Here is a 55,111-nt window from a genome sequence, read left to right on the forward strand (position 1 = left end):
CCCTCGGGGTACCTCGCGGTCGAGACGTTCGATGCCAAGATCGCGCACACCGCCGATCTCACCGGCGGCCACTACGGCGCCAACCTCTTCGTCCCCGGCAGCCGCTCCGCCGCCGATCTCACCGCGCACCGCGAGCGGCTGCTGGCCGAGGCGCTGCGGTACGGCGTCGAGCCCGGTGAGCCGGTATGGGACGACGACGAGTACCCCGCGAAGCTCGACCTGGTGGTGCAGCGGCGCGTTCCGCTGGTCTCCTTCACCTTCGGCGCGCCGACCTCGGCCGAGGCGCAGCGGATCCACGAGGCCGGTGGCACGGTGCTGGTCTCGGTCACCAGCCCGGACGAGGCCGACCTCGCCGCAGCGCGGGGTGCAGACGCACTGGTGGTGCAGGGGATGGAAGCCGGTGGCCACCGCGCGCTGTTCACCGACGACGCCACGGATCCGGCGGGCGGCGAACAGTACGGGTTACTGGCACTGCTGCGGCTGATCGGGGCGCGTACGAGCCTTCCGCTGGTGGCCTCCGGCGGGCTGGTGCACGGCGCCGACGTGGCGGCCGTGCTCGCCGCCGGTGCCTCGGCCGCCCAGCTGGGCACGGCGTTCCTGCAGGCCACCGAGGCCGGTACGGCGGAGCCGCAGCGGCGGGCGCTGGCCGAGGCCGGGCGGCGAACGGCATTCACCAGGGCGTTCAGCGGCCGCCCGGCGCGCGGCATGGTGAACCGCGTGCTCGGCGACCTTTCCGCGGACGCACCCGCGGCGTACCCGCAGTTGCACCATCTGAGCAAGCCGGTGCGCGCGGCCGCCGGTCGCGCCGGGGATCCGGAGGCGATGTCGTTGTGGGCGGGGCAGACCTACCCGCTCGCCGGGGACGGATCCGCCGCGTCCGTTGTGGAACGTCTGCGCGCCGAGGCGAAGGCGGCCGCAGGTCGGCTCGATCGCTTGCGCTGAACGGAAAACGGGCCGCCTTCCGGAGCAGGAGGGCGACCCGGCGCATCAGTCCGAAGTGGATTCGGAGCCGTTGCGGTGCAGCAGGGAGTGCCGCCTGCTGTAGCCGAAGTACACCACCATCCCGATGACGAACCAGATCGCGAAGCGCAGCCAGGTTGCCGGCTGCAGGAACGTGATCAGCCAGATCGAGAACGCGATCCCGATGATCGGCACCACCGGCATGCCCGGCGTGCGGAACGTGCGCGGCAGGTCCGGGCGCCGGTAGCGCAGCACGATCACCGCGACGCAGACCACCACGAAAGCCAGCAGGATGCCGATGTTGGTCAGTTCGGCGGCCTCGTTGATCGGCAGCAGGCCGGCGATGATCGCCGAGGCGCCGCCCAGCACCCAGGTGGTGCGGGAAGGCACCTTGCGTACCGGATGGGTTTTCGAGAACCACTTCGGCAGCAGCCCGTCGCGGCTCATCGAGTAGCCGACGCGGGTGGCGCCGAGCAGGAAGGTGAACAGCACGGTCAGGATGCCGATGATGGCCCCCACCGCGATCACCGCGCCGAGCCAGCCGAGGCCGACCCGCTCGAAAGCGTTGGAGAACGCGGCTTCCGGGTCGATGTCGGTGTAGCGCACCATGCCGGTGAGCACCAGGCACGCCAGCACGTACAGCACCATCGAAATGGCCAGCGAGTAGATGATCGCCTTGGGCATGTGCTTCTGCGAGTCCTGCGATTCCTCCGCCGCAGTCGACATCGCGTCGTAACCGAACACGGCGAAGAACACCGTGGCCGCGCCGGTGAAAGCACCGCTGGCGCCGAAGGGGAAGAAGTTGCTGTAGTTGCCGGTCTTGATGTGGAAGGCGCCGACCACGATCACCAGCAGCACGAGCGCGACCTTCAGGTACACCAGCAAAGTCTCGAACCGCGCCGCGTTCTTCATGCCCTGGTTCAGGACGAAGGCGATCAGCAGGCACAGCAGCACGGCGAACAGGTTCACCTTGTACGAACCGGACGCCACGCCGTCCGGTTCGGTGCCCGGCGCGCCGGCCATCCACTGCGGCAGCGACACGTGCAGGAACCCGAGCAGATCGTTGAAGTAGCCCGAAATGCCGATCGCCACCACGGACACGATCGCGGTGTACTCCAGCAGCAGGTCCCATCCGATGAACCAGCCGACGATCTCGCCCAGCACCGCGTAGCCGTAGGTGTAGGCCGAACCGGCCCGCGGGATCAGGCCGGCGAACTCGGCGTAGGAGAACGCGGCGGCGGCACTCGCGACACCCGCGATCAGGAACGAGATCAGCACGGCGGGCCCGGCGGTCTTGTTCGCCACCGCACCGGCGAGGGAGAAGATCCCGGCCCCGATGATGCCGCCGACACCGATCGCGGTCAGCTGGCGCAGTCCCAGCGTGCGCTGCAATCCGGTCTCGACGCTGTTCTCGATCGCCTCGATCGGTTTGCGCCGGAAGACCCCGGACCCGGTACCCAGGCTGCGCGGAGCGGACATCGCTTTCTCCTCAAGAGATCGGGAAGCTCTGGCAGCGCACCGTACTAGGTCCGCGGCCGCGTGTTCGGCAACCCGCGCATCGATGCCGGACCGTGACGAAACCCGGCCCGTTCAGCCTGCCGCGGTGCCCGATCCGGCACCCGGCTCTGCCGTCGCGGGCACCGGTTTCCCCGTGCCGCGCACGATCCCGGCGGTGAAGAAGGACAGCAGCTCCGCGACCTCCGGCGGGTCGTCCAGCTGCGGGCAGTGCCCCCAGTCCTCCCGCACGAGCAGCCTGCTGTGCGGGACGAGGGTGTGCAGCCGTCGTCCGGAAGCCGACGTGACGAGCTTGTCCTTGCCGCAGGCCACCACGAGCAGCGGGACCCGCACCAGGTCGAGCCGGTAGGCGCCGGCCAGTTCGGCGACCAGCTGGCGGGCCTGCTCCAGCCTGCGGGTGGTGGCGCGGTAGTCCGGGAACAGCGTGGTGAACCGGCGCACCTGGCCGGCGTCCGCGTGCCGGGAGTCGGCGTAGAGGATCCGCGGCACCACCTGCTCGGCGACCGCGCGGACCAGGAAACCGGGCACCGGCACCGGAAGCGAGGAGTACAGCCGCAACGGCAGCGGGTTGCGCGCGACGGTCCGCACGAGCCACGAGTCGACGAGTCCGGGTGCCGCGATCGACACCACCCCGGTCACCGGCAGCCGGGTGCTCTGCGCCGCACGCAGGCTCAGCGTGCCGCCGAGGGAGTTGCCTGCCAGCACCACCGGGCCCAGCACCGCCTGTTCGCGGACCACCGCGGCGGCGAACGCGTCGAGCTGCGGCAGCATCGGGCCCGGCCGCAGCGGCTGGGCGTCGCCGAAACCGGGCAGGTCGACCGCGATGGCCGCGATGCCCTCGGCGGCGAGTTCGCCGAGTACCGGACGCCACGTATCGGCACTGTCGCAGTACCCGTGCAGCAGCACGAGACGCGGGGCACGCGGTTTTCCGGCCGGACGGCGGCGGACCCGCCGTGGCGCCTCGGCCACCGGCGGACCGACCTCGAGCACCCTGGTCCGCACGCCGGCAAAGCGCCGGAAGGACTCCCGGATCGGGTCCGGATCACTGGGGTTCCGGCCGCCCCTGCCGCCGGGTGCGGGCCGCTCCGTCGCGGTCATGTTCTCCAGGTTAACCGCTGAAGGTCGAAATCCGGTCGAACTTCGGGGGTGACAAACGGGTTGCGATCTCGGGGTGTTGACGGTTCACCGCGGACCGGGTACAAGCACCGGCCCGGCCCGATCCATCGCGGACCGGACCGGGCCGGAATGACGTTTCAGCTGGTGAAGACGATCTTGCCGGCGGTCTCGCCGTCCGCCATCGCGCGGAATCCCGCGGCCGCCTCGGTGCGCGGCAGCTGCTTGCCGATCTGCGGCTTGATGCCCTTGAGGTCCAGATACGCGAGTAGATCGGCCAGTTCGTCGCGGGTGCCCATGGTGGAGCCGACCACGCGCAGCTGGAGGAAGAACACCCGCTGCAGATCCGCCGACGGGTCCGGGCCGCTGGTGGAGCCGGACACCACGACGATGCCGCCGGGCTTGAGCGACTTCAGCGTGTGGCCCCAGGTGGCCTTGCCGACCGTCTCGAACACCGCGTCCACCCGCTCGGGCAGCCGGGCGCCGGATTCGAAGGTCTGGTGCGCGCCGACGCTTTCGGCCAGTGCGCGCTTCTCCTCGCTGCGGCCGGTGACCCACACCCGGAAGCCCGCCGCGCGGCCGAGCGCGATGAGCGCGGTCGACACGCCACCGGACGCGCCCTGCACCAGCATCGTCTGGCCGGGCCGCAGACCCGACTTGACGAACAGCATCCGGTAGGCGGTGAGCCAGGCGGTGCCCATCGTCGCGGCCTCGGGGAAGGTGAGGCCCGCGGGCTTGGGCACCGCGTTGCGCGCGGGCACCACGACCTGGTCGGCGAACGTGCCCTGGTGCTTCTCGGTGAGCAGTGAGCGTTTCGGGTCGAGCGTGTCGTCGCCCTGCCAGCCCGGCGCGTTGATCACCGAGTGCAGGACGACCTCGGTGCCGTCGTCGAGCGTCCCGGCGCCGTCGCAGCCGAGGATCATCGGGAACTGCTCGGCCTTGATGCCGACGCCACGCAGCGTCCACAGGTCGTGCATGTTGAGACTGGCGGCCTTGACGTGCACCCGGACCCAGCCTTCGGGTACCTCGGGTTCGGGCCGCTCGCCGACGACCAGAGAGTCGAGCGGGGACTCGGCGTTGGGTTCCTGCGCGTATACGGCGAACATGGCAGCAACCTACCTCCCCGCGCCGCAGCACCGCAGCAGAGCGCGGGTAGGCTCACAGTCGTGCTGAACGGGCTGGCCAACTGGTGGGACGGGGTGGAGCTGTGGCTCGCCCAGGCCTGGTTCCCGGTGCAGTTCGTGCTGGTCATGGTCGTGGTCGTGCCGCTGTGCCTGCTGGTCGCGTGGATCATCGACAAGCTGGTCGAGCGGTGTGCCCGCTGGCTCGGCACGGCCCGTGACGACGAGGGCCCGAGCGGCTCCTAAGCTGGCGCACCATGGTCAACCGTAGGCGGATCACCGCTGCGCTCGTCGGTCTTCTCGTGCTGGTGCTCGGGGGCTGGCTGGTGAAGGAGTCGACCGGGGGGCCGGACACACCGCCCGCGCCCGCCGGGGTCACCGGTGCCGCCGAGCCGGGCGGGAAGGTGGCCGGCTCCGCTTCCGGTTTGCCGGTGAAGCCGCTGTCCGCACTGCCGGCACAGGCGGGCGACACCTGGCAGCTGATCCGCCGCGGCGGTCCGTATCCGTATCCGCGCAACGACGACGTCGTCTTCCAGAATCGCGAGAAGGTCTTGCCGAGCAAGAAATCCGGCTATTACCACGAATACACGGTGAAGACCCCGGGCAGTGCCGACCGCGGTCCGCGGCGGCTCGTCACCGGGCAGGCGAAAGAGCTGTACTACACCGACGACCACTACGCCTCCTTCGTCGTCGTGGACCCGAACCGGTGAGCGCGGGCGAGGACGCGAAGGCCGCCGCGGACCAGGCCTTCGCCAGGGGTGCGTACCCGCACCGGGTGGACGGCGGCCGCACGGTCGACAAGGCGAGCACGCTGGACGCGATCGCCGAGGCGATGTCGTTCCCGGGCCACTTCGGCCGCAACCTCGACGCGCTCTACGACATGCTCACCGACCTGTCCTGGCTGCCGCGTGGCGAGCACGTGCTGATCTGGACCGGTTCGGATGCGCTGCGCGGTGCCGAGCCCAAGACCTACCTGGCGATCCGGAGCGTGCTTTCGGACGCGCAGCGGGCGCTCGGGCCCGGCGACGGGCGCGCGGACGGCTGGCAGCTGACCGTGGTGCTGGCGGATTCCTGAGCGGTCAGTCCGCGGGGACCCACCCCGGCTTGCGCTTCTCCGCGAACGCCCGGATGCCCTCCTGGCCCTCCTCGCTCGCGAAGAACCCGGCGGAGAGTTCGTTCATCGCGGCGAATCCGTCCGCCGGGGTGGCCGGCCGCGGCCGGCCGAGCAGCTCCTTCGTGGCGGCCAGCGCCTGCGGTCCGCCCAGGGTGAGCGACTTGAGGTAGCGCTGCACCGTGGCGTCCAGCTCCTCGGCCGGGACGCAGGCGTTGAGCAGGCCGATCTCGACGGCCCGGCGAGCGTCGAACACCTCGCCGGTGAGGAAGAGCTCGTGCGCGGCCCGCGGCTGCAGCCGGGGCAGCACGGTGAGCGAGATGACCGCCGGGATCACGCCGATGCGGACCTCGGAGAAGGCGAACGTGGCCTCGGGCACCGCGACCGCGATGTCGCACGCGGCGACCATGCCGATACCGCCCGCGCGGGCCGGGCCGGCCAGCCGTGCGACCACCGGTTTCGGGCTGGTCCACAGCTGGTCCAGGATCTTCGGGAACTCGTTCACGCCCTGCTCGCCCGCCCCGGCGCCGCGGGCCTCCTTGAGGTCCATGCCCGCGCAGAAGACCGGGCCGGTGTGCGTCAGCTGCACGACGCGCACGTTGTCGTCCGCGCGAGCCTGCTCCAGCGCGGCGCTCAGCTCGCGGCGCAGCTGTGCGGACAGCGCGTTGCGGTTGTGCGGGGAGTCGAGAGTGATCGTGGCGATGCCGCCTGCCACCGTGTAGTGCACCAGTTCTTCAGCCATGCCAGACACTCTGGCACACCGCGGCACCGGTGTGCGCACCCCGCGGAGGCGGGCACACCGGTGCCGGGCCGGCCGGTCAGCCGATGGTCGTGGTGGTGAAGACCGGGCTGGGCGAGGGGAAGCAGGCCGTCGGCGCGGTGACGTCCCCGATCACCGTGCCCGCCACCGCCTTGAACGTCAGGCCGGGGTCGTCGTAGCTCGATCCGGACAGCTTCGTCTCGATCTTGCCGGAGTCGCCCGCCTTGAGATGCACCGTGATGGTGGGCAGTTCGAAGGTCGCACCGCCCGCGATCGGGCCGGGGAAGCTCAGCGTCGCGATGCCGTCGGCCACGGCGATCTCCGGTGCGGTGTTGCCGAGGCCGGAGCCGCCGGCGAGGTCGGCGCCGACGTAGGTGGAATTGGCCGGGACGGGGAACTGCAGTGCGAAGGTGTTGATCTCCTTCACGGTGTTGCCCGCGACCTCGCCGGGCACCGTGTTCGGGGCCTCGTCGATGACCACGTCGAACGCCGCGCCGGGGGCCACCGTTTCGGGTGCGGTGACGTCCACGTCCTGGTCGAGCGAGACCTGCTGGGGTCCGACGACCGGTGCGTCCGCCTGGCAGTCGAAGGCGATCGTGGTGGTCGCGGCCGAGGCCGGGGTGGCGAGCGCGAGGGGCAGGGCCGCCGCCGCGACGAGGGCGATCAGCCGCGGACGAGAAAGGCGAAGAGCTTTCATCTGTGTCCACCTACCTGGGGTTTTGGAGGAGAGAAAACGGGCGCCGCGCAGCGTTTAGAGAGTTACCGGCACGTTAACTAGTGCGTCAAGGATTGGCCGTTCCCATACCCGGGGAGTGACGGAACTGGGGAAAAGTCCCGCTGCTTGGCGGTGGTGATCGGGCCGCCCGTCCGCCGCGGCCACCGACAGTGGTCTAGACGAGGTGGGCGGTCCGCAGCAGTCCGGAGACCGCGGCGGCGTAGCGGCCGATCACCACGTCGGCGACGCGGGGATCGTCGGCCAGCGGAGCGGCGAGGAACACGCCGGGGTCGGCCGCACGGGCCAGCGCGGCGATCCGGTCGGGGAGCAGACCCGGGGCGAGGAACCAGGACGCCACGACCAGATGCCGCACGCCGCGGGCGCGCAGCCGGGCGGCGGCGGCCGGGACGTCCGGCTGGGCGGCGCTGGCGAACGCCTCGCTCACCGGGAGCCCGAGCCGTTCCTCCCAGCGCGCGGCGAGGTTCGCGACCACGGCGTTCGCCTCCGGGTTCGACGAACCGACCGCGGTGAGCAGCACCCCGGTGCCGCGGCGGTGGCGGGCCCCGGCGAGCCGGTCGAGGGCCACCGCTTCGAGCGCCGGGTTCGCGCCGAGCACGTCCGACACCCGGATCCGGAACCCGGGGCAGCAGTCGGTGACCTCGTCGACCAACGCAGGCAGATCGATCCGCGCGTGAAACGCGCTGCCGAGCAGCAGCGGCACGACGACCGCGCTGCGGTGCCCCTTGGCGTAGAGGCCGCGCAGCACCTCGGTCACCCGCGGCTCGGAAAGGTCCAGAAAGGACTCGTGCACCTCGAGGCCGGGTGCCTGTGCGCGCACGACGTCGACGAGCGCCCGCACGGTCGCAGCCGAGCGGGGATCGCGACTGCCGTGCGCGACGGCGACCAGCGGAGGGGTCACGAGAACCGCTCACCCACCAGCCCGGCCGCGAGGGTGTCGCCGTCCTTCGGGTCGATCACGAGGAACGCACCGGTGCGCGGGCTGGTGCCGTAGTCGTCCACCGGCAGCGGTTCGGCCAGCCGGAGGGTGACCCGGCCGATGTCGTTGAGCTGCAGTGTCTCCGGATCCTCCACACTGGACAGGGTCTGCTCGTCGAAGCGGGCGTGCAGCTCGCCGGCCAGTGCCTGCACGGTGCGGGCGCCATGTTTGACGAGCACGCGCGCACCCGGTTTGAGCGGCTTCGCGGACAGCCAGCACACCGTGCCGTCGATCTCGTCGGTGACCGACGGCGGCGCGTCCACGGTGGCGATCAGGTCGCCGCGGGCGATGTCGATGTCGTCGGCGAGCAGCAGGGTCACCGACGCGCCTGCGCCGGCCTCGCCGAGCGGGCCGTCGGCGGTGTCGATGCGCTCGACGCGGCTGCGGATGCCTTGCGGCAGCACCACGATCTCGTCACCCGGCCGCACCGTTCCGGCGGCGATCTGGCCGGCGTAACCGCGGTAGTCCGGGTACTGCGGGGTGCGCGGGCGGATCACGTACTGCACCGGGAACCGCAGCGGAGAATCGTGCGGATCCGGCGCGACCGGCACGGTTTCCAGGTGTTCCAGCAGCGCCGGTCCGGTGTACCACGGGGTGCGCCCGGAGCGCGTCGCGACGTTGTCGCCGTGCAGTGCGGAGACCGGGATGGTCACCACGGAAGCCGGGTCGTAGCCGAGGGATTCCGCGTGCGCGGTGAACTCCTTGGCGATCACGGTAAAGGTGGTCTCGTCGTAGTCGGCGAGGTCGATCTTGTTCACCGCGAGGACCAGCCGCGGCACGCCGAGCAGGGCGAGCACGGCCGCATGCCTGCGGGTCTGCTCGACCACCCCGTTGCGCGCGTCCACCAGCAGGACCGCGAGCTGCGCGGTGGACGCGCCGGTCACCGTGTTGCGGGTGTACTGCACGTGCCCCGGCGTGTCGGCGAGCACGAACGAGCGCCGGGGCGTGGCGAAATAACGGTAGGCGACGTCGATGGTGATGCCCTGCTCGCGTTCCGAGCGCAGGCCGTCGACCAGCAGTGAGAGGTCGGGAGTGGACAGTCCTTTGTCGACACTGGCCCTGGTGACCGCGTCGAGCTGGTCGGCGAGGACGGACTTCGTGTCGTAGAGCAGCCGTCCGACGAGGGTGGATTTGCCGTCGTCGACGCTGCCCGCGGTGGCCAGCCTCAGCAGGCTCGACATCAGAAGTAGCCCTCCCGTTTGCGGTCTTCCATGGCTGCTTCGGACATCCGGTCGTCGGCGCGGGTCGCGCCGCGTTCGGTCAGCCGGGACGCGGACACCTCGGCGATGACCTCCTCGACGGTGACCGCGCTCGATTCGACCGCCCCGGTGCACGAGCCGTCGCCGACGGTGCGGTAGCGGACGGTCAGCTCGTGCACGTTCTCGTCCGGTCGCGGTCCGCCCCAGGGCCCTTCGCTCAGCCACATGCCGTCCCGCCGGTAGACCTGGCGCCGGTGCGCGTAGTAGATCGAGGGCAGTTCGACCTTTTCGCGGGCGATGTAGTGCCAGACGTCGGCCTCGGTCCAGTTGGACAGCGGGAACACCCGGACCTGCTCGCCGGGGCGGTGCCGTCCGTTGTAGAGGTTCCACAGCTCGGGCCGCTGACGGCGCGGATCCCACTGGCCGAAGGAATTGCGCAGGCTGAAGATGCGCTCCTTGGCCCTGGCCCGCTCCTCGTCCCTGCGGCCGCCGCCGAACACCGCGTCGAACCGGTGCTCGGCGATGGTGTCCAGCAGCGGGGTGGTCTGCAGGGGATTGCGCATGCCGTCCGCGCGCTCTTCGAGGCGGCCGTCGTCGATCCAGTCCTGCACCTTGGCCACGACCAGGCGCAGGCCGTACTTCGCCACGACGTGGTCGCGGAAGGCGAGCACCTCGTCGAAGTTGTGCCCGGTGTCCACGTGCAGCAACGGGAACGGGACCGGTGCCGGCCAGAACGCCTTGATCGCCAGGTGCAGCAGCAGTGTCGAGTCCTTGCCGCCGGAGAACAGGATCACCGGCCGGTCGAACTCGCCCGCGACCTCGCGGAAGATGTGGATCGCTTCGGATTCCAGCGCGGCCAGGTTGTCGGTCGCGATCGCAGCAGGGGGATCGGCCGGGCCCGGTGCCCCGGCCACGGCGGGCACCGCATCGGCTGCCGGTTCGAATGTGGTCATCGGTCCTTCCTCAGCCGTGCAGTCCGCATTCGGTCTTCGACGTGCCTGCCCAGCGGCCGCTGCGCGGATCGGCCCCCGGCGCGACCTTCGCCGTGCACGGCGCGCAGCCGATGGACGGGTAGCCCGCGGAGACCAGCGGGTTCTCCAGGATCCCGTGCTCGTGCAGGTAGCCGTTGAACTCCTCGTCGGTCCACGCCGCGATGGGGTTGATCTTCACCAGCCCGTTGCGCTCGTCCCAGCCGACGATCGGGGTGTTCGCCCTGGTCGGCGCGTCCACCCGGCGTACGCCGGTGACCCAGGCCGAGTACTGCGAGAGCGTGCTGCGCAACGGCACCACCTTGCGCAGGAAACAGCACTGCGTGGGGTCGCGGTCGTGCAGCTTCGGGCCGTACTCCGCGTCCTGCTCGGCCACGCTCTGCTCGGCCTCGGCGTTGACGATCTGCACCTCGGGGTAGACCGTCTGCACCGCGTCGCGCGTGCCGATGGTCTCCGCGAAGTGGTAGCCGGTCTCGAGGAACAGCACGGGCACATCCGGTTTGACCTTGACCGCCAGGTCGATCAGCACGGCGTCCTGCATGTTCGAGGCCACGATGAAGTCGTCGCCGAAGGTCTGCGCGGTCCAGGCCAGCGCCTCCTCGGCGCTGGCGCCGGCAAGCTCTTTCCCGGCGCGTTCGGCCAGCGTCCGGTAGTCGGCGGTGGCGGTCATCCGTGCACCTCCTGAGGTAGGGACAGTCCGTGGAACTTCACCGAGAACCTCCTCCGGCAGGCGGCGCACAGCCATTCTCCGCCTTCGGCGGGACGCAGGTCCTCGTCACCGCAGAACGGGCAGTAGTAGGGCACCGCCCGTTCGGTCGAGGTCACTGCAGCACGCTCGCGTCGGCGCGGGCAACCCACGGCGCGAACCGCTCGCCGGGTTCGCGTCCGGCCAGATAGGCCCGCACCACGCGTTCGACGTAGTCCACCAGCTCGTCGGCGAGGACCTTGTGGCCGCGCAGCTTGCGGCCGAAGCCCGCGTCGAGGCCGAGGCCACCGCCGAGGTGTACCTGGAACCCCTCGACCTGGCGGCCTTCGGGGTCGGTGACGATCTGGCCCTTCAGCCCGATGTCCGCGGTCTGGATCCGGGCACACGAGTTCGGGCAGCCGTTGAGGTGCACGCTCACCGGATTCTCCAGATCGCCCTGGATGTCCGCGAGCCGCGTCTCCAGCTCGGCCACCAGCGCCTGCGCGCGGGCCTTCGTCTCGACGATCGCCAGTTTGCAGAACTCCAGCCCGGTGCAGGCCATCACACTGCGCCGCCACGGCGAGGGGCGGGTGTGCAGACCCTGTTCGGCCAGCTCGGTCTCCAGCGCGGGCACCTCGGCCCCGGACACGTCGAGGATGACCAGCTTCTGCTGCGGGGTCAGCCGGACCCTGGCCGAACCCGCCCGCTGCGCGGCCTTGGCCACGGCGAGCAGCGTCTCGCCGTCCACCCGGCCCGCGACGGGGGCGGCACCGACATAGAACCGGCCGTCGACCTGCGGGTGCACACCGACGTGGTCGATCGGTGCGGCGGGCACCTCCGGCGCGGGGCCGTCCAGCAGCGGGCGCTTGAGGTACCGGGTTTCCAGAACTTCCCGGAACTTTTCCGCGCCCCAGTCCTTGACCAGGAACTTGATCCGCGCCCGCGCGCGCAGCCGCCGGTAGCCGTAGTCGCGGAAGACGCTGATCACGGCCTCCCACACGTCCGGCACCTCCTCGCGCGGCACCCAGGCGCCGAGCCGCTGCCCGATCATCGGGTTCGTGGACAGCCCGCCGCCGACCCAGACGTCGAATCCGGGGCCGTGCTCGGGATGGTCCACGCCGACGAACGCGACATCGTGGATCTCGTGCGCCACGTCGGGCTGGCCGGACACCGCGGTCTTGAACTTGCGCGGCAGGTTCGCGTACTGCGGGTCGCCGACGAAGCGGCGCTTGATCTCCTCGATCGCGGGCGTGCCGTCGATGATCTCGTCGGCGGCGATCCCGGCGACCGGCGAGCCGAGGATGACGCGCGGGCTGTCGCCGCACGCCTCCATCGTGGTCATGCCCGCGTCCTCGAGCTTGCGCCAGATCGTGGGCACGTCCTCGATCTGGATCCAGTGGTACTGGATGTTCTGCCGGTCGGTGATGTCCGCGGTGCCGCGCGCATGCGTCTGGGAGATCTCCGCGAGCACGGCGAGCTGACGGGTGGTGAGCATCCCGCCGTCGAGCCGGACCCGCAGCATGAAGTAGCGGTCGTCGAGATCCTCCGGTTCGAGGGTGGCGGTGCGGCCGCCGTCGATACCGGGCCTGCGCTGGGTGTAGAGGCCGAACCAGCGGAACCGGCCGCGCAGATCACCGGGGTCGATCGAATCGAATCCCCGGCGGGAGTAGATGTTCTCGATCCGCGCGCGGACGTTGAGCGGGTGGTCGTCCTTTTTGGCGCGCTCGTTCGGGTTCAGCGGTTCCCGGTAACCGAGCGCCCACTGTCCCTCGCCGCGCTTCTGCCGGGCGCGGCCCTTCGCGGGGGTGTCACGCGTGGGTGCGGCCATGGAGGTCCTCCGGGCTGTGGTGGCGCCGTCGTGGCGGGTCCCGTGCCGGGGCACGGGGGAGTACGCGGGCGATGCGGCGCCGGTGGTCCAGATGTGGTGGGCTGGCTGGGCGTCGGGAGTCAGCGGACGGGCCGGCAGAGCGCGCTCGCGACCCGGACGAGGTCGACGTGGCGGCGCGCCACGAGAAGGAAACCGGCAGGACTCACCGCCCCAGATTGCCACGCGTTCAGAATGTGGTCCAGCGTTGTCCGGATCGTGGGAGAAGGCTCACTCCCCGGCGGTACCGGCCACCGCTGCCAGGCGTTTCCCGGCAGCCGGACGGGCACCGGGCACGTTCGCCGGCCGGGCCGGATGCCGGCGCATCGTTCTGCTGCCGAACTATCCCGGCCGGTGCGGACGGGGCGTCCGGTACCGGGGACAATGGCGGTCGTGCCTGTTCCCGACGTCAGCGGTCCGCCTGCCGGACTGCCCGCAACCGCGCTGGAGGGGCTGGGGACCCGGCCCTTCGGCGTGTACGTGCATGTGCCGTTCTGCGCCACCCGCTGCGGCTACTGCGATTTCAACACCTACACCGCCGGTGAGCTGGGTTCCGCGGCCTCGCCGCGGTCCTGGCTGGACGCGTTGCGGCGAGAGCTGGAACTCGGTGCCGAAATCCTCGGCAGCGCACCTGCCGCGGAGACCGTGTTCGTCGGGGGCGGGACGCCGTCGTTGCTGGGCCCGGACGGGCTCGCGGAAGTGCTCGACGGTGTGCGGTCGGTGTTCGGCCTGGCGCCGGGTGCGGAGGTGAGCACCGAGTCGAACCCCGAGTCCACCTCACCGGAGTTCTTCGCCGGGATCCGCGACGCCGGGTACACCCGGGTGTCGCTCGGCATGCAGTCCGCGGCGCCGCACGTGCTGCGGATCCTGGACCGGGTGCACACGCCGGGACGACCGGTCGACGCCGCGCGCGAGGCGCGGGCTGCCGGGTTCGAGCACGTGAACCTCGACGTGATCTACGGCACGCCGGGGGAGCGCACCGGAGATCTGCGCGCGTCGCTCGAAGCCGTGCTCGCGGCAGGCGTGGACCATGTGTCGGCGTACGCGCTGATCGTCGAGGAGGGCACCGCGCTGGCCCGCCGGGTGCGCCGGGGTGAACTGCCCGCACCCGACGACGACGTGCTGGCCGCGGACTACGAGCTGATCGACTCGGTGCTCTCCGGCGCCGGACTGCGGTGGTACGAGGTGTCCAACTGGGCCCGCGACGAGGCTGCCCGGTGCCGGCACAACCTGGGCTACTGGCGGGGCGGCGACTGGTGGGGCGCCGGTCCCGGCGCGCACAGTCACGTCGGCGGGGTGCGCTGGTGGAACGTGAAGCATCCGGCGAAGTACGCCGGGCTGCTCGCCGAGGGCCGCAGTCCGGAAGCGGACCGCGAGGTGCTCACCGGCGCCGATCGGTACCTCGAGCGGATCATGCTCGAACTGCGGGTCTCCGAAGGACTGCCGTTGTCCGCGCTCGACGGCGGCGGGGTGGCGCAGGCCCGTGCGGCGGCGGCAGAGGGGCTGCTTGAAGAGTCCGTTTTGGACAGTCGTGGCCGTGCGGTGCTGACCGACCGGGGACGGCTGCTCGCGGACGGTGTGGTGCGCCGCCTGGCCGGCTGATTTCCGGTCTTCGGGCATAACCGGGCCCGATCGTTCGTTGGTCGAAGTACACGAGCGAGGGAGACGCGGATGCCGCAGGCGGTCAGGTACAGCGAACACGGCGGGATCGACGTGCTGCGGGTGGCGGAGGTCCCGCGTCCGGTGCCCGGTGCCGGGCAGGTGCTCGTGGCGGTCCGGGCGGCCGGGATCAACCCGGGGGAGGCGGCCATCCGGAAGGGCCTGATGGCGCAGAGATTTCCGTCGGTGTTCCCCTCCGGACAGGGCAGCGACCTGGCCGGGGTGGTGGCCGAACTGGGGCCGGACGTGACCGAGATCCAGGTCGGCGACGAGGTGCTCGGCTTTGTGAACACGCGCTCCAGCCAGGCTGAATATGCGGTCGTGGAGGCCGGGGACCTCACGCCCAAGCCCGGCGGCCTGTCCTGGGAGGTCGCGGGCAGCCTCTTCGTCGCGGGGACCACCGCGTACGCGTCGGTGTGCGCGACCTGTCCGCGAGAAGGCGACACGGTCGTCGTGTCGGGTGCGGCCGGAGGAGTCGGTTCGCTGACTGTGCAGCTGGTGCAGCTCACGGGTGCCACAGTGGTCGGCATCGCGAGCGAAGCGAACCACGAGTGGCTCCGCGCGCACGATGTGGTCCCGGCGGCCTACGGCGACGGGCTCGAGGACCGGATCCGGGAGATCACCGGCGACAAGGTGGACGCGTTCATCGACACCTACGGCGACGGTTACGTCGAGCTGGCGCTGCGCTTGGGCGTCTACACCGGACGGATCAACACGGTGATCGACTTCGCCGCCGCCGAGAAGTACCGGGTGAAGACCGAGGGCAACGCCGCCGCCGCGAGCGCCGAGGTGATGCGTGACCTGGCTGCGCTGGCGGACAAGGGGCTGCTGGACGTGCCGGTCGCCGCCGTCTACCCCTTGGCCGAGGTGCAGGACGCCTACCGCGACCTGGAGCGCCGGCACACCCGGGGAAAGATCGTGCTCAAGCCCTGACCACCGCGCGCAGCCCGGCCACGAACGTCTCGAGGGCGAACTCCATCCGGTCCGCACTCGTCCCGGCGTTGAAGAACTGCCCGATCCGGGCCAGGTTCGGGAACGCGCCGGCGGGCAGGGACTGCACGTAATCGGCCATCCGGCGTTCGCGCTCGGCCATGTGCGCTGGGTCGTATTCGCCGAACGTCCAGCCGCTCGCCTCGTAGGCGAAAGCCTTCGCGTACATGCTGAGCGCGTCGCCGGCGAAGGCGGCCTGCTTCCTGTCCAAGCCACCGGCGCGCAGGAACGCGAGCATCGCTTCGCCCTGCCGCAGCGCGTTCGGCGTGACCGGGATCGGCGTGTTCCAGGCGACCTTCGCAATGCCGGGGTAGGTCATCATCGCGCGGACCTGCCGCCGCACCTGCTCCTTGACCTGCTCGTCCCAGTGCTCCGGATCGGGCTCCGGACAGGGGATCTCGCCCAGCACCGCGTCGAGCATGAGCTCGTCCAGCTCCTCCTTGTTCGACACGTACGCATACAGCGACGCCGGCCCGGTTTCCAGCTGCTGCGCGACCCGGCGCATCGAAACTGCCCGGATCCCCTCCGCGGCCAGGATGTCCAGTGCCGTGCGGACCACGAGTTCCGGCGACAGCAACGGTTTCTCGGCGCGTTTGCGGGGGCTCGGCGCTCGGCGCCACGGCGGAGGCGGGACGGTCATGCAGACCAGCCTAGAGGCCTGCCGGCGTTGACGCGAACGGTGTTCGTCAGTAGTGTGCTCCTTAACGAACAACGTTCTACAAGGGAGTGCGCAATGAACGACCGGGAAGAAGTCCTCGCCGTCCTCCGCCGGATCACCGATGCCTGGAACAGTGGTGATGCCGCGGCCTACGCGCGTCAGTTCACCGCCGATGCCGACTACGTCACCTGGTTCGGGATGCGGTTCACCGGCAGAGCGGCGATCGAGAGTTCGCACCGCGAGCTGTTCGAAGGCCCGCTGCGCGGTTCGAAGCTCAGCTCACTCGACGAGGCGGAGGTCCGTTTCCCGCTGCCGGACACGGCGATCGTGGTGAGCGGGGGCGGCTCGTCGCTCACCGGCCGGGATCCGGTGGACGAGGGGCGGGTGACGACGGTGACCTTCGTGCTGATCCGGGATTCGGAAGGCTGGGTGGTCACGGCCTTCCAGAACACCAGGGTGACTGATCCGCGGGTGGCCGCGTGAACGCCGGCCGGGGTGAAATGACTGGGCGGAACGGGTGATCGGCGCGTACTGTGGGGAGAAATTAGGTAAGCCTTACTGAATGGTGGTGCCCGATGGCCGAAGCTCCGGCACGCAGGGGAGGGCGGGCCGTACGGCTCGAGGTCCTGCGCAAGGAAACGCTCACGCCGCACATGATCCGCATCGTCGCCGGGGGCGAGGGACTACGGGATTTCCGTCCCAACGAGTTCACCGACGCCTATGTGAAGGTGATCTTCAAGGTGCCCGGGGTCGAGTATCCGGAGCCGTTCGACATGCAGCGGGTCCGCGAGGAGCTGCCCCGCGAGCAGGTGCCCCGGATGCGCACTTACACGGTCCGTTCCTACGACGAGGCGGCAGGCGAACTGGTGCTGGACTTCGTGGTGCACGGCGACGAGGGGCTCGCCGGCCCGTGGGCGCAGCGTGCCCGGCCCGGCGACGAGCTGCTGCTGGCCGGTCCCGGTGGCGCCTACGCGCCTCGTCCGGATGCCGGCTGGCACCTGCTGGCCGGTGACGAGTCGGCGTTGCCTGCCATCGCCGCGTCCGTGGAGGCCCTGCCCGCGGGAGCGCAGGCGCAGGTGTTCCTCCTCGTCGAAAACGCGGCGGAGGAACAGCCGCTCGTCACGAAGGCCGAAGTGCAGGTGACCTGGCTGCACCGCTCGTCCGGCGCGGACCTGGTGGCGGCGGTCAAGTCGGCGCCGTGGCGGGGCGACGACGTGCAGGCGTTCGTCCACGGCGAGGCCGGGTTCGTGCGGGAGCTGCGCCGCTACCTGTTCACCGAACGCGGCGTCGCGCGTGATGCGGTGTCGCTGTCCGGATACTGGCGTGCCGGCAAGGACGACGAGGCCTGGCGCGAGGAAAAAGCCGCGGAGCGCCGGGCGGCCGACTCGGCGTAAGGTCGCCGGCATGGCGACCGAGGTGCAGGTGGAGGCCGATCCGGCCGAGGCGGGTTTCGACGGCGCACGGCTGCGGCGGATCGACCGCCACTTCGCCCGTTACGTCGACGACGGGCTGTTGCCCGGTTTCCTCGCGGTGGTGAGCAGGCACGGGCGGATCGTGCACGTGGCTTCGCACGGCGCGCGGGACGTCGAGGCAGGCGCCCCGGTGGAGACCGACACGATCTGGCGCATCTTCTCGATGTCGAAGCCGATCACCTCGGTGGCGGCGATGACCTTCGCCGAGGAAGGGCTGATCGATCTCACCGACCCGATCGCCAGGTGGCTGCCGGAGTTCGCCGAGCCCCGCGTGTACGTCAAGGGCTCGGCGCTCGACCCGGTGACCGAACCGGCGACCGAGCCGATCCGGCTGTGGCACCTGCTCACGCACACCGCGGGCCTCACCTACGGTTTCCACCACACCCATCCGGTGGACGCGCGGTACCGCGCCGCCGGCTACGAGGGCGGGACCCCGCCCGGCCTGGACCTCGCCGGGTGCAGCCGGGCGTGGGCCGGATTCCCGTTGGTGTTCCAGCCGGGCAGTGAGTGGAACTACTCGGTGGCCACCGACGTGCTCGGCAGGCTGGTCGAGGTGCTCGCGGGCACACCGCTCGACGAGGCGCTCGCCGAGCGGGTCTTCGGCCCGCTCGGTATGTCCGACACCGGTTTCCACACCGAGGACCGCGAACGCCTTGCCGCGCTGTACGTGCCGGACCCGAAGACGAAGCAGATCGTCCGCAACGACATGTTCGGGGCAACCGGCACGAAGCGCCCGGACTCGTTCAGCGGTGGCGGCGGCCTCGTTTCCACCGCAGCGGACTACCACCGGTTCACCCAGATGTTGTTGCGGCGCGGGGAACTCGACGGGGTGCGCGTGTTGTCCCCGCACACTGTGGACCTGATGACGGCCAACCACCTGCCCGGCAACGTGGACCTGGAATCCTACGGCCGTCCGTTGTTCACGGAAATGCCCTACGACGGCTTCGGCTTCGGCCTCGGGTTCTCCGTGCTGCTCGACGCGGCCAAGGCGAAGACCCTGTCCACGCCGGGTGAATACGCCTGGGGCGGGGCGGCCTCGACCGCGTTCTGGGTCGACCCGGACGAGGACCTCACGGTCGCCTTCTACACCCAGCTGCTGCCCTCCAGCAGCTATCCGATCCGGCACCAGCTGCGGCAACTGGTGTATCAGGCGCTGGTGGACTGACCTCGCGCCGGTTCAGCGCCGGAGGCCACCGGCGCCGGTCAGTTCGGGCAGCACCTGGGTCCCGTACGCGGACAGGGTTTCCTCTCGCTCGTCGTGCATCAGGTAGAGCGCGAACTGGTCCACGCCCAGCTCCGCGAGTTCCTCCAGCCGTGCGATGTGCGCCGGGGCCGGGCCCAGCAGGCAGAACCGGTCCACGATCTCGTCCGGCACGAACTCGGTCGACGGGTTGTCCGCGCGCCCGTGGTGGGCGTAGTCGTACCCCTCGCGGTCGCGGATGTAGTCGGTCAGCTCGCGGGGCACCGGGCCGCTCGCGCCGTAACGGGCCACCAGGTCCGCGACGTGGTTGCCGACCATGCCACCGAACCAGCGCAGCTGTTCCCGCTGGTGCGCCAGATCCTCCCCGACGTAGGCCGGGGCCGCGACGCAGATCGCGATCCCGCCCGGGTCCCGTCCCGCGGCTCGCGCGGCGTCGCGGACCGCGCCGACCGTCCACCGCACGATGGCCGGGTCGGCGCATTGCAGGATGAAGCCGTCGGCGTGCTCGCCCACGGTCTTCAGTGCCTTCGGGCCGTAGCCTGCCATCCACATGTCGAGCCGTCCGCCGCGAACCCACGGCAGCCGCACCGGGGTGTCGTTGAGCGAGACTTCCCGGCCTTCCGCCAGATCCTTCACCTGCCGCATGCAGTCCCGCACGGTGGCCAAAGTGGACGGTGGCTTCCCGACGACGCGGTGCGCCGAATCGCCGCGGCCGATGCCGCACACTGTCCGGTTGCCGTACATGTCGTTCAGCGTGGCGAAGGTGGACGCCAGCACCGACCAGTCCCGGGTGCCGGGGCTGGTCACCATCGGACCGACCACGAGTGACGAGGTCTCGGCCAGTACCCGCGAGTAGATCACGAACGGCTCCTGCCACAGCACGCACGAGTCGAACGTCCAGCCGTAGCGGAACCCCCGGTCCTCCGCGGCCTTCATCAGCCGCACGACCTCGGTCGCGGGCGGGTCGGTCTGGAGCACGATCCCGAAGTCCATCCGACCTGCTTCCCCTCTGCCGCCCTTGGCCGGGCGGCTTCGCCGGACTGTGCCGTTTCCGCTAGTTCAGGTACTGGTTCAGTTCGCGGGACAGGAAATTGCCGTGCCCGGGAGACCCGGTGTACCCGTCCGGCGAAACCACAACGCGGCCGCGCGACAGTACAGTGTGGACCTTCCCGGTCAGCTCGAAGCCTTCGTACGCCGAGTAGTCCACGTTCATATGGTGCGTCGCCGCGGACAGGGTCTGGGTGGCTGCCGGGTCGTAGAGCACGATGTCCGCGTCCGAGCCCGCCGCGAGCACACCCTTGCGCGGGTACAGCCCGAACATCCGCGCCGGCGTCGCCGAGCACGTCTCCACCCAGCGGCCCAGCGAGATCTCGCCGGTCACGACGCCCTGGTGCAGCAGGTCCATCCGGTGCTCGACACCGGGAATGCCGTTGGGGATGGCGCGGAAATCCTCCCGGCCCAGCTCTTTCTGGTCCTTGAAGCAGAACGGGCAGTGGTCGGTGGACACCACGGACAGATCGTTCGTGCGCAGCCCGCGCCACAGGTCCGCCTGGTGCGACTTCTCCCGCAACGGCGGGGAGGCCACGAACTTCGCCCCCTCGAAGTCCGGCTTCGCCAGGTCCTCTATGGACAGATACAGGTACTGCGGGCAGGTCTCGGCGAACACGTTCTGCCCGGCGTTGCGTGCTTCGGCCACCGAGGCAAGAGCTTGCGCAGCCGAAAGGTGCACAATGTAGAGCGGTGCCCCGGTGAGCTGGGCGAGCCGGATGGCCCGTGAGGTCGCCTCGCCCTCCAGCTCCGGTGGCCGGGTGAGGCCGTGCTGCACCGGGTCCACCTTGCCCGCGGCGAAGGCCTGCGCGGCCAGCTGGTCGATCGCGATGCCGTTTTCCGCGTGCATCATGATCGTCGCGCCGATCTCGCGCGCCTGCTGCATCGCGAGCAGGATTTCCCCGTCGGTGGAGTAGAACACGCCGGGATAGGCCATGAACATCTTGAAGCTGCCGACGCCTGCGTCCACGCACGTGCGCATTTCCTTGAGCGTCGAGTCGTTCACGTCCGAGACGATCATGTGGAAGCCGTAGTCGATCGCGCAGTTGCCGTCCGCCTTGGCATGCCACTTGTCCAGTGTGGACAGCAGGGAGGTGCCCTTTGCCTGCACCGCGAAATCGATGATCGTGGTGGTGCCGCCGCACGCCGCGGCGACCGTGCCGGTTTCGAAGGTGTCCACCGAATGCGTGCCACCGAAGGGCATTTCCATGTGCGTGTGCGCGTCGATCCCGCCGGGCAACAGGTATTTGCCGGTGGCGTCGAGGGTTTCGGTGCCGGTGAGCGTACCTGGTGCGCCGAGTGCGGCGATGGTTTCCCCGTCCACCAGCACGTCGGCGGTGACCGCGCCGGCGGGCGAGACGACCCGGCCGCCCTTGATCAGGGTGCTCATCATGCCTCCGTGAGCGGACCGTAGCTGTCCGGGCGACGGTCGCGGTAGAACGCCCACAGGTCACGTACCTCGGTGAGCTTGTCCATGTCCAGATCGCGGACCACGATCTCCTCTTCGGTGTCCGACGCCGCTTCACCGACGAGCTGCCCGCGTGGGTCCGCGAAATAGGACTGGCCGTAGAAGTCGTTGTCTCCCAGCGGTTCCACCCCGACCCGGTTGATCGTGCCGACGTAGTACTCGTTCGCCACCGCGGCGGCGGGCTGTTCGAGATGCCACAGGTACTCCGACAGCCCGCGGCTGGTCGCGGACGGGTTGAACACGATCTTCGCCCCGGCCAGCCCGAGTGCGCGCCAGCCCTCCGGGAAATGCCGTTCGTAGCAGATGTACACGCCGATCCGGCCCACCGCGGTGTCGAACACCGGATAGCCGAGGTTGCCGGGCCGGAAGTAGAACTTCTCCCAGAACCCCTTCACCTGCGGGATGTGGTTCTTGCGGTGCTTGCCGAGGTACTTGCCGTCCGCGTCGATCACCGCGGCGGTGTTGTAGTAGACGCCGGGCTGTTCCTGTTCGTACATCGGCACGATGAGGACCACGCTGTGGCGCTGCGCGACCTCCTGCATCAGCCGGGTGGTCGGGCCGTCCGGGATCGCCTCGGTGTAGGAGTAGTAGTCGGCGTCCTGGATCTGGCAGAAGTACGGGCCGTAGAACAGTTCCTGCAGGCAGACCACCTGCGCGCCCTGCGAAGCCGCTTTGCCGACGGCATCGACCGCGTTCGCGATCATGGACTCCTTGTCACCCGTCCACCGCTGCTGGATCAGTCCGGCTCGGACCAGGTTGCTCACGTGCTTCCTCCTTCGTCACGGGCAGGGTGAGCAGCAGGTAGACGACGAACGCGCCGGCAAAGCCGATCACCCAGTTGTAGTCGTAGAGGGGTTTGAGGAACGGGATGAGACCGTCCTCCGGGAAGGGGCCGCCGTAGGCGCCGCCGACCGCGAGCACGGCGCCGACCACCGTGGCCACCACCGCCCGCCAGTGCCAGCCCGCGGTGAACCAGTACACGCCGCCGGGGAGGTAGAGATCGGCGAGTTTCAGCCGGGTGCGGGTGACCACCCAGTACCCGGCCACGAGCACCCCGGCGACCGAGCCCAGCAGACCACCGTAGAAGCCGAGCCAGGCGTAGATGTAGATGCTCGGATCGGAATACAGCCGCCACGGCTGGATCAGGATGCCGATCACACCGGTGATCAGCCCGCCGAGGGCGAAGGTGATCCGCTTGGGGAAGGCGTTGGAGAAATCGTAGGAAGGGCTGACCACGTTCGCCGCCAGGTTCGCCGAAATCGTGGCGAGCACCAGTGCGACGAGCGCGATGACCACCACGACCGGACTGGAGAACCGGTCGGCCAGCTGTGCCGGGTCCCAGATGTCCTGGCCGTAGAGCACGTGCCCGCCGGAGGTGGTGAGGATGGCGACGACCGCGATGAACGTCATCGTGGTCGGCAGGCCGAGGATCTGGCCGCGCATCTGCTTGCGCTGGCTGCCGCCGAAACGCGTGAAGTCCGGCATGTTCAGCGACAGCGTGGACCAGAACGCGATCATCGCCATCAGTGACGGCGCGAAGACCTTCCAGAAGCCGGGGCCCCAGCCGAGCGTGCCGCCGTCGTGCAGGATCGGGCCGAACCCGCCCGCCTTCACCAGCACGTAGCCGAGCATGATCAGGAACCCGACCGACACCAGCGGTGCGGTCCAGTTCTCGAACCGGCGGATCGCTTCCATCCCGCGCCAGATGATCAGCATCTGCACCAGCCAGAACACCGCGAAGGAAAGCCACAGCGTCCAGTGCTGCCCGGCGATCACCGCGGAGTCGCGCCAGCCGGAACCGGCCAGCCTGCCGACGATCACGTAGATCGCCTCGCCGCCGACCCAGGTCTGGATGCCGAACCAGCCGCACGCGATGAACGCGCGCAGCAGTGCCGCGAGATTGGCCCCGCGCAGTCCGTAGAAGGCCCGTGCGAACACCGGGAACGGGATGCCGTACTTGGTGCCCGCGTGGCTGTTGAGCAGCATCGGCGCGAGGACGATGAGGTTGCCGAGCACGATCGTGAGCAGTGCCTGCACCCAGTTCATGCCGAGCGCGATGAGCGACGCGGCGAGGGCGTAGCTGGGGATGTTGTGCGCCATCCCCATCCAGAGCGCGAAGTAGTTGTAAGTGGTCCAGGTGCGTTTCCCGACCGGGACCGGAGCCAGTTCCTCGTTGAAGAACCGGCTCCCGCTCAGGGACCGCACGTCGCCGAGCTCTTCCCGGCGGTGCCCACGTGTCGTCGGTTCCATGGCGGAATGGTGCGCGCCGGGCGGGCGCGGGCGGCAGAGACAGACTGTTCATGGTTCGGGTGCCCTTGGCGCAGTCTGTCGATTGCGCCGGAGTACCCGAAGGTGCATGACCTAGGTCACAATCTGCTCGTTGCGTGCGGGCAATACGGGGGCAACATCTCCACCGGATCTCCACAGTTCACCCGGATGGCCGCCACAGCCGTTGCCTAGAGTCGGCGCCATGGACAACGGGGGAAGACGGGTGCTGGTCGTCGAGGACGATTTGACGATCGCCGCCTCGATTGCCGCCCGGCTGCGCGCGGAGGGGTTCGCGGTCGAGCTCGCGCACGACGGCCCGGCCGCGGTCGAGGCGGAGGCCGCGACCGGCCCGGACCTCGTGGTGCTCGACGTGATGCTGCCCGGGTTCGACGGTCTCGAGGTGTGCCGCCGGATCCAGGCACGTCGCCCGGTGCCGGTACTGATGCTCACCGCCCGCGCGGACGAGACCGACCTGCTGGTGGGCCTCGGCGTCGGAGCGGACGACTACCTGACCAAACCGTTCTCGATGCGGGTGCTGTCCGCGCGGATCCAGGCACTGCTTCGCCGGGTGGACCGGTCCGCGCTCGCCGCGCCGGAACGGATCGTGGTGGGGGACCTGGAAATCGACATCGACGAACGGCGGGTGCGTCGCGGCGGGGCGCCGGCCAGGCTCACCCCGATCGAGTTCGACTTGCTGGTGCACCTCGCACGACGGCCGCGCGCAGTGCATCCACGGGAACGGCTGCTGCACGAGGTGTGGGACTGGGACGTGCAGGGGACCGGCGCGGCTACCCGTGCGGTGGACAGCCACATCAAGGCGTTGCGGCGCAAACTCGGCGCGGACCTGATCCGCACCGTGCACGGGGTGGGGTACGCGTTGGAGGTGCCGGCGTGAAAGCGGTGCTGGCGAAGGCCGTCGATCTGCTGCCCCGGCCGTTGGACCCGATCCGGTCCATCAAGCTGAAACTGGCGATTCTGCTGCTGGTGTCGGGTGGGATCGCGTTCGCGTTCTTCAACTACCGGATCGGCTGGCTGCCGCCGCAGACGACCGTGATGGCCATGGTGGTCGCGCTGCTGACGTCGCAGATCCTGGCGCACGGCATGACGCGGCCACTGCGCGAGATGACGGCTGCGGCCCGTGCGATGGCGAAGGGTGACTACACCCGCCGCATCCGTGCCACGGCCCGCGACGAGGTGGGTTCGCTGGCGCGGGCGTTCAACCAGATGGCGGCCGATCTGTCCACTGCGGACCAGCAGCGGCGGGAGCTGATCGCGAACGTGTCGCACGAGCTGCGGACCCCGATCACGGCGCTGAACGCGGTGCTGGAGAACCTCGTGGACGGGGTCGCCGCGGCCGACCCCGCGACGCTGCGCACGGCCCTGCTCCAGACCGAACGGCTCGGCAGGCTGGTGACCGAGCTGCTGGACCTCTCCCGGATCGACGCCGGGACCCTGCCGCTGGACCTGGCCGACGTCGACCTGGCGGATCTGCTGACCGAGGTCGCCGCCGAGGCGGCCGCGATGGCCGCCGCGACCGGCAGGGGAGTGCGGTTCGCGGTGTCGGTGAGCCCACCCGGCGCGGCGGTGACCGCGGATCGCGAACGGCTGTACCAGGTGGTGGTGAACCTGCTGGAGAACGCCGCCCGGCACAGCCCCGCCGGCGGCGAGGTGCGGGTGCACGCCCGGCTGCAGGCAGGCGAGGCCCGGATCGAGGTCCGCGACGAGGGCCCCGGCATCCCACCGGCAGACCGCGACCGCGTGTTCGAACGCTTCACCCGAGGCGAACGCGCCCCCGACGGCGGCACCGGCCTGGGCCTGGCCATCGCCCGCTGGGCAGCAGAACTCCACGGAGGCACCGTCGAGGTGGTCGACGAGGACCCGAAGCCCCCGCCCCGGACCGGCCGGGATCGGACGGACCGCCAGGACCACCAGGACCGTCCGGGCCGCGTTCGTCGCTCGGGTCGCGTCAGGCCCGCGGTCCGGCCAGCCGGGCCGGACGGTTCGGGCTGGCCGGACCCGGTGAGCCGTATGGTCCGGTCGGGTGGAGCGGTGCGGGCGGACGGTTCGGGCGGGTCGAGTGAGGTGGCTGGTTCGGGCTGGGTGGATCCGGTGAGCCGTGTGGCCCGATTGGGTGGGGCGGTGCGGGCGGATGGTTCGGGCGGGTCGAGTGAGGTGGCTGGTTCGGGTTGGGTGGATCGCTGGGGTCGTGTGGACCGGTTGGGTGGCGCGGATGGTTCGGGTCGGGCGGAGCGAGGGGGCCGTTCGGCTCGGTCGAGTGAGGTGGCTGGTTCGGACTGGCCGGATCGTTCGGGCTGCCCGGACCGGCTCGATCAGTTCGAGCGGCCGGATCGGCCGGTTGCCGGGCCCGGGTGCCGGATCCGGGTGACCCTGCCCGCTTGAGTTCGCCCGCCTGGCCTGCTCGCCCCTGCCCCGTGCAGGAGAGCAAACCTTGCTCGCGTCGCACTGTCCGACCGAGACCGGGTGCGGATTGCCAAAGGCAGGACGGTGGCTTCGCCGCAGCCGCATTCACCGACGGTGGCGTAGCGGAGAACGGCCTGCCCCCGCGCGATATGGGGAGGGCGGCTTCCGGACGGCGGAGAACAGCCCCGCGCGATATGGAGAGGGCGGCCCCGGATGGGGGAGGACGGGCCCGCCACGACACGGGCCCGCCACGACACGGGCCCGCCACGACACGGGCCCGCCACGACACGGGGAGGACGGTCGCCGGGTTCCGGGTCGGTGTAGCGGATGGTCGCCGGACTCCACATGCGACTCGCGTGGACGGCCCCGCTCTTGGTTCGCTGGACTGCCCCGTACCCGGCCAGTTGGGCAGCCCCGGCTCTCTCGGCGGGCCTCTGCGCGTCGGAACCCCGGGCGCTACTTGCCGAGCCCTATCGACCGGTCGGCCCTCCTCGAGCCCGGTCCGCAGGATCCTGCGGACCGGACCCGGCTCGCCGACCTCTGGCCAGTGGGCTCTGCCCGCCGACCTCTGCCCGCCGGACGTTGCTCGCCGGGCTCTGCCCGCCGGACGTCTTGTGCGCGGAGCGTGCTTGCTCGCCCGGCTCTGCCCGCCGCGCTCTGCTTGGCTCGCTGGGCTCTGCTCGCGGACCTCTGTCCGTCGACCTCTGTCCGCCCGGTCCTGCCCGGCGGCCTTTTGTACGCGGAGCGTGCGCTTCTCACCGGGCACGACCCGCCCGGCTCGGCCGCCCGGCTTTGCGCCCGGGATCCAACCCGGACTCCCCGGACCCGACCCGGCTTCCCCCCCCCAACCCGCCGGAGCCAACCCGGAACCGCGGTGTGGGTCAGAGTGCGAACACGCTGTCGGACTGGCTGTCCGCTGCGCATTTGTTCGGGTAGGTGGTTCGGAAGGTCAGTGGCTTGCCGTGCCAGGTGCCGACTGCCGAGACGTCCACCGGGGCGTAGATCATCGTGCACCGCTGCCTGCGGGGGGTGACCTGGGACAGGTCGCCGTTCACCTGGGTCAGGGTGACGCAGGCGGCGTCACGGTGACGGTGGGTGCCGCCGGTGGGGTCGCAGGTCAGGGAAGCGGTCGTGACGTGGCCCGTGGTCTCGTGCATGGTCAGCTGGACGCTCGACTCGGGCAGCTGCGGGGCGGCCACACTGCCGAGGCCGAGCACGCAGGCCGCGATCGGGGCGAAGGTAGAGAACACCATACGACGGATATCGGCACGTCGGAGGCGATCACTGTGCTCCTCTTCCGGGTGGGTTTTCCTCCCACGGACGAGTGGCCGTGCCGAGGTCGTGCGCGAGTAGCGCGACGTACAGCGACAACATCGACTCCGGATCCTCCAGTCGTACGCCGAGGACCTGTTCGATCCGGGCCAGCTGCTGGTAGTACGCCGTACGCGAAGTGTGCGCGGCGGCCGCGGCCGCGGACTTGTTCCCGCCGTGTGCGCAGTAGTGCCGCAGCGCCGGCACCAGCCGGCTGCCGGACGTCGCGTCGCGCTGCAGCAGTGGCTCGAGTTCCCTCGCGGCGAAGGCGCTCACCCGTTCGTCGCCGGCCAGCAGGTGCAGCAGGCCCCGCAGCCGGACGTCCTTGAGCCGGTGGATCGGACGCTCCGCTCCTTCGTCGAGTGCAGCCGCGGCGACCTGCGCCGCCTCCACCACTGTGCGGTGCGCCTCCGACGGTCCGGTCACGACTGTGCCGACACCGACCACCGCCGGCGCGCTCGCGCGGGCCTCGTGGATGTCGTGGGCCAGCCGGTCCAGCACGGTGTCGGCGTGGGCTTCCGGGGACAGCGCGACCAGTGCGCGTACGGCCGTCTCGTCCGTGGCCACCAACGCCGACACCTTCGCCCGCCGAGCCGCCAATGCGGTCGCCTCGGCCAGTTCGCGCAGCACCGGCGGGGTGGACAGCGACGGCCGGGCGGTGGCGGCGATCCGCGGGCGGACCGCCAACCCGATCAGCCGTCGCGTGGTCAACGGCACGGCCAGCGCCGACGCGCGCGCCAGCAGCTCCGCGGACGGCGTCGGCGAAGCGATCAGCTCGGCCAGCACCGCGCGGTGCGCCTGCCGTTCGAGCGTGTCGGAATCCCGCGCCACGAGCCGGTGCACGGCCAGCGCGGACGCCGCCCGTTCGGCGACCACGCGGTGCCGGTGCGGCGGGGTTTCCGGGTTCTGCGAGCACACCAGCACCAGCCGGCCCCAGTCGTGCCCGCGTGCCCCGACCACGGTGACCAGCCAGCCCGCTCCGGGGTGGTAGCCGGTCCGTTCGCCGACCTGGACCACGCGGGAACGCGCCGGCCATCCGGTGAGCAGCTCGCCGGGGTCGGAACCGGCCGTGTCGTAGGCCAGTACCTCGTGGTCGAGCGTCTCCAGCACCACCGGCTGCTCGGTCAGCCGGGCCACCTCACGCAGCACGACATGCGGTTCGGCACCCGCGACGGTGAGCGAGGTGAACGTCTCGTGCACCCGCTCGGCCGCGCGCAGTTCGGCGACCTGCGCATCGACGATCATCCCGTTGACGGCCTCGGTCACCGAGACGTAGCGGGTCTCGCGCGAGAGCGTGATCAACGGCAGGCCGCTCTCCTCGGCCGACGTGACCAGTGCCAGCGGCAGCCGGTCGTTCCAGTGCCGCACCAGCTCCACGACCACCCCGGCCGCACCGACCTGGGTGAGGTCGGCGACGTAACGGGCCAGCGACGCTCCGTCGTCGGGCAGTGCGACACCGGTGGTGAGCACGAGTTCGCCGCCGCGCAGCAGGGGTGCGATCTCGGCGATCTCGGCCACGTGCGCCCAGCGCACCGGCCGGTCGAGCCCGGCGTTGCCCGCCACGACGCGCGGGTTGCCGTGGCGCAGCACGGGCAGCGCGAGTACCTCGGCGATAGTCGGGTACATCGGGTCCTCGGGTCTCCTCACGGGCGGGCAGGCACAGACTGTACGGCCGCGCGGGGGAGTCCGTACACGTTGCGGATGGCGCACACCCGGCGTTCGCCCGGAGACTCGGGACATTCCCGACCGGAAGGAGCGGACGACGTGACCGACCGCATCAGCCACTGGATCGACGGAAAGCCGGTCAGCGGCACCGCCGGGCGCACCGGCGACGTGTTCGACCCGGCGACCGGGCAGGTCCGGGCGCAGGTGGACTTCGCAGGGCCTGCGGAGGTGGAGCGGGCGGTGGCCGCCGCCTCGGCCGCACTGCCCGGCTGGCGCGGCACCTCGCTCGCCGGCCGGACCAGGGTGCTGTTCGCGTTCCGGGAGCTGCTGCAGGCGCGCAAGGACGAGCTGGCGAAGATCGTGACCGGCGAACACGGCAAGGTCGAATCCGACGCGGCAGGCGAGGTCGCCCGCGGGATCGAGAACGTCGAGTACGCCTGTGGTGCGGCGCAGCTGCTGAAGGGCGGCTTCAGCGAGAACGCTTCGACCAGCGTGGACGTGTATTCGATCGCGCAGCCGCTCGGCGTGGTCGGGGTGATTTCGCCGTTCAACTTCCCGGCGATGGTGCCGCTGTGGTTCGTGCCCAACGCGCTGGCCTGCGGCAACACCGTGGTGCTCAAGCCGAGTGAGAAGGACCCGTCGGCGGCGGTGTTCCTCGCCGAGCTGCTCGCCGAGGCCGGGCTGCCCCCGGGTGTGTTCAACGTGCTGCACGGGGACAAGGTCGCGGTGGACGGCCTGCTGGAACATCCGGAGGTCAAGGCGGTTTCCTTCGTCGGTTCCACCCCGATCGCGCGCTACGTCTACGAAACCGGCACCCGCAACGGCAAGCGGGTGCAGGCACTCGGCGGCGCGAAGAACCATATGGTGGTGTTGCCCGACGCCGACCTCGACCTGGCCGCGGACGCCGCGGTGTCCGCCGGATTCGGCTCGGCGGGGGAGCGCTGCATGGCGGTGTCGGTGGTGGTCGCGGTCGATCCGGTCGGCGACGAACTGGTCGCCAAGATCACCGAACGGATGCGCCTGCTGCGGGTCGGCGACGGGCGCAATCCCGATTCCGAGATGGGTCCGCTGGTCACCCGCGCGCACCACGCCCGAGTTTCGTCCTATGTGGACGCCGGGGTGACCGAGGGCGCGACGCTGGCGGTGGACGGAAGGGCGGTCGAGGCGGACGGTGCCGAGGGCGGATTCTGGCTGGGCCCCACGCTGTTCGACCACGTGCGGCCCGGAATGTCGGTCTACACCGACGAAATCTTCGGCCCGGTGCTTTCGGTGGCCCGCGCGGCGGACTTCGACGAGGCACTGGCGCTGATCAACGCGAACCCCTACGGCAACGGCACGGCCGTCTTCACCGGTGACGGTGCCGCCGCCCGCCGGTTCCAGAACGAGGTCGAGGTCGGCATGGTCGGGGTGAACGTCCCGATCCCGGTCCCGGTCGGTTACTACTCCTTCGGCGGCTGGAAGGATTCCCTGTTCGGCGACAGCCACGCCTACGGCCCGGAGGGCTTCCACTTCTTCACGCGCACCAAGGTGGTCACGTCCCGCTGGCCGGACAGCTCGCACGCGGGGGTGAACCTGGGCTTCCCGAAGAACTCCTGAACCGCCGGTGCCCCGGCTGCCGGCCGGGGCACCGGCACCGTTTCAGGCGGGGAAGATGTTCACGACGACCTTGCTGCGCGGGATGAGCACCACGGTGTTGTTGCGGTCCGGCTGGAGCCGCTCGAACGTGCTCTTCGAGATGTCGTAGCTCTTCCCGCCAGCCACCATTTCCCAATGCGAGACGCGAGCGAAGTAGTGCCGCACGCAAATGGGGTACGCGTGCGACATACCGTCCTTCTCGAAGTTGTGCGTCCAGCCGGTGATCACCTGCAGCGGTCGGCTGAGGTTCTGGTACGACCGCACGCAGCTCACGACGCACGCGACTATCAGCAGGACCGCGAACGGCGCAGCACCCAAGGTTTGTCCCCGGTGCTCGCTGTCAAGTACCCCGGTCGTCAGCGGCAGGACGATCAGCAGGACGGCGAACACGCCGGCGACGGCGAGCCGGGCCCAGAACCACCAGCCGATCAGCATCGGCCGCTGCGACGGGTGCAGCCGCCCGGCGAGGTTCGCGGCGGCCACCTCGGCCGGGTCGGCCGGCTGGGTCATTTCGGCCGGCCCGCACCTTCGCCGCCTGCCGGTGCGGGCTCTTCACCGCCTTCTTCGCTTTCGCGTTCCTTCTCGTAGGACTCGGCGGACTCGTGCGCCCGATCGAGCTGCTCGTTTTCCTGGCGCCGGCCCTCGGTGACCACCCCGGTCGTGTCCGCATGGTTCCACCGGGGCACGTCGCCGTCCGCTTCCTTCCACTTCCCCAGGTTGAGTGCGCTGCGGTTCGGCTCCGCGAACTGCGTCAGGCTGTCCGGCGGCTCGGCTCCGGTGGCGTCCTTCCAGCGCTCGGCCTTGTCCGTGCCGGACTCGTCCACGTGCGACCTGCCCGCGTCCCGCGCGGCGCTCTTGGCGTCCAGGCCCTTCTGCTCGGCCTTCGCCCCGACGTCCACGCTCTTGTCGGTCAGTTTGTCCGCGCCCTTGCCGATCTTCTTCAGTGCGTTCGACGCGTCCTCGATCGCCCCCTTCGCCTTGCCCGCCTTCTGCGCCAGTTTGTCCAGCTGCTCGACGACCTTCGCGATGCGGCCGGAGATCTTCTCCGCGAGGATGCCGCCCTCGACCACGGTGTCCGCGATGAACGCCGCGATCGTCCCGCCGAACGTGCACCACGACGCCGCGAGCGCGGCCAGCCCCTTGACGATCAGCTCGCCGACGAAGGCCGAGATCAGGTCGCGGATGATGCCCCGTTCGGTGCCGACCAGTGCGGCCGCGATCTGCATCCCCGTCGACGTGCCCGTTGCCTGTGCGGACGCCCCCTTCAACGTGGCGATGTACCCCGCTGCGGCGACCTGGTAGGCCGATCCGCCCTTGCCTTGGAAGTCCGGCCGGATCTTGGCCGCGGCCTGCTGGTACCCGTTCGCGCTCTCCTCGAGCTGTTTCGCGATGTTTGCCCAGGTCGTGGCCTTGGCGGTGACCGCTTCCGGACTGCCGGCGAGCTTGTCCAGCCCTTCCTTGAGGAAGCTGATGTGCTCGATCAGCCAGCCGACGCCGGCACTGGCGAGCGCGCCGAGCGGGTCCATCGCCGCGCCGAGCAGGTCCAGGCCGTCGGTGATCGCGTCGAGCGTCAGGTTGCCCCAGTCGCCGGCACGGGCGTCGGTGATCGTGGACGCCACGTCGTTGAAGATGCCGGCGCCCGAGGTCTGCGCGTTGAGGTTGTCCGGCTCGTGGTCGGAGGACCCCATGTCGGTCGTTGCGCCGGACGGCGATTCGGGCGTCGCGACCAGCGGGTTGCCGCTCATGCCGGGATCCCCTTTCCGGCCCCGTCGATGGTGGTGGTGGCGTGCTGCTCCTGGGTGTCGTACGACTCGTGCGCGGTCTGCAGCCGGTCGGCGATGTCGTCGGCGGCGGTCGCGACCAGGCCGACGAAGATCCCCGCTGAGCCGGTGAACAGCTCCATGACCTGGGCGAACGGCTGGCCGACGAGACCGAACGAGGAATCGCCCACCGCCTGGCCCTGCGCGCAGGCCGAGGCCGCGGTGTGCACTCCCTTGGCGATGTCGCGCACGTCGCCCTTGTGCTGCTGCAGAGCAGGCAGGTGGACCTGGTATCCGTCGGGCACCGTCACTCCCTCCCCAGGACCGGGCCGTTGTCGAAGTAGTCGTCGTCCGAGGCAGCCGGCGCCGGGTGGGCCGGACGGCTCGGCGGGGCTTGGTCGCGCAATTGCGGCGGCGAGTCCCCGGAGTCCGTTTCGTCCGCCGGCACCTCCGGCTTCGGAATCTGTTCTTCGAGAAATTTCATCGCGTCGCTGTGCTCGCCGATGACCGGCGCCATGATGGCACTCAGTTGCTCGGCCGCCTTGGCCTGGGCGCGGTGCGCGGTGGCGAGCACCGCGGCGGCGAGCGCGGCGCGCGGCATCTCCTCCGTCCGCACGCCGAAGTCGAGTTGCTGCAGCGCACCGGCGGTGTTCACGGTGACGGTGACCGCCCCGTCGTTGCTCGAGGCGGTCGCGGTGACGTGCTTGAGCTTTTCCTGAGCTTCCGCCGCGCGTCGACCGATTTCGGCGATTTCGGGTGCCTGTGCGTTCATACGGGGAAACTGCTCTCGGATTGGGGACGAGCTCTCTCTGTGGGAGGCGGCAAACCGGGTTCCGGTTCCCTGCGGCAACCGCAGTAATTTTTGTCCGGTTCAGGATTGTTAATCGTCATTTACCCGTCGATTACCGGGTGCCGGCCGGGCCGGGACGACGGGTGGGCACGGGGGCAGCGGGGTTTCCGTAAACTCGTTGTGAGTACCCGGGGCGGACCACGAGGAGGTGCGGGTGGCGAACACGGACGAACGGCGCTTCGACGTGCTGCGCGCGATCGTTGCCGACTACGTCTCCAACCAGGAGCCGGTGGCGTCGAAGTCGATCGTCGAACGGCACAACCTCGGGGTGTCCAGTGCCACCGTGCGCAACGACATGGCGGTGCTCGAGGAGGAGGGGTACATCGCCCAGCCGCACACCAGCGCCGGGCGGATCCCCACCGACAAGGGCTACCGGCTGTTCGTGGACCGGCTCTCGGAGATCAAGCCGCTGTCGGCCGCCGAGCGGCGCGCGATCATCAGCTTCCTCGACTCCGGCACCGACCTCGACGACGTGCTGCGCCGCTCGGTCCGGCTGCTCGCGCAGCTCACCCGCCAGGTCGCGGTGGTGCAGTACCCGATGCTCGCCAACACCGTGGTGCGCCACCTCGAGGTCGTCCCGCTCACACCGGCCCGGCTGATGCTCGTGCTGATCACCGACTCCGGCCGGGTCGACCAGCGCACGGTCGACCTCGGCGACGTGGTCACCGAGGAGACCGTGCTGCGGCTGCGCACCGTGCTCAACGGCGCACTCGCCGGACGACGGCTCGCCGATGCCGCAGCAGGCGTCGCCGAGCTGCCCGAGGCGGCTCCCACCGACCTGCGCGACCACCTCACCCGGCTGTGCACCACACTGGTCGAGACACTGGTCGAGCACCCGGAGGAACGGATCGTGCTCGGCGGCACCGCCAACCTCACCCGCAACGTCGCGGACTTCCCCGGATCGCTGCGCCAGGTGCTGGAGGCGCTCGAGGAACAGGTCGTGGTGCTCAAGCTGCTCGCCGCCGCGCGCAACCCCGGTGCGGTCACCGTCCTCATCGGTGAGGAAAATGAGGACGAGCAGATGCGCAGCACCTCGGTCGTGTCGATCGGCTACGGCCGGGAGGACATGCTGCTCGGGGGGATGGGTGTCGTCGGGCCGACGCGGATGGACTACCCCGGCACGATCGCGGCGGTCCGCGCGGTCGCCAACTACGTGGGGCAGATCCTGTCCGGCCGCTGACCGGCGGCAAGGGCGGAACACGAAGGAGAAGGCAGAGCAACGTGGCGAGGGACTACTACGGGATCCTCGGGGTGGCCAAGAACGCGAGCGATCAGGAGATCAAGCGCGCGTACCGCAAGCTGGCCCGTGAGCTGCACCCCGACGTGAACCCGTCGGAGGATGCCCAGCACCGGTTCAGCGAGGTGACCACCGCGTACGAGGTGCTCTCCGACCCGCAGAAGCGCAAGATCGTCGACCTCGGTGCCGATCCGATGGACTCCGGCGGGCGCGGCGGCGGCGGAGGCGGTGACCCGTTCGCCGGTTTCGGCGGGCTCGGGGACATCATGGACGCGTTCTTCGGCGCCGCGGGCGGGGGCGGCGGCCGCGGCCGGGGCCCGCGCAGCCGGGTGCAGCCGGGATCCGACGCGCTGATCCGGCTCGGCCTGACGCTCGAGGAGTGCGCCACCGGCCTCGATCGCGAGATCACCGTGGACACCGCGGTGGTCTGCGATCTGTGCCGCGGCAGCGGCGCCACCGAGGGCACCGGCACCAAGACCTGTGACACCTGCGGCGGCGCCGGCGAGGTGCAGTCGGTGCAGCGGTCCTTCCTCGGCCAGGTCGTCACCGCCAGGGTGTGCCCGGTGTGCCGCGGCTTCGGCGAGGTCATCCCCGACCCGTGCCGCCAATGCGGCGGCGACGGGCGGGTCCGGGCGCGGCGCAACGTCACCGCGAAGATCCCGCCGGGCGTCGGCGACGGGATGCGGATCCGGCTCTCCGGCCAGGGCGAGGTCGGCCCCGGCGGCGGCCCGGCGGGCGACCTCTACGTGGAGATCGACGAGACCCCGCACGAGGTGTTCGTCCGCGAGGGCAACGAGCTGCACTGCAACTTCCGCATCCCGATGACCACCGCGGCGCTCGGCGCGACGGTGCCCATCGCCACCCTCGTCGACGGCGACTACGAGCTCGACGTCGAAGCAGGCACCCAGCCGGCCACCGAACTCGTGCTCACCGGCAAGGGCATGCCGCGGCTGCGGTCGTCCGGCCGCGTCGACGGCAGGGGCGACCTGCACGTGCACATCGACGTGGTGGTGCCGACCAAGCTCGACGAGTCGCAGCGTGAGCTGCTCGTGGAACTCGCCCGCCAGCGCGGTGAGGAAGTGCCCACGCTCGCCACCAACGGCAGCAAGCACGGCGGCCTGTTCGCCAAGCTCCGCACCAAGAACCGCTGACCGTGCCGGACACCACGCTGCCGGTCTTCCTCGCCGCGGAGGTGCCCGGCAGCGGCCGGACGACACTGCTCGACGGCGAGGAGGCCCGGCACGCGGCCACCGTGCGCCGGCTGCGCGTGGGGGAGCAGCTGGTGCTCTCCGACGGCGCCGGCGCCATGGCGCGCTGCACGGTGGACGCCGTGCAGGCCGGCCGCGATGCGACGGTCGCCCTCACCGTGGTCGAACACTGGATCGAGGAACCACCCGCGCTGCGCGTGCACGTCGCACAGGCGCTGGCCAAGGGCGACCGCGGGGAACTGGCCGTGGAGCTGGCCACCGAGGCCGGTGCGGATGCCGTGGTGCCGTGGCGGGCCGCCCGCAGCGTCGCCCGCTGGGACGACGGGCCCCGCGGCGGGAAGGCACTCGCCCGCTGGCGCGCCACCGCCCGCTCGGCCGCCAAACAGGCCCGGCGCGCGCACGTGCCCGAGGTCGCCGAACCGGTCGGCACCGAGGAACTCGCCCAGCTCGCCGCCACCATGTCGGCCACCCTCGTGCTCGAATCCGGTGCCGGCGCCCGGCTCGCCGACCTCGACCTGCCCACCGGCGGTGACCTGCTGCTGGTCGTCGGCCCCGAAGGCGGCATCACCGACGGCGAACTCGGCACCCTGGAAAGCGCCGGTGCCACCACCGTCCGGCTCGGTCCGGCGGTGCTGCGCACCTCCACCGCCGCCGCGGTCGCCCTCGGCGCTCTCGGCGCGCTCACCGGCCGCTGGGCCTGACCCCGCGCCCGGCCGGAACACCGCGGACCGGACAAATTCCGGACCGGAACGTGGCGCGAGCCCGCCCCCGGCGGTTACGCTCCACAGCAACGCGCGGTACGACGAGGTTTCAGCGCGCCACTGGGTGGGCATACCTCTTCGCGCGTACCAGACCCCGCCGGGCACCTCCCCCCTCGGTCCGGCGGAGCCGCGGCGCGGTGGAGCGACCCCCAGGCTCCACCTCGCCGCGGCGTTCTTCTGAGCGCCCCCGGCCGGTCCGGCGGCACGAGCGCAACCACCGGAGTGCATCCATGGACACCGACTGGGCGCACGAACTCGGCGACCAGCTGGACTGGCACTGGCGGGAACGGCTGCGCCCCCGGCTGGCCGGGCTGACCGACGACGAGTACTTCCGGGAGCCGGCGCCCGATTGCTGGACCCTGCGCCCGCGCCGGAGCGAGAGCGAGCTGGGCGGCGGACGGCTCACCGTCGACTACGCCTTCCCCGCGCCCGTTCCGGCACCGGTCACCACCATCGCCTGGCGGCTCGCGCACCTGACCGTGCACGTCCTCGCGAAAAGTGCCGAACGGTATTTCGGCGGGCCGCCGATCGACTACGGCAGCCACGTCTACGCCGAAACGGCCGCGGCCGCGCTGGACCAGCTCGACGGGGCCTACGACGCCTGGTCCGCCGGCGTCCGCGCGGCCACCCCGGCGCAGCTCGGGCGCCTGCTCGGCGCGGACTCGGCCCCGTTCGGGGGCAGGCCGCTGGCGTCGGTGGTCCTGCACATCAACCGCGAGGTGATCCACCACGGTGCCGAGGTCGCGCTGCTGCGCGACCTCTACCTCCGCCTGCCCGGACGAGCCGGTCCGGAGCCTTTGTAGGGTGTGGGGCATGGATGGTGCTGCGGCCGAGACGTTGTTCGAGCGGATCATCGCCGGGGAGATTCCGGCGGACGTCGTTCACCAGGACGAGGCGACCTTCGCGTTCCGGGACATCAACCCGCAGGCGAGGGTGCACGTGCTGGTGGTGCCGCGGAAGCGGTACCGGAACGTGGCGGAGCTCGCGGCCGCCGATCCCGGCCTGCTCGCGGACCTGCTGCGGAGCTGCCGCACGGTGGCCGGGCTCGAGGGGATCGAGGAGACCGGGTACCGGGTGGTGTTCAACACCGACGCCGACGCCGGGCAGACCGTGTTCCACGTGCACGCGCACGTGCTCGGCGGGGAGCAGCTCGGGCTGTTCGGCAGCCCCGCGCAGTAGCGAAACCGGCCTGCGGGCCGGGCCTGCGAGCAAGTAACATCGAGGGCGTCCGCAGTACTCAGACCAGCGAACGCGCAGAAAGCAGGCCAGAGGCCACGTGGCCGGAACCGCACCGGGTGGAGCCGCCCGTCCCGACGTCCCCGACGACACCCCGGCCACCAGCGTGGCCCAGTCCCGCTTCCCGATCCCCGACGCGGCGGCGCTGAGCCTGCTCGGCTCACGCGACGAGAACCTGCGCGTCGCCGAGGATCTGCTCACCGCGGACGTGCACGTGCGCGGCAACGAGGTCACCCTCACCGGAACCCCGGCCGACGTCGCGTTCGCCGAGCACGTCTTCACCGAGCTGGTCCAGCTCGCCGGCGGGGGCCAGCAGGTCGGGCCGGACACCGTCCGGCGCACCATCGGCATGCTCTCCAGCGGCGACGCCTCGCCGACGGAGGTGCTCAGCCTCAACATCGTGTCCCGCCGCGGCAAGACGATCCGGCCCAAGACGCTGAACCAGAAGCGCTACGTCGATGCCATCGACAAGCACACCGTCGTCTTCGGCATCGGCCCGGCCGGCACCGGCAAGACCTACCTTGCGATGGCCAAGGCGGTGCAGGCACTGCAGGCCAAGCAGGTCACCCGCATCGTGCTCACCCGCCCCGCGGTCGAGGCCGGTGAGCGGCTCGGCTACCTGCCCGGCACGCTCAACGAGAAGATCGATCCGTACCTGCGCCCGCTCTACGACGCACTGCACGACATGATCGAACCCGAGTCGATCCCGCGGCTGATGCAGGCGGGCACCATCGAGATCGCCCCGCTGGCCTATATGCGGGGACGCACCCTGAACGACGCCTTCATCATCCTCGACGAGGCGCAGAACACCACGCCCGAGCAGATGAAGATGTTCCTCACCCGGCTCGGCTTCGGTGCCAAGATCGTGGTCACCGGCGACATCACCCAGATCGACCTGCCGGGCGGGCAGCGCAGCGGGCTGCGCGTGGTGCGCGAGATCCTCGACGGGGTCGAGGATCTGCACTTCTCCGAGCTGACCAGCCAGGACGTGGTGCGGCACAAGCTGGTCGGCGACATCGTCGACGCGTACGAGAAGTGGCAGGCCGTGCAGGACGCGCAGGAACACGGCGGAGCGAAGGGCAGCCGCCGATGAGCATCGAGATCGCCAACGAGTCCGGGGCCGACGTCGACGAGGCGTCGATCGTGGCCGCCGCGCGGTTCGCGCTCGACAAGATGGAGGTCAGCCCGCTCGCCGAGCTGTCGGTCCTGCTGGTCACCCTCGAGGTGATGGAGGATCTGCACCAGCGCTGGATGGACCTGCCCGGCCCCACCGACGTGATGGCCTTCCCGATGGACGAGCTGGACTCCTCCCGCCGCCCGGACGCGCCGGACGCCTCGCCCGCGCTGCTCGGCGACATCGTGCTGTGCCCCGCCTTCGCCAGGGACCAGGCCAAGACCGCAGGGCACTCGGTGCTCGACGAACTGCACCTGCTCACCGTGCACGGTGTACTGCACCTGCTCGGCTACGACCACGCCGAACCGGCCGAGGAACGCGAGATGTTCGGGCTGCAGAACCGCATCCTCGGCGAATTCCAGTCCGCGATCGCCGCACTGGACGCCCGCGACGCGCAGCGCAACGCGGACGACCGCGTGCTCGGCATCGCGGGCCTCGACACCCCGGCCCCCGGGGAAACCCCCTAGGACACGAGCATGGGCAGCCCCACGGCACAGCTCGTCGTCGCGATCGCGCTCGTGCTGCTCGCCGGAGTGTTCGCCGCGGCCGACGCCGCTATCGGCACCGTTTCGCAGGCCCGCGTCGACGGGCTGGTGCGCGGCGGCCGTGGGGGCGCCCGGCGGCTCGCGGCCGTCGTCGCCGAACGCCGCCGCCACATCAACCTGCTGCTGTTGCTCCGGCTCGGCTGTGAGCTCACCGCCACGGTGCTGGTCACGGTCGCCTTCGGTGCCTGGTTCCACCGGCTCTGGCTCGCGGTGCTGCTGTCCGCGGTGGGCATGGTGGTCGTCAGCTACGTGCTGATCGGCGTCGGGCCGCGCACCATCGGCAGGCAGCACCCGTACCGCGTCGGCATGATCGTGGCCGGTCCGGTCCGGGTGCTCGGTTCGGTACTCGGCCCGTTGTCGCGGCTGCTCATCGTGCTCGGCAACGCGATCACCCCCGGCCAGGGCTTCCGCGAGGGGCCGTTCACCTCCGAGGTCGAACTGCGCGAACTGGTCGACCTCGCGCAGGAACGCGGTGTGGTGGAGGACTCCGAGCGCGAGATGATCCACTCGGTGTTCGAGCTGGGTGACACCGTGGCCCGCGAGGTGATGGTGCCGCGCACCGAGATCGTCTGGATCGAGCGCACCAAGACCGTGCGCCAGGCACTCGCGCTCGCGCTGCGCACCGGCTTCACCCGGGTCCCGGTGATCGACGATTCGGTCGACGACATCTGCGGTGTGGTCAACATCAAGGACCTGATGTCCTGCTACCTGGATCCGGACGGGCCGAGCACCGCGGTCGGCGCGGTGATGAACCCGGCGAGTTACGTACCCGACTCCAAGCGGCTCGACGAGCTGCTCAAGGAAATGCAGCGTACGCACCACCATCTGGCGATCGCGATCGACGAATACGGCGGCACCGCCGGACTGCTCACCATCGAGGACATCCTCGAGGAGATCGTCGGCGAGATCACCGACGAATCCGACACCGAGGAACGGCCCGACGTGGAGGAACTCGCCGACGGCGCGGTGCGCGTGTCGTCCCGGCTGAGCGTCGACGACCTCGGCGGGCTGTTCGGTGTCGACCTCGAAGACCACGACGTGGAGACGGTGGGCGGACTGCTCGCGCAGCGACTGGGTAGGGTCCCGCTGCCAGGGGCCGAAGCCGAGATCGCCGGCCTTCGGCTGTTCGCCGAGGGCGGCAAGGACCGCCGCGGCCGCATGCGCATCACCTCGGTGGTGGTCCACCCGGCCGGCCTCGCCGAGGGACCCGGCACCCGCCGGCGCCCCCGGGTGTCCCAGCCCGACGAAAGCGACAGGAGAGTCGACCATGCCTGACCTCGACGCCGAGGACCAGAAGCTCGTCACGCTGGCCCGTTCGGCGCGGGCCCGCACCGGTGCCGCCGAAGGCGCCGCGGTGCGCGACACCGACGGCCGGACTTACGCGGCGGTCACCGTCGAACAGCCCTCCTTCCGGCTCACCGCGGTGCAGGCGGCGGTGACCGCGGCGCTGTCCAGCGGTGCCGAGGGTTTCGAGGCGGCCGCCGTGGTGACCGCCGACGCGCTCGTGGACGAGGCGTCCGTGCACGCGGTGCGGGACGTGGCGGAACGGGCACCGATCGTGCTGGCCGATCCGGCAGGCGAGGTCGTCGAGGTGCTTCAGTCATGACCGAGCCGCACCGGTCCGGCTTCGCCTGTTTCGTCGGACGGCCCAACGCGGGCAAGTCGACGCTCACCAATGCCCTCGTGGGCACCAAGGTCGCGATCACCTCGAGCAAACCGCAGACCACCCGGCACGCGATCCGCGGCATCGTGCACCGGGACGACGCGCAGCTGGTGATCATCGACACGCCCGGCCTGCATCGTCCGCGCACCCTGCTCGGACAGCGGCTCAACGACATCGTGCACGAGACCTGGTCCGAAGTGGACGTGGTCGGCTTCTGCGTGCCTGCCGACGAGAAAGTAGGCCCAGGGGACCGGTTCATCGCCGCGGAGCTGGCCAAGGTCGCGCGTCGCACGCCGGTGGTCGGCGTCGTGACCAAGACCGATCTGGTCCGCCCCGAGCGGGTTGCCGAGCAGCTGCTCGCGTTGCAGGACGTGATGGAGTTCGCGGAGCTGGTCCCGGTGTCGGCGGTGGACGGGTTCCAGGTCACCACGCTGGCCGACCTGCTGGTCACCCGGCTGCCCGAGGGGCCGCAGCTGTACCCGGGCGGCGAGCTCACCGACGAACCGGAGCAGACGCTCGTCGCCGAGCTGATCCGGGAGGCCTCGCTCGAGGGCGTGCGTGACGAGCTGCCGCATTCGATCGCGGTCACCGTGGAGGAAATGCTGCCGCACGAAGGCCGTGACGACATGATCGACGTGCACGCGCTGCTCTACGTCGAGCGCCCGAGCCAGAAGGGGATCATCCTCGGCCACCGCGGCGAACGGCTGCGCGAGGTCGGCGCGACCGCGCGCGGGCACATCGAACGGCTGCTCGGCTCGAAGGTGTACCTCGATCTGCATGTGAAGGTCGCCAAAGACTGGCAGCGTGACCCGAAACAGCTGCGCCGTCTCGGCTTCTGACTCGTTTCCGCCCGCGGGGACGGGTAGCGTGCCCGGGGCGAAGCCGACCACCAGGGGGAAGCACATGACGGGTCCCTACCCGCCACCGGGCGGGCCCTACCCGCCGGGACCGTATCCGCCGCAGGGACCGTACGGGCCCTACTCCTACGGGCCCCCGCCGGACAACCACCTCGTCTGGGCCATTCTCAGCACGGTGTTCTGCTGCGTACCGTTCGGGATCGTCGCGATCGTCAAGGCGACCCAGGTGAATACCCTGTGGTATCAAGGGTTTCCGGCGGAGGCGCACCGGGCGGCCGACGAGGCGCGCAAGTGGGCGATGTGGTCCGCGCTGAGCCTCGCCATCCTGTTCGGGCTGTACCTGCTGGTCGTGCTGGTCGTATTCCTGATCGTGGGTGCGTCGGCGAGCCGGCTGGTGCCGTGAGTACCGTCTACCGGGGGGTGCCCGCCCGTGGCGCGCGGGCGGTGGCACTGGCGCTGGCCGGGCCGGGTGCGGTCGTGGCCGGGGCGGGCGTGGCCTGCGCGGCGGTGTGGCTCGGCGATCCGACCACGCCCGGCGGCCCGCTTCCGGTGTGCCCCACCAAACTCCTGTTCGGCATCGACTGCCCCGGCTGCGGCGGGATGCGGATGGCCTACAGCCTGCTGCACGGCGACTTTTCCGCGGCACTGCACTACAACGCGGTGGCGCTGGTGTTCGTGGCGCTGCTGGCCTGGAGCGGGGCGGCGTGGACGGCGGGCAGGCTCCGCGGCCGGGCGATGCGCTCGTGGCTGCACTGGCGCTGGACCCCGCATGTGGTGGGGGTGACGTTCGCCCTCTGGTTCGTGCTGCGCAACCTCCCGTTCGCGCCGTTCAGCGGCTTGTTCGTCTGAATTTCGCGCCGGGGGAACCGGATCCGGGCCGGGCCCGTCGAAGGGGTCCGTCCCCTCGACCGGGGGACCCGCCTGGATGGGCCGGTCGCGGCGTAACCGAGTACGCTCCGCGCACGGCCGTCCACGGTGGACCCGAGCGGCCGCCGCATGCGCGAGTGAACGACCAACGAGGGGGAATTCCCGATGACCGGTCCCTACGGCCAGCCGCAGGGCCAGCCGCAGGGTCCGCCCTACGGTGCGCCGCCGGCAGGCGGACAGCCGGGCGTACCACCGGCCCAGGGCGGTTTTCCCCAGCAGCCAGGCGGATTCGGCCAGCCACCGGCAGGAGGGTTCGGCGCGCAGGCACCCGGATACGGCCAGCCCGCGCCGTTCGGCGGCCCGAATCCGTACGGCCCGCCCGGCGGATACGCGGACTGGGGCCAGCGGGCCGGTGCGTTCCTGATCGACTACGGCGCGATCATCGTGCTGTATCTCATCGCGATCATCCTCGGCTTCATCTCGCCCACCGTCGCGCTGATCTTCTACCTGCTCGGCGGGATCGCGACCATCGGGTGGGGGATCTACAACCGCTGGATCCAGGGTGGCAACACCGGGCAGTCGCTCGGCAAACGGGTCGTCGGGATCAAGCTGGTGAGCGAGCAGACCGGACAGCCGATCGGCGCGGTGATGGCGTTCGTGCGCGATCTGGCGCACGCCCTCGACTCGGCGGCCTGCTACCTCGGTTTCCTGTGGCCGCTGTGGGACGACCGGGCGCAGACGTTCTCGGACAAGATCCTCGGCACTGTGGTGGTGCCCGTGGAGTCGGCGCCGGCCCCGCCGCAGCCCGGCGGATACGGTCAGCCCGGCGGATTCCCACCACCGGGGCAGCCGCCGTCCGGTGGTTTCGGTCAGCCTGCCCAGTCACCGCAGGGTTTCGGTCAACCGGGGCAGCCGTCGTCCGGTGGATTTGGTCAGCCTGCCCAGCCGCAGCAAGGTTTCGGCCAGCCACAGCCCGGCTTTGGCCAGCCACCCGCCGGGTTCGGCCAGCCGCAGCAGGGTTTCGGTCAACCGGGGCAGCCGCCGTCCGGTGGTTTCGGTCAGCCTGCCCAGCCACCGCAGGGATTCGGCCGGCCGCAGCAGCCGCCGTCCGGGGGATTCGCGCAGCCGCAGCAGGCACCGGCCCCGTTCGACCAGCCCGAGCCCACCCAGATGATCAACCCGGGTGGCCGCACCGATTCCGGCCCGAAGAGCGATCCACCGCAGGCCTGATCCACCGAATACCGCACGAGCACGAGAAGGTTGGGGAACCGAGACATGACCAATCCCTACGGGCAGCCGCCGCAGCCCTACGGCCAGCAGCCCGGCTACGGTCAGCAGCCGCCCGGCTATGGCCCTCCGTCCGGCGCCCAGCCGGTGCCCTACGGCCAGCAGCCCTACGGTGGACAGCCCTACGGCGGGCAGCCCTACGGCCAGCAGGCGGCCTTCGGCCAGCCCGGTTACGGCGGCGGTCCCGGAGCCCCCGGCGACCTCAACGAGATCAAGGAATACAAGGGCTGGGCGATCGGCTGCATCTTCCTGATGTGGATCCTCGCGATCTTCGCGATCATGAAGTCGAACGAGGTCCGCACGTTCAAGATGCAGGGCAACTACGCGATGGCGCAGCAGGCCTCGCAGACCACGAAGACGCTGTGCCTGATCGCGACCATCATCGGCAGCATCGCCTACGCGATCTCGATCGTCTTCATCATCATCGCGATCGTCGCCGCGACCGAGGTGCACACCTACTACTGCACCGGCTCTTACTGCTGAACCAGGGTGTCACCACCCCGATGTCGCCCGGAAGTGGGACGATGTCGGGGTGGCGAACCTCTACCGCGACACCGGAGTGGTGCTGCGCACGCACAAGCTGGGCGAGGCCGACCGGATCGTCACCCTGCTCACGCGGCGGCACGGCAAGGTCCGCGCGGTCGCCAAGGGGGTGCGCCGCACCTCGTCGCGGTTCGGCGCGCGGCTCGAGCCGTTCGGGCACGTGGACGTGCAGTTCTACACCGGGCGCACGCTGGACGTGATCACCCAGGTCGAGACCGTGGACGCGTTCGCGCTGCCGCTGGTCGCCGACTACCAGCGCTACACCGCTGCCAGCGCCATCGCGGAGACCGCCGACCGGCTGTCGGCCGAGGAGGGCGAGCCGGTGCTCAAGCTGTACCTGCTGATGGTCGGCGCACTGCGCGCGCTGGCGGAGGGACAGCGGGACCCGTCACTCGTGCTCGACGCGTTCTTCCTGCGGGCGATGGCCTACGCCGGCTGGGCGCCCGCGATCACCGAATGTGCCCGCTGCGGACTGCCCGGACCGCATGCCGCGTTCAACGTCGCCGCGGGCGGTTCGATGTGCCCGGACTGCCGGATCGCCGGATCGGTGCATCCGGCACCCGAGGTGCTCACCCTGCTGGACGCGCTGCTGCAGGGTGCGTGGACGGTGGCCGAGGCCGCGCCCGGTATCACCCGCCGCGACGCTTCCGGCCTGGTCGCGGCCCATCTGCAGTGGCATCTGGAGCGGCAGCTGCGGTCGCTGCCGCTCGTGGAACGGCGTGCCCGGGAGGCCGCCGCGCAGGGGCAAGTAGGGTCACCCGGGTAGGGAAGCCCACTCGGCAGGAGGCCGCGAAGTGCTGCGCAGGGGACGCGAGAGCAGGGCGTCGGGATACGAATTGCGGGCACCGGATCCGCATCCCTCCGGCGCGAAACCGCCGGAGATCCCTCGTGAGCTGGTCCCGAAGCACGTCGCGCTCGTCATGGACGGCAACGGCCGCTGGGCCAACCAGCGTGGCCTGCCGCGGATCGAGGGGCACAAACGCGGCGAGGCGGTGATGATCGACGTCGCGAGCGGCGCGGTCGAACTCGGCGTGAAATGGCTTTCGGTGTATGCGTTCTCCACCGAGAACTGGAAGCGCAGCCCGGAGGAAGTGCGGTTCCTGATGGGCTTCAACCGGGACACCATCCGCCGCCAGGTGGACTACCTCGGTTCGATCGGCGTGCGCATCCGCTGGGCAGGCCGCCGGCCGAAACTGTGGGCGAGCGTGATCAAAGAGCTGCAGGTTGCCGAAGAGAAGACCAAGAACAACACGCACCTCAACATGACCATGTGCGTCAACTACGGCGGCCGTGCCGAGCTGGGCGACGCGATGCGCCGGATCGCCCAGGACGTGGTGGCCGGCAAGGTCAAGCCGGACAAGATCGACGAGCGCACCGTCGCGAAGTACCTGTACCAGCCGGAAATGCCGGACGTGGACCTGTTCCTGCGCCCGTCGGGCGAGCAGCGCACGTCGAACTTCATGCTGTGGCAGTCGGCGTACGCGGAGATGGTTTTCCAGGACACGCTTTTCCCCGACTTCGACCGGACCCACCTGTGGCGCGCCTGTCTCGAATTCGCCCGTCGCGACCGCCGTTTCGGCGCGGCCGTGGACCAGTCCGAGGGGAGCGGCGTGTGAGCACCGCGGAAGCAGCCGAGACCGGCGCTCTGCTGACCAGGGCGCGCGAGGCGCTGGAGCGTTACCTCGAAGTGCACGTCGACGACGACGGCGCGATCACCTTCACCCACGGCGACGTGCCCTGCGTCGTGCAGGCCACCCGGCTCGCCGACGGCCTCACCGTGCTGAGCCTGACCTGCGTGGTCGGCTGGGACCTGCCGGACGACCCGGCGCTCGGTGTCGCGGTGGCCGAGCGGGCCGGACAGGGCCTGTTCGGCACGCTCGGCGTCGGCCACACCGACAGCGGCGTGGACGTGACCCTGCGCTACGCCTTCCCGGCGGAGGGCATCGAACCGTCTCCGCTCGGAACGCTGCTGATGCTGGTTGTCTCCACGGCTTCCCAGCTGCGGGCGGAACTGCCCGGCGTGCAGGGCTGACCGCGGGGCGTTCCGTCTCCGGGTCCGGTGCCCGGCACCGGTGTGGAATGACCGGTTTGCCGACCTCGAACGGGTGACTTCCGCGCGAAACGGGCGCGACCGTCCCTCTCGCGGCACCTGCGGACGGCGTCGTGTCGGGGTCGGCTGGCATCATCGCCGTCGTGGAAACCATTTCCGGCAACGCCACCGGGAAACCGCCGCGCACGCGGCGGTTCCGGCTCAGTTCGATCGAGATCCTGTGCGCCGTGCTGCTCGTCGCGATCCTCGCGCAGAGCCGGCTCCAGGATCTGTTCGACGTGCCCGCGCTGCGCACCGGTTCGACCGTGTTCGTCGCGGTGTGCGTGCAGGCGCTGCCGTTCCTGGTGCTCGGTGTGCTGATCAGCGGTGCGATCGCGGCGTTCGTCCCGGCGAGGGTGCTCGAACGGGTGCTGCCGCGCCGGACCTCGGCGGCGGTGGGCGTGGCCGGTCTGGCCGGGGTGGCGCTGCCCGGGTGCGAGTGCGCGTCCGTCCCGGTGGCGCGGCGGCTGATCGGACAGGGCGTGGCACCCGCGGCCGCGCTGACCTTCCTGCTCGCCGCGCCCGCGGTGAACCCGGTGGTGCTGGTGGCCACCGCGGTCGCGTTCCCGGGCAGGCCGGAAATGGTGCTCGCGCGGTTCGCGGGCTCGCTCGTCACGGCGATGGTGATGGGCTGGGTCTGGGCGCGGTGGGGCAAGCTGTCGTGGATCACCGAACGGGCGCTGCGGCGGCTGCCGGACGTGGCGCCGGGCCGGCGCTGGCAGGTGTTCGCCGAGACTGCGCGTACCGACCTGGTCGAGGCGGGCGGGTTCCTCGTGCTGGGCGCGCTCATCTCCTCGGCGCTCAACGTGCTGGTGCCTGCGCAGTGGTTCGGGGTGCTGTCCGGGCAGGTGGTCATCGGCGTGCTGGTGATGGCGGTGCTGGCGGTGGTGCTCGCGCTGTGCAGTGAGGCGGACGCGTTCGTGGCCGCGTCGCTCTCCGCGGTGCCGTTGCTGCCGAAGCTGGTGTTCCTGGTGGTCGGCCCTGCCATCGACGTGAAGCTGTTCGCCCTGCAGGCGGGCACGTTCGGCCGGTCCTTCGCGGCCCGGTTCGCGCCGGTCACGTTTGTCGTGGCGCTCGCCTGCGGCACGATTTCCGGACTGGTCTTCCTCGGGAGCGGGCGATGAGGCGGGAAACCCAGAACGTGCTGCTGATCCTGCTCGGCGGTGCCCTGGTGAAGATCGCAGTCAACGGCGACTACCTGCGTTACGTCAAACCGGCCCAGCAGCCGTGGATCATCGTGGGCGGCACGGTGATGGTGCTGCTCGGCGCGGCTGCCATCGTGAGTGACCTGCTGCGTGCCCGCGCCGCGGCGAAGGCGGCCGCGCAGGCCGGGCCGGACCTCGCCGTCGTCGCTGCGGACCCGCACGGCCACCCGGCGTCGGTGGCCGATCCGGCGCCTGCGGACGTGGCCGGTCCGGCCGCCGGGCATCCGGCCGGCGACGCGCACGGGCACCACCATCCGGTGCGGTCGGCGTGGTTGCTCGTGGTGCCGGTGCTCGCGGTGTTCCTGGTCGCACCACCGGCGCTCGGGGCGGATTCGGTCACCCGGACCGAGGCGAGGGTGCCGCAGAGCGCGGCGACCACGGCGGCGTCGGCGTTCCCGCCGTTGCCTGCCGGTGCGGTGGTGCCGATGGCGATGAACGAGGTCGTCACGCGGGCAGGCTGGGATTCCACCGGCACGCTGAACGGCCGCACCGTGCAGGTTTCCGGCTTCGTCGTGCAGACCGGCGGCCGGACGTTGCTGGCCCGGCTGGTGATCAGCTGCTGCGCGGCGGACGCGTCGCCGGTCACGGTGCACCTCTCCGGCGGTGGTGCCGAGCGGTTCCCGAGTGACACCTGGCTGCGGGTCACCGGGCAGGTCGTGCCGGGCACCGCGTCCGAGGCGAACAGCTACACGCCCGACCTCGTCCCGGCGACGGTCGAACGGATCAGCGCGCCCAAGGATCCTTATGAGTACTGACGATCAGGGTGCCGCGTGCTCGGCGCAGGTGCCGGTGATCTCCACGGTGTGGCCGATGTCGGTGAAGCCGTGCTCCGCGGCGATCTTCTCCGCCCACCGCTCCACGGCCGGGCCCTCGACCTCCACCGTGCGGCCGCACACGCGGCAGACGAGGTGATGGTGGTGGTGCGACGAGCACAACCGGTAGACGGCCTCACCGGAACCGGTGCGCAGCACGTCGATCTCGCCCGCCTCGGACAGCGACTGCAGAGTGCGGTACACCGTGGTCAGCCCGATGCCGTCGCCGCGTTTGCGCAGCTCGTCGTGCAGCTCCTGGGCGGAGCGGAAGTCGTTGACGGTGGTGAGCAGCTCGACCACCGCCGCCCGCTGTTTCGTGGCGCGGCGGCCGGGCACCGGCACCGGCTTGGAGACCTGGGACATCGTCACTTCCCTTCCTGCACGTGGGTCACCGCATCGACGACGATGTGCGCCAGGTGGTCGTCCACCAGCCGGTACACCACTTCGCGCCCGCGCCGGTCGCCGCGCACCACACCGGCCGTCTTGAGTACCCGCAGGTGCTGGCTGATCAGCGGCTGCGCGACATCGAGTGCGTCCACCAGCTCGTGTACGCACCGATCGGCCTCCCGCAGCTGCAGCACGATCGCGATCCGCACCGGTGCGGCGAGTGCCCGCAGCAGCTCGCCCGCGTCGGCGAGCGCGGCCGCCGGAACCCCGGCCGTGCCGTCTTCCACCGGGGCCGCCGCGTGCGGTCCGGCCTGGTCGTGCGTGCCGGTCTCGTGCCCGTCGTGCCCGCGGTGCCGGTCGGTGCTGTCGGCGGCGGAGGCCGCCTGGCCGAGGGGCAGGCCGGCGCCGCCCGCCGGGCCGGTGACCGGGTCCATCGAGAGGGCGCCAGTGCTCGCCGGTCTCATCGCGTGCCTCCACTCGCGTCCTGCCGCCACGCCGGGGGCGCCGCGGGAAGCCGGCCGCCGTTTCCGAAGGCGGATGTCATTGCCGATAACGGTGCGTTCCATCGTAGTGTTCCCGGTCGCCGGACCGGGCGATCACCGGGTCGGCCGCGCGACGACCGTGCTCACCCGATCGGGTGAGTTCGATGGGAATTGGCCCGTCGGCTTCGCAAGCGGGGGTGGAGCGGGCAAGGTTGTCGCGGGGGCGTTTCGCCGCTGCTCGTATGCTGGCGACCCGCTCGGGACGAGCCGGAGGGCAGTGGGGAGAACATGACTCGTTTGGGGACCAGGACCGGGGCGGCGGCCGGGCCGAAGACGGTGGCGAAAGTACTGGTGACGGCGCTGGCGACGGTGCCGGTGCTCGCGGTGTCGGCCACCGCTGCCGGCGCGCAGACCGCGCCGGGCGCACCGGCCGTGGACGAGAAGACCGGTCCGGTGTCGTTCGCCAACATCGCGTCGGTCCGGCTCGGCGGCGATCCGCAGCACGGGGGCGCGCTGATCACCGAGACGCAGCGGTCGCCGCTCACCCCCGGCCAGTCGCGGCTCGGCACCGACCGCGTGGCGGTGCCGAAGGACGACAGTGAACGCAAGACCTTCGGCGGCAACTACGAGATCGATCTCGGCAAGTACGCCCGTCCGGCGGAAAGCCCTTATCCGGCCGGCGTCGCGAGCCGGGACCACCAGGTCGTCGCGACGCTGGAGGGGACCAACGTGCCCAGCGCGTCGGCCGAGACCAACTACGCGCTGCGTGACAACACCCGGGGCGGCGCCAAGCCGGTGGACAACACGGTGCTGGTGCTCGAGGGCGCCCGCACCGCGGTCGACTGCGCGGCACCGGGCAAGGTGTCCGGCAGCACCTCGCTCGCCCGGCTCTGGGTGCGCGGCGAAGACGATCAGCTGCGCCAGGCCGCCATGCCGGGTGGCGGGAATTCGCTGCGGCTGGCCAATCTCCGGATGGGTGCGCCCGGCGAGGTGCCCGGGGCCAGTGCCAAGACCACGCGCTCGGACGTCGTGGTTTCCCGGGTCACCGCGTTCGACCAGCTGGTCAAGCAGGACGGCTGGCGCTCCGGCGACGTCACCGCCCAGGCGGGCTGGCGGCTGCAGATCACCACCCATGCGCACGACGACAACGACACCCAGCTGCAGGACGTGCAGACCACCATCGTGCTCGGCGGGGCCAGCTGCTCGATCCCGAAGAACTTCACGCCCAACGCCGCGGGCGGTACCGGCACCGGTGCCACCACGCAGCAGCCGTCGGTGCCCACCGAGGTTCCGGCCGGGTACCTCGGCGCCGCGGCCGCGCCGTCGGACGACCTGCGGGTTCCGCTTGGTGTCGGCCTGCTCGGCGGCGGGCTCGTGTTCGGTTCGCTCGCGATCGTGTTCGGCCGTCGCCGTAGCGCCCGTTCCCGCGGCGAGTAGGACGGTGCGGCACCGCGTCCTTGCCGCCGTCTCCGCGGTGATCGCCGTGCTGGCGCTTGCGGCCGGCGTGATCGTGCTGACCTGGGTGCCCGCCCCGGCCCCGACGGCGGCGGCCGTCCCGCCGCCGGGTTCGCTGCCGGGCGAGGACGCCGCGCCTGCAGAACTGCCCGCGGACGGGCAGGCGGTCGGGCAGCAGCGGCCGGGCAGCGTGCGGCTGCCCGACGGGTCCGAGGCCCGGCTGCGGCGCACCGAGGTGACCGCGGACGGCGTGCTGCCGATCCCGCGTGGGCTCGGCGATGCCGCGTGGTGGGGTGCGCGGCTCGGCGCGGAACAGGGCGCCGCCGTGCTGTCCGGGCACGTGAACTGGGCCGGTGCGAAAGGCCCGTTCGACGACCTGTGGCGGGTGCGCACCGGCGACAACGTGAGCGTCGTCGACTCCTCCGGCGGCCGCTGGCTCTACCGGGTCACCGGCGCGGTGACGCTCGGCAAGGAGCAGCTGCCCGCGCAGGCACCGCAGTGGTTCGTCCAGACCGGCCCGCACCGCCTGGTCCTGGTCACCTGCGGCGGCGACTACGTCGGCGGCACCGAGGGCTACGACGAGAACCGGCTCGTCACCGCAGCCCTGGTGTCCCGCCCGGATTGACCCGCCCCCGGATCGACGGGCCGCAGACGGACCGCCCCGGATTACCGGGCCGCAGACGGACCGCCCCGGATTGCCGGACCGCAGACGGACCGGCCGCGGCTAGCCCGGCCCGGATAGATGCGCTGCAGGTCGACCTGACTTGGAATTGACCGGCTTGGACTGACTGACTTGGCTGCGCTGGGCTGACTGGCTTGGACTGACTGACTGACTGACTTGGCTGGGCTGGGCTGACTGGCTTGGACTGACTCTGGCCCGCCCGACCTGGTTCCTGGGCTGACCGGCAGGGGCGGCCTGACCGGCTCGGCTGGCCTGCCCGAACCGGCTCCGGGCTGCCCGACTCCGGCCGGGCTGACCCGCCTCGGTCCGACCGCCCCGGAAGGGCTGCCTGACAGACCCGCCTGGATTGGCCCGGGGCCGGTCGGTGCAGGCAGCCAGGCCGACCGGCGCGGCAGGGTTGGCCGCGTCGAGACCGGCCCTGGCCCGACCCGCCCGGACTGACCTGCCCTGCCGGGACTGACCTGCCCTGCCGGGACTGACCTGCCCGGCCCGGATTGACCCGCCCGCCGTGACTGAGCCGCCGGGACTGACCTGCCGGGACTGACCTGCCCTGCCGGGACTGACCTGCCGCGACTGGCTCCCTTGGACTGGCGTCGAGTTGATGGGGGGGGGCACCGTCCCGGCCGGAAAGACTGGTCCTGGGTTGATCGGCGCGGGCGGAGGGATCGGCCTGGGCTGGCTGCGCCGGGCCGGCTGCGCCCGGCTCGGGCACGGGCTTACCGGTGTGAAAACCCGATGCAACCCCGCCGGTGTCCGGTGGCATGTGTCCGGTGAGGGAACCGCCGGAACCAGGGAGCACGATGCAAGGCATACAGAACCGGACCGCGCGCATTCGTGGGGTGTTGATCGCCGCCGCGGCCGTCGTGGTGGTGGCGATCGTCGCCGCCGTGCTGATCTTCAGCGGACAGGACGACTCCGCTGCCGCGCCGCAGGCGGGTGGCACGCTCGCGTCGTCGCAGCAGCAGCAGGGGGAACGACCCGATCCCGGGCGACCGCCGGGCACCGTGGCGCTGCCCACCGGCGGTACCGCGAAACTCGTGCCGGAGCAGGTCGGCGACGACGGTGCGCTGGTCATCCCGCAGAGCCTCGGCGAGGCCGCCTGGTGGGGTTCCGGGGTCGGTGCCGCGCAAGGCGTGACCCTGCTGTCCGGGCACGTGAACTGGAAAGGCAAGACCGGTCCGTTCATGCAGCTGTGGCAAGTGAAACAGGGACAGACGGTGACCGTCACCGACCGCGCGGGCGCGCACTGGGGCTACCGGATCGACGAGGTCCGCACCGTGCACAAGTCGGCTCTTGCCACCGAGTCCGCGAAGTTGTTCTCGCCGGAGGGCCCGCACCGGCTGGTGCTCGTCACCTGCGGCGGCGACTACGTCGGCGGCACCGAAGGCTACGACGACAACCGGGTCGTGACGGCCTCGCTGGTCAGCCATCCCTGACATCCGGCCTGCGCGCAGCGGTGCGGGGACGGCCGGATAGGCTGAACCGGTCAGTCCGATAACCGTCCCCGCATGCGTCCGGAGCGTGGAGTGCCCGCCAACACCATCGATACCGTCGTCAGTTTGTGCAAGCGCCGTGGTTTCGTCTTCCCGTCGGGAGAGATCTACGGCGGCACCAGGTCGGCGTGGGACTACGGGCCGCTCGGGGTGGAGCTGAAGGACAACATCAAGCGCCAGTGGTGGAAGACCGTGGTGCAGGGCCGCGAGGACGTGGTCGGTCTCGACTCGTCGGTGATCCTGCCGCGTCAGGTGTGGGTCGCCTCCGGTCACGTGAACGTGTTCACCGACCCGCTGATCGAGTGCCTCTCCTGCCACAAGCGGTTCCGTGCCGACCAGCTCGCCGAGGACTTCGAGGCGCGCACCGGCAAGACGACCACCGAGGACGATCTGTCCGACGTGCCGTGCCCGAACTGCGGCACCCGCGGCAAGTACACCGAGCCGCGCGATTTCAACATGATGCTCAAGACCCACCTCGGTGCCGTGGAGACCGAGGAGGGCCTGCACTACCTGCGCCCGGAGACGGCACAGGGCATCTTCGTCAACTTCCTCAACGTGCAGACCGCCTCGCGCAAGAAGCCGCCGTTCGGCATCGGCCAGATCGGCAAGTCCTTCCGCAACGAGATCACGCCGGGCAACTTCATCTTCCGCACCCGCGAGTTCGAGCAGATGGAGATGGAGTTCTTCGTCGAGCCGGGCGAGGACGAGCGCTGGCACCAGTACTGGATCGACACCCGCACCGAGTGGTACACCGGCCTCGGCATCAAGCGCGAGAACCTGCGCCATTTCGAGCATCCGAAGGAAAAGCTGTCGCACTACGCGAAGCGCACCGTCGACATCGAGTACCGCTTCGCGTTCAACGCCGGCCAGGAGTGGGGTGAGCTGGAGGGCATCGCCAACCGCACCGACTTCGACCTCACCACGCATTCCAACCACTCCGGGGTGGACCTGTCGTTCTTCGACCAGGCCTCGGGCCAGCGCTACCGCCCGTTCGTGATCGAGCCTGCCGCGGGTGTCGGCCGCTCGATGATGGCGTTCCTGGTCGATGCGTACGACGAGGAAGAGGTGCCAAACGCCAAAGGCGGTACCGACAAGCGCACCGTGCTGCACCTCGACCCGCGGCTGGCGCCGTACAAGGTCGCGGTGCTGCCGCTGTCGCGCAACTCCGACCTCTCGCCGAAGGCCCGCGACCTCGCCACCCGCCTGCGCCGGCACTGGAACGTCGATTTCGACGACGCACAGGCGATCGGCCGCCGCTACCGCCGCCAGGACGAGATCGGCACCCCGTACTGCGTCACGGTCGACTTCGATTCACTGGAGGACCAGGCGGTCACGGTCCGCGAACGCGACAGCATGACCCAGGAGCGCATCGCGATCGACCAGGTGGAGTCCTATCTGGCCGGGCGGCTGCTCGGCTGCTGACGACCGGATTCCGAACGGCCCTTTCCCGCTGCCCGGCGGGGAGGGGCCGTTCGGCATTGTCCCCGCCGGGCCCCTGACACCTGTCATGGTCACGTCGTGACGCTCGGCGTGGCGTTCCGGGTCCGCCGAAGGGCAGGCTCAAGCGCATGGACAACACCGAGGAGATCGCGGCAGGGGCCGCGGTCCGGCTGGCCGGGGCGCGCAAGGCCTACGGCGACGTACGGGCGGTCGACGGGATCGACCTGACGATTGCACCGGGGGAGGTGGTGGCG

Annotated in this window: 60 protein-coding genes and 1 pseudogene (2 of these 61 running past the window's edge); 36 read left to right on the forward strand and 25 right to left on the reverse strand. The window is 70.8% G+C overall.

Features of this window, described 5'->3' with window-relative positions:
• Positions 1–942, forward strand: partial view of an NAD(P)H-dependent flavin oxidoreductase gene (locus ABD793_RS24535; RefSeq protein WP_344863905.1) — the 3' portion only. Its footprint begins 108 nt before the window's first position; 942 of the gene's 1,050 nt are visible here — the last part of the coding sequence; its start codon lies beyond the left edge, outside the window; its stop codon occupies positions 940–942.
• A 45-nt stretch (positions 943–987) separates the two neighbouring features.
• On the opposite strand, the gene ABD793_RS24540 is transcribed toward ABD793_RS24535, so the two are convergent.
• The 3 genes from ABD793_RS24540 to ABD793_RS24550 form a co-directional block, all read right to left on the reverse strand.
• Complete coding sequence (locus tag ABD793_RS24540; RefSeq protein WP_344863907.1) at positions 988–2,439, reverse strand: amino acid permease; 1,452 nt, start codon at positions 2,437–2,439, stop codon at positions 988–990.
• Positions 2,440–2,550: 111 nt separating this feature from the next.
• Positions 2,551–3,573, reverse strand: a complete 1,023-nt coding sequence (locus ABD793_RS24545; RefSeq protein ID WP_344863909.1) for an alpha/beta fold hydrolase — start codon at positions 3,571–3,573, stop codon at positions 2,551–2,553.
• A gap of 155 nt (positions 3,574–3,728) precedes the next feature.
• Complete coding sequence (locus ABD793_RS24550; protein ID WP_344863911.1) at positions 3,729–4,694, reverse strand: quinone oxidoreductase family protein; 966 nt, start codon at positions 4,692–4,694, stop codon at positions 3,729–3,731.
• Positions 4,695–4,754: 60 nt separating this feature from the next.
• On the opposite strand from ABD793_RS24550, the gene ABD793_RS24555 reads away from it, so the two are divergent.
• The 3 genes from ABD793_RS24555 to ABD793_RS24565 are packed head-to-tail and all read left to right on the forward strand — an operon-like array spanning position 4,755 to position 5,784.
• The gene (locus tag ABD793_RS24555; RefSeq protein WP_344863913.1) at positions 4,755–4,955 is read left to right on the forward strand and encodes a hypothetical protein; all 201 of its coding nucleotides are present in this window, start codon (positions 4,755–4,757) and stop codon (positions 4,953–4,955) included.
• 11 nt (positions 4,956–4,966) lie between these two features.
• The gene (locus tag ABD793_RS24560) at positions 4,967–5,419 is read left to right on the forward strand and encodes a guanyl-specific ribonuclease (RefSeq protein ID WP_344863915.1); all 453 of its coding nucleotides are present in this window, start codon (positions 4,967–4,969) and stop codon (positions 5,417–5,419) included.
• Positions 5,416–5,784, forward strand: a complete 369-nt coding sequence (locus tag ABD793_RS24565; protein ID WP_344863917.1) for a barstar family protein — start codon at positions 5,416–5,418, stop codon at positions 5,782–5,784. The genes ABD793_RS24560 and ABD793_RS24565 overlap by 4 nt, the downstream gene beginning before the upstream one ends.
• Before the next feature lie 4 nt (positions 5,785–5,788).
• Here ABD793_RS24565 and ABD793_RS24570 read toward each other — a convergent pair whose 3' ends face one another.
• The 9 genes from ABD793_RS24570 to ABD793_RS42765 all read right to left on the reverse strand — a co-directional run bounded on the left by ABD793_RS24570 (position 5,789) and on the right by ABD793_RS42765 (position 13,532).
• The gene (locus ABD793_RS24570) at positions 5,789–6,562 is read right to left on the reverse strand and encodes an enoyl-CoA hydratase-related protein (protein ID WP_344863919.1); all 774 of its coding nucleotides are present in this window, start codon (positions 6,560–6,562) and stop codon (positions 5,789–5,791) included.
• Between the two features lie 76 nt (positions 6,563–6,638).
• Positions 6,639–7,277, reverse strand: a complete 639-nt coding sequence (locus ABD793_RS24575) for a cyclase (protein ID WP_344863921.1) — start codon at positions 7,275–7,277, stop codon at positions 6,639–6,641.
• Positions 7,278–7,470: 193 nt separating this feature from the next.
• Entirely contained in the window at positions 7,471–8,214 is a 744-nt protein-coding gene (locus tag ABD793_RS24580) for a sirohydrochlorin chelatase (protein WP_344863923.1), read from the reverse strand.
• The gene (locus tag ABD793_RS24585; RefSeq protein ID WP_344863925.1) at positions 8,211–9,473 is read right to left on the reverse strand and encodes a sulfate adenylyltransferase subunit 1; all 1,263 of its coding nucleotides are present in this window, start codon (positions 9,471–9,473) and stop codon (positions 8,211–8,213) included. Before ABD793_RS24585 ends, ABD793_RS24580 begins: the two co-directional genes overlap by 4 nt.
• The gene (gene cysD / locus ABD793_RS24590) at positions 9,473–10,444 is read right to left on the reverse strand and encodes a sulfate adenylyltransferase subunit CysD (RefSeq protein ID WP_344863927.1); all 972 of its coding nucleotides are present in this window, start codon (positions 10,442–10,444) and stop codon (positions 9,473–9,475) included. The genes ABD793_RS24585 and cysD overlap by 1 nt, the downstream gene beginning before the upstream one ends.
• A gap of 10 nt (positions 10,445–10,454) precedes the next feature.
• Positions 10,455–11,150 (reverse strand): phosphoadenylyl-sulfate reductase, encoded by a 696-nt coding sequence (locus tag ABD793_RS24595; RefSeq protein ID WP_344863929.1) that lies wholly within the window; start codon positions 11,148–11,150, stop codon positions 10,455–10,457.
• Positions 11,147–11,305, reverse strand: coding sequence for an eL43 family ribosomal protein (locus ABD793_RS24600; RefSeq protein WP_344863931.1), 159 nt, complete (start codon positions 11,303–11,305; stop codon positions 11,147–11,149). The genes ABD793_RS24595 and ABD793_RS24600 overlap by 4 nt, the downstream gene beginning before the upstream one ends.
• The gene (locus ABD793_RS24605) at positions 11,302–12,993 is read right to left on the reverse strand and encodes a nitrite/sulfite reductase (protein ID WP_344863933.1); all 1,692 of its coding nucleotides are present in this window, start codon (positions 12,991–12,993) and stop codon (positions 11,302–11,304) included. The genes ABD793_RS24600 and ABD793_RS24605 overlap by 4 nt, the downstream gene beginning before the upstream one ends.
• Before the next feature lie 119 nt (positions 12,994–13,112).
• Positions 13,113–13,532 (reverse strand): putative leader peptide, encoded by a 420-nt coding sequence (locus tag ABD793_RS42765; RefSeq protein ID WP_425548756.1) that lies wholly within the window; start codon positions 13,530–13,532, stop codon positions 13,113–13,115.
• On the opposite strand from ABD793_RS42765, the gene hemW reads away from it, so the two are divergent.
• Positions 13,414–14,631, forward strand: a complete 1,218-nt coding sequence (gene hemW / locus ABD793_RS24610; RefSeq protein ID WP_344863935.1) for a radical SAM family heme chaperone HemW — start codon at positions 13,414–13,416, stop codon at positions 14,629–14,631. The two genes, ABD793_RS42765 and hemW, sit on opposite strands and share 119 nt — an antisense overlap.
• 69 nt (positions 14,632–14,700) lie before the next feature.
• The gene (locus tag ABD793_RS24615; RefSeq protein ID WP_344863937.1) at positions 14,701–15,621 is read left to right on the forward strand and encodes an NADP-dependent oxidoreductase; all 921 of its coding nucleotides are present in this window, start codon (positions 14,701–14,703) and stop codon (positions 15,619–15,621) included.
• On the opposite strand, the gene ABD793_RS24620 is transcribed toward ABD793_RS24615, so the two are convergent.
• Positions 15,611–16,318, reverse strand: coding sequence for a TetR/AcrR family transcriptional regulator (locus tag ABD793_RS24620; RefSeq protein ID WP_344863939.1), 708 nt, complete (start codon positions 16,316–16,318; stop codon positions 15,611–15,613). The genes ABD793_RS24615 and ABD793_RS24620 overlap by 11 nt on opposite strands.
• A 93-nt stretch (positions 16,319–16,411) precedes the next feature.
• Here ABD793_RS24620 and ABD793_RS24625 point away from each other — a divergent pair, with 93 nt between their 5' ends.
• The 3 genes from ABD793_RS24625 (at position 16,412) to ABD793_RS24635 (ending at position 18,973) form a co-directional block, all read left to right on the forward strand.
• Positions 16,412–16,819: an SgcJ/EcaC family oxidoreductase gene (locus tag ABD793_RS24625; RefSeq protein ID WP_344863941.1), complete on the forward strand. Its 408-nt coding sequence runs from the start codon at positions 16,412–16,414 to the stop codon at positions 16,817–16,819.
• Between the two features lie 92 nt (positions 16,820–16,911).
• Positions 16,912–17,730, forward strand: coding sequence for a siderophore-interacting protein (locus ABD793_RS24630; RefSeq protein ID WP_344863943.1), 819 nt, complete (start codon positions 16,912–16,914; stop codon positions 17,728–17,730).
• Positions 17,731–17,740: 10 nt separating this feature from the next.
• Entirely contained in the window at positions 17,741–18,973 is a 1,233-nt protein-coding gene (locus tag ABD793_RS24635; protein ID WP_344863945.1) for a serine hydrolase domain-containing protein, read from the forward strand.
• Positions 18,974–18,985: 12 nt separating this feature from the next.
• Here the strand turns inward: ABD793_RS24635 and ABD793_RS24640 are convergent, their stop codons facing one another.
• The 4 genes from ABD793_RS24640 to ABD793_RS24655 all read right to left on the reverse strand — a co-directional run bounded on the left by ABD793_RS24640 (position 18,986) and on the right by ABD793_RS24655 (position 23,774).
• Positions 18,986–20,002, reverse strand: coding sequence for a TIGR03842 family LLM class F420-dependent oxidoreductase (locus ABD793_RS24640; protein ID WP_344863947.1), 1,017 nt, complete (start codon positions 20,000–20,002; stop codon positions 18,986–18,988).
• Between the two features lie 61 nt (positions 20,003–20,063).
• On the reverse strand, positions 20,064–21,446 hold the full coding sequence (gene hydA / locus ABD793_RS24645; protein WP_344863949.1) for a dihydropyrimidinase: 1,383 nt from the start codon (positions 21,444–21,446) through the stop codon (positions 20,064–20,066).
• On the reverse strand, positions 21,446–22,288 hold the full coding sequence (locus ABD793_RS24650) for a nitrilase-related carbon-nitrogen hydrolase (protein WP_344863951.1): 843 nt from the start codon (positions 22,286–22,288) through the stop codon (positions 21,446–21,448). The genes hydA and ABD793_RS24650 overlap by 1 nt, the downstream gene beginning before the upstream one ends.
• Entirely contained in the window at positions 22,239–23,774 is a 1,536-nt protein-coding gene (locus ABD793_RS24655) for an NCS1 family nucleobase:cation symporter-1 (RefSeq protein ID WP_344863953.1), read from the reverse strand. The genes ABD793_RS24650 and ABD793_RS24655 overlap by 50 nt, the downstream gene beginning before the upstream one ends.
• A 241-nt stretch (positions 23,775–24,015) precedes the next feature.
• On the opposite strand from ABD793_RS24655, the gene ABD793_RS24660 reads away from it, so the two are divergent.
• On the forward strand, positions 24,016–24,687 hold the full coding sequence (locus ABD793_RS24660; protein ID WP_425548770.1) for a response regulator: 672 nt from the start codon (positions 24,016–24,018) through the stop codon (positions 24,685–24,687).
• Positions 24,684–25,694, forward strand: a pseudogene (locus ABD793_RS24665) (HAMP domain-containing sensor histidine kinase); the annotation flags it as partial. The gene ABD793_RS24660 and the pseudogene ABD793_RS24665, both read left to right, overlap by 4 nt.
• 1,400 nt (positions 25,695–27,094) lie before the next feature.
• Here ABD793_RS24665 and ABD793_RS24670 read toward each other — a convergent pair.
• Positions 27,095–27,466: an SSI family serine proteinase inhibitor gene (locus ABD793_RS24670; RefSeq protein WP_344863957.1), complete on the reverse strand. Its 372-nt coding sequence runs from the start codon at positions 27,464–27,466 to the stop codon at positions 27,095–27,097.
• A gap of 28 nt (positions 27,467–27,494) precedes the next feature.
• Entirely contained in the window at positions 27,495–29,150 is a 1,656-nt protein-coding gene (locus ABD793_RS24675) for a PucR family transcriptional regulator (RefSeq protein ID WP_344863959.1), read from the reverse strand.
• A gap of 138 nt (positions 29,151–29,288) precedes the next feature.
• Here ABD793_RS24675 and ABD793_RS24680 point away from each other — a divergent pair, with 138 nt between their 5' ends.
• Positions 29,289–30,785, forward strand: coding sequence for a CoA-acylating methylmalonate-semialdehyde dehydrogenase (locus ABD793_RS24680; RefSeq protein WP_344863961.1), 1,497 nt, complete (start codon positions 29,289–29,291; stop codon positions 30,783–30,785).
• 42 nt (positions 30,786–30,827) lie between these two features.
• On the opposite strand, the gene ABD793_RS24685 is transcribed toward ABD793_RS24680, so the two are convergent.
• Genes ABD793_RS24685 through ABD793_RS24700 form a run of 4 tightly spaced genes read right to left on the reverse strand, consistent with a single transcriptional unit; the run spans position 30,828 to position 33,356 of the window.
• Positions 30,828–31,334: a hypothetical protein gene (locus ABD793_RS24685; RefSeq protein WP_344863963.1), complete on the reverse strand. Its 507-nt coding sequence runs from the start codon at positions 31,332–31,334 to the stop codon at positions 30,828–30,830.
• Positions 31,331–32,569: a PPE domain-containing protein gene (locus tag ABD793_RS24690; RefSeq protein WP_344863965.1), complete on the reverse strand. Its 1,239-nt coding sequence runs from the start codon at positions 32,567–32,569 to the stop codon at positions 31,331–31,333. Before ABD793_RS24690 ends, ABD793_RS24685 begins: the two co-directional genes overlap by 4 nt.
• Positions 32,566–32,889 (reverse strand): type VII secretion target, encoded by a 324-nt coding sequence (locus ABD793_RS24695; protein WP_344863967.1) that lies wholly within the window; start codon positions 32,887–32,889, stop codon positions 32,566–32,568. Before ABD793_RS24695 ends, ABD793_RS24690 begins: the two co-directional genes overlap by 4 nt.
• Positions 32,890–32,891: 2 nt before the next feature.
• On the reverse strand, positions 32,892–33,356 hold the full coding sequence (locus ABD793_RS24700) for a YbaB/EbfC family nucleoid-associated protein (protein WP_344863969.1): 465 nt from the start codon (positions 33,354–33,356) through the stop codon (positions 32,892–32,894).
• A 232-nt stretch (positions 33,357–33,588) separates the two neighbouring features.
• On the opposite strand from ABD793_RS24700, the gene hrcA reads away from it, so the two are divergent.
• The 19 genes from hrcA (at position 33,589) to ABD793_RS24795 (ending at position 48,861) form a co-directional block, all read left to right on the forward strand.
• Positions 33,589–34,614, forward strand: coding sequence for a heat-inducible transcriptional repressor HrcA (hrcA, locus tag ABD793_RS24705; RefSeq protein ID WP_344863971.1), 1,026 nt, complete (start codon positions 33,589–33,591; stop codon positions 34,612–34,614).
• Positions 34,615–34,655: 41 nt separating this feature from the next.
• Complete coding sequence (dnaJ, locus tag ABD793_RS24710; protein WP_344863973.1) at positions 34,656–35,822, forward strand: molecular chaperone DnaJ; 1,167 nt, start codon at positions 34,656–34,658, stop codon at positions 35,820–35,822.
• 2 nt (positions 35,823–35,824) lie between these two features.
• Positions 35,825–36,580, forward strand: coding sequence for a 16S rRNA (uracil(1498)-N(3))-methyltransferase (locus ABD793_RS24715; RefSeq protein ID WP_344863975.1), 756 nt, complete (start codon positions 35,825–35,827; stop codon positions 36,578–36,580).
• Between the two features lie 290 nt (positions 36,581–36,870).
• Positions 36,871–37,443: a DinB family protein gene (locus tag ABD793_RS24720; RefSeq protein WP_344863977.1), complete on the forward strand. Its 573-nt coding sequence runs from the start codon at positions 36,871–36,873 to the stop codon at positions 37,441–37,443.
• Between the two features lie 10 nt (positions 37,444–37,453).
• On the forward strand, positions 37,454–37,819 hold the full coding sequence (locus ABD793_RS24725) for a histidine triad nucleotide-binding protein (RefSeq protein WP_344863979.1): 366 nt from the start codon (positions 37,454–37,456) through the stop codon (positions 37,817–37,819).
• 97 nt (positions 37,820–37,916) lie between these two features.
• A complete protein-coding gene (locus ABD793_RS24730) occupies positions 37,917–38,969 on the forward strand; it encodes a PhoH family protein (RefSeq protein ID WP_344863981.1) in 1,053 nt (350 codons plus the stop codon).
• Complete coding sequence (gene ybeY / locus ABD793_RS24735; RefSeq protein ID WP_344863983.1) at positions 38,966–39,517, forward strand: rRNA maturation RNase YbeY; 552 nt, start codon at positions 38,966–38,968, stop codon at positions 39,515–39,517. The genes ABD793_RS24730 and ybeY overlap by 4 nt, the downstream gene beginning before the upstream one ends.
• A 9-nt stretch (positions 39,518–39,526) precedes the next feature.
• Entirely contained in the window at positions 39,527–40,870 is a 1,344-nt protein-coding gene (locus ABD793_RS24740) for a hemolysin family protein (RefSeq protein WP_344863985.1), read from the forward strand.
• Positions 40,863–41,201, forward strand: a complete 339-nt coding sequence (locus ABD793_RS24745) for a cytidine deaminase (protein WP_344863987.1) — start codon at positions 40,863–40,865, stop codon at positions 41,199–41,201. The genes ABD793_RS24740 and ABD793_RS24745 overlap by 8 nt, the downstream gene beginning before the upstream one ends.
• Positions 41,198–42,097, forward strand: coding sequence for a GTPase Era (era, locus tag ABD793_RS24750; protein WP_344863989.1), 900 nt, complete (start codon positions 41,198–41,200; stop codon positions 42,095–42,097). Before ABD793_RS24745 ends, era begins: the two co-directional genes overlap by 4 nt.
• A 64-nt stretch (positions 42,098–42,161) precedes the next feature.
• Positions 42,162–42,518 (forward strand): CD225/dispanin family protein, encoded by a 357-nt coding sequence (locus ABD793_RS24755; protein WP_344863991.1) that lies wholly within the window; start codon positions 42,162–42,164, stop codon positions 42,516–42,518.
• Positions 42,515–42,964 (forward strand): DUF2752 domain-containing protein, encoded by a 450-nt coding sequence (locus ABD793_RS24760; protein ID WP_344863993.1) that lies wholly within the window; start codon positions 42,515–42,517, stop codon positions 42,962–42,964. The genes ABD793_RS24755 and ABD793_RS24760 overlap by 4 nt, the downstream gene beginning before the upstream one ends.
• Positions 42,965–43,147: 183 nt before the next feature.
• Entirely contained in the window at positions 43,148–44,212 is a 1,065-nt protein-coding gene (locus tag ABD793_RS24765) for an RDD family protein (RefSeq protein WP_344863995.1), read from the forward strand.
• Between the two features lie 45 nt (positions 44,213–44,257).
• Entirely contained in the window at positions 44,258–44,752 is a 495-nt protein-coding gene (locus tag ABD793_RS24770; RefSeq protein WP_344863997.1) for a CD225/dispanin family protein, read from the forward strand.
• 49 nt (positions 44,753–44,801) lie between these two features.
• Positions 44,802–45,578 (forward strand): DNA repair protein RecO, encoded by a 777-nt coding sequence (gene recO / locus ABD793_RS24775; protein ID WP_344863999.1) that lies wholly within the window; start codon positions 44,802–44,804, stop codon positions 45,576–45,578.
• A 28-nt stretch (positions 45,579–45,606) separates the two neighbouring features.
• Positions 45,607–46,428 carry an isoprenyl transferase gene (locus tag ABD793_RS24780; protein WP_344864001.1) on the forward strand — a complete coding sequence of 274 codons (822 nt, stop codon included), beginning with the start codon at positions 45,607–45,609 and terminating at the stop codon, positions 46,426–46,428.
• Positions 46,425–46,844 (forward strand): hypothetical protein, encoded by a 420-nt coding sequence (locus ABD793_RS24785; RefSeq protein ID WP_344864003.1) that lies wholly within the window; start codon positions 46,425–46,427, stop codon positions 46,842–46,844. Before ABD793_RS24780 ends, ABD793_RS24785 begins: the two co-directional genes overlap by 4 nt.
• 161 nt (positions 46,845–47,005) lie before the next feature.
• Positions 47,006–48,025, forward strand: a complete 1,020-nt coding sequence (locus tag ABD793_RS24790) for a permease (RefSeq protein WP_344864005.1) — start codon at positions 47,006–47,008, stop codon at positions 48,023–48,025.
• On the forward strand, positions 48,022–48,861 hold the full coding sequence (locus ABD793_RS24795) for a TIGR03943 family putative permease subunit (protein ID WP_344864007.1): 840 nt from the start codon (positions 48,022–48,024) through the stop codon (positions 48,859–48,861). Before ABD793_RS24790 ends, ABD793_RS24795 begins: the two co-directional genes overlap by 4 nt.
• A 3-nt stretch (positions 48,862–48,864) precedes the next feature.
• Here ABD793_RS24795 and ABD793_RS24800 read toward each other — a convergent pair whose 3' ends face one another.
• Together ABD793_RS24800 and ABD793_RS24805 are read right to left on the reverse strand one after the other, a co-directional pair.
• On the reverse strand, positions 48,865–49,281 hold the full coding sequence (locus ABD793_RS24800) for a Fur family transcriptional regulator (RefSeq protein ID WP_344864009.1): 417 nt from the start codon (positions 49,279–49,281) through the stop codon (positions 48,865–48,867).
• A 2-nt stretch (positions 49,282–49,283) separates the two neighbouring features.
• Positions 49,284–49,739, reverse strand: coding sequence for an ArsR/SmtB family transcription factor (locus tag ABD793_RS24805; protein WP_344864253.1), 456 nt, complete (start codon positions 49,737–49,739; stop codon positions 49,284–49,286).
• A 336-nt stretch (positions 49,740–50,075) separates the two neighbouring features.
• On the opposite strand from ABD793_RS24805, the gene ABD793_RS24810 reads away from it, so the two are divergent.
• From ABD793_RS24810 to ABD793_RS24830, 5 genes are all read left to right on the forward strand, one after another.
• Positions 50,076–51,224 carry a hypothetical protein gene (locus ABD793_RS24810; protein WP_344864011.1) on the forward strand — a complete coding sequence of 383 codons (1,149 nt, stop codon included), beginning with the start codon at positions 50,076–50,078 and terminating at the stop codon, positions 51,222–51,224.
• Positions 51,225–51,228: 4 nt separating this feature from the next.
• Entirely contained in the window at positions 51,229–51,867 is a 639-nt protein-coding gene (locus ABD793_RS24815; RefSeq protein WP_344864013.1) for a class F sortase, read from the forward strand.
• A gap of 857 nt (positions 51,868–52,724) precedes the next feature.
• Positions 52,725–53,360 (forward strand): class F sortase, encoded by a 636-nt coding sequence (locus ABD793_RS24820; protein WP_344864015.1) that lies wholly within the window; start codon positions 52,725–52,727, stop codon positions 53,358–53,360.
• 90 nt (positions 53,361–53,450) lie between these two features.
• On the forward strand, positions 53,451–54,839 hold the full coding sequence (locus tag ABD793_RS24825) for a glycine--tRNA ligase (RefSeq protein ID WP_344864255.1): 1,389 nt from the start codon (positions 53,451–53,453) through the stop codon (positions 54,837–54,839).
• A gap of 146 nt (positions 54,840–54,985) precedes the next feature.
• A protein-coding gene (locus ABD793_RS24830; protein WP_344864017.1) for an ABC transporter ATP-binding protein crosses the window boundary here: on the forward strand, positions 54,986–55,111 show its 5' end (the start). 801 nt of this gene lie beyond the right edge of the window; only the first 126 of its 927 coding nucleotides appear in the window; the start codon lies at positions 54,986–54,988; its stop codon lies off the right edge, out of view.

It is taken from the genome of Amycolatopsis ultiminotia, from assembly GCF_039536925.1.
Taxonomy (GTDB): domain Bacteria; phylum Actinomycetota; class Actinomycetes; order Mycobacteriales; family Pseudonocardiaceae; genus Amycolatopsis; species Amycolatopsis ultiminotia.

Coding starts and splice junctions, on each gene's coding strand:
- ABD793_RS24540 (WP_344863907.1), bottom strand. CDS start 2,439: ATGTCCGCTCCGCGCAGCCTGGGTACCGGGTCCGGGGTCTTCCGGCGC.
- ABD793_RS24545 (WP_344863909.1), bottom strand. CDS start 3,573: ATGACCGCGACGGAGCGGCCCGCACCCGGCGGCAGGGGCGGCCGGAAC.
- ABD793_RS24550 (WP_344863911.1), bottom strand. CDS start 4,694: ATGTTCGCCGTATACGCGCAGGAACCCAACGCCGAGTCCCCGCTCGAC.
- ABD793_RS24560 (WP_344863915.1), top strand. CDS start 4,967: ATGGTCAACCGTAGGCGGATCACCGCTGCGCTCGTCGGTCTTCTCGTG.
- ABD793_RS24570 (WP_344863919.1), bottom strand. CDS start 6,562: ATGGCTGAAGAACTGGTGCACTACACGGTGGCAGGCGGCATCGCCACG.
- ABD793_RS24575 (WP_344863921.1), bottom strand. CDS start 7,277: ATGAAAGCTCTTCGCCTTTCTCGTCCGCGGCTGATCGCCCTCGTCGCG.
- ABD793_RS24585 (WP_344863925.1), bottom strand. CDS start 9,473: ATGTCGAGCCTGCTGAGGCTGGCCACCGCGGGCAGCGTCGACGACGGC.
- cysD (WP_344863927.1), bottom strand. CDS start 10,444: ATGACCACATTCGAACCGGCAGCCGATGCGGTGCCCGCCGTGGCCGGG.
- ABD793_RS24595 (WP_344863929.1), bottom strand. CDS start 11,150: ATGACCGCCACCGCCGACTACCGGACGCTGGCCGAACGCGCCGGGAAA.
- ABD793_RS24605 (WP_344863933.1), bottom strand. CDS start 12,993: ATGGCCGCACCCACGCGTGACACCCCCGCGAAGGGCCGCGCCCGGCAG.
- hemW (WP_344863935.1), top strand. CDS start 13,414: ATGGCGGTCGTGCCTGTTCCCGACGTCAGCGGTCCGCCTGCCGGACTG.
- ABD793_RS24615 (WP_344863937.1), top strand. CDS start 14,701: ATGCCGCAGGCGGTCAGGTACAGCGAACACGGCGGGATCGACGTGCTG.
- ABD793_RS24620 (WP_344863939.1), bottom strand. CDS start 16,318: ATGACCGTCCCGCCTCCGCCGTGGCGCCGAGCGCCGAGCCCCCGCAAA.
- ABD793_RS24625 (WP_344863941.1), top strand. CDS start 16,412: ATGAACGACCGGGAAGAAGTCCTCGCCGTCCTCCGCCGGATCACCGAT.
- ABD793_RS24630 (WP_344863943.1), top strand. CDS start 16,912: ATGGCCGAAGCTCCGGCACGCAGGGGAGGGCGGGCCGTACGGCTCGAG.
- ABD793_RS24635 (WP_344863945.1), top strand. CDS start 17,741: ATGGCGACCGAGGTGCAGGTGGAGGCCGATCCGGCCGAGGCGGGTTTC.
- ABD793_RS24640 (WP_344863947.1), bottom strand. CDS start 20,002: ATGGACTTCGGGATCGTGCTCCAGACCGACCCGCCCGCGACCGAGGTC.
- hydA (WP_344863949.1), bottom strand. CDS start 21,446: ATGAGCACCCTGATCAAGGGCGGCCGGGTCGTCTCGCCCGCCGGCGCG.
- ABD793_RS24655 (WP_344863953.1), bottom strand. CDS start 23,774: ATGGAACCGACGACACGTGGGCACCGCCGGGAAGAGCTCGGCGACGTG.
- ABD793_RS24670 (WP_344863957.1), bottom strand. CDS start 27,466: ATGGTGTTCTCTACCTTCGCCCCGATCGCGGCCTGCGTGCTCGGCCTC.
- ABD793_RS24675 (WP_344863959.1), bottom strand. CDS start 29,150: ATGTACCCGACTATCGCCGAGGTACTCGCGCTGCCCGTGCTGCGCCAC.
- ABD793_RS24685 (WP_344863963.1), bottom strand. CDS start 31,334: ATGACCCAGCCGGCCGACCCGGCCGAGGTGGCCGCCGCGAACCTCGCC.
- ABD793_RS24690 (WP_344863965.1), bottom strand. CDS start 32,569: ATGAGCGGCAACCCGCTGGTCGCGACGCCCGAATCGCCGTCCGGCGCA.
- ABD793_RS24700 (WP_344863969.1), bottom strand. CDS start 33,356: ATGAACGCACAGGCACCCGAAATCGCCGAAATCGGTCGACGCGCGGCG.
- ABD793_RS24720 (WP_344863977.1), top strand. CDS start 36,871: ATGGACACCGACTGGGCGCACGAACTCGGCGACCAGCTGGACTGGCAC.
- ABD793_RS24725 (WP_344863979.1), top strand. CDS start 37,454: ATGGATGGTGCTGCGGCCGAGACGTTGTTCGAGCGGATCATCGCCGGG.
- ybeY (WP_344863983.1), top strand. CDS start 38,966: ATGAGCATCGAGATCGCCAACGAGTCCGGGGCCGACGTCGACGAGGCG.
- ABD793_RS24740 (WP_344863985.1), top strand. CDS start 39,527: ATGGGCAGCCCCACGGCACAGCTCGTCGTCGCGATCGCGCTCGTGCTG.
- ABD793_RS24745 (WP_344863987.1), top strand. CDS start 40,863: ATGCCTGACCTCGACGCCGAGGACCAGAAGCTCGTCACGCTGGCCCGT.
- era (WP_344863989.1), top strand. CDS start 41,198: ATGACCGAGCCGCACCGGTCCGGCTTCGCCTGTTTCGTCGGACGGCCC.
- ABD793_RS24755 (WP_344863991.1), top strand. CDS start 42,162: ATGACGGGTCCCTACCCGCCACCGGGCGGGCCCTACCCGCCGGGACCG.
- ABD793_RS24765 (WP_344863995.1), top strand. CDS start 43,148: ATGACCGGTCCCTACGGCCAGCCGCAGGGCCAGCCGCAGGGTCCGCCC.
- ABD793_RS24770 (WP_344863997.1), top strand. CDS start 44,258: ATGACCAATCCCTACGGGCAGCCGCCGCAGCCCTACGGCCAGCAGCCC.
- ABD793_RS24795 (WP_344864007.1), top strand. CDS start 48,022: ATGAGGCGGGAAACCCAGAACGTGCTGCTGATCCTGCTCGGCGGTGCC.
- ABD793_RS24800 (WP_344864009.1), bottom strand. CDS start 49,281: ATGTCCCAGGTCTCCAAGCCGGTGCCGGTGCCCGGCCGCCGCGCCACG.
- ABD793_RS24805 (WP_344864253.1), bottom strand. CDS start 49,739: ATGGACCCGGTCACCGGCCCGGCGGGCGGCGCCGGCCTGCCCCTCGGC.
- ABD793_RS24810 (WP_344864011.1), top strand. CDS start 50,076: ATGACTCGTTTGGGGACCAGGACCGGGGCGGCGGCCGGGCCGAAGACG.
- ABD793_RS24820 (WP_344864015.1), top strand. CDS start 52,725: ATGCAAGGCATACAGAACCGGACCGCGCGCATTCGTGGGGTGTTGATC.